Below are 56,602 nucleotides of genomic sequence, written 5' to 3' on the forward strand. Positions count from 1 at the left end.
TGTGGACTCGGTGGGGTCCACGATCTTCGGCCAGCCCGCCCGGCCGCGCTTGATGCGCGGTCTCGGGTCGAGTATTTACCCGGGCAACGTCGACTACGCCGGTTTCGACGAGGTGCATTGGGTGGCGCCGGCTGAAGCGGTGTGGTCCTGCCGGCGGTTGGCAGCGGCTCGATACGCCTGCGGCGGCTGGAGTGTGGGCGCGGTGGCTCTCGTGGCCGGCTGGATCGCTCGGACACAGCCGCCAGAGCTGCGCGTGGCGGCCATCTTCCCGGACGGCCCGCTGCGATATTTCGACACCATCTACAGCGACGAATATTGCCGGCGGCACGGGCTGCTCGACGTGCCACCGGCCGCCGAACCGGACGAGATCCCAGAACCGTGGGCGCACGAGGTCACCTTGTGGACGCGCTGCCGGCGTGTGGTGGATCCGCTTACCCCGGCACAGCGCGGCACGGCGAGGCGGTGTTGAGCACAATCCGAGCTGCCCGGTCATTGCCCCGCACTGTGCAGTTGCTGCTGCTGAACCAGTTCGGCGTCAATCTCGGGTTCTACCTGTTGGTCCCGTACCTGGCCACGCATCTGCGCGAGAACCTGCACCTGGCCACCGGCGTCGTCGGCGCGATCATCGGCGCACGCTGCCTCAGCCAGCAGGGGCTCACCTTGTTCGGCGGGTCGGCGGCGGACCGCATCGGGTGCCGGCCACTGATCATCACTGGATGCGCGCTTCGCGCGGTGGGGTTCGGGGCGTTCGCGTTCCTCGACAACGTGCCGGGACTGTTGGCCGCGGCGCTCGTGACCGGTGTCGCGGGTGCGGTGTTCAGCCCGGCCACCCGGGCGTACCTGGCTGTGGAATCCGGAAGCCAGCGACTGCGGGCGTTCGCGTTGTTCAACGTCGCCGGCGAGGCGGGAACACTGCTCGGCCCGCTGCTGGGCGGCATATTGCTCGCTGTGGAATTCCGCGTCGTCGCAACCACGGCAGCGGCGGTTTTCGCGCTGTTGACCATCGCTCAGGCGCTCACGTTGCCCGCTCGTGCGCCTCGACCAGTGGCGCAGTCGGTGCTGGCGGACTGGCGGGAAATGGGCGCCAATCGGCATTTCCTGCTGTTCATCTGCGCCACATCCGGCCTGTTCGTGCTGTACAACCAGCTCTATCTGACGCTGCCGCTCGAGGTCAGCCGGGTGTCCGGAATGGACAGTGCGGTGGCGGTGTTGTTCATCGCCTCCACTCTCGTCACCCTCTGCCTGCAGGTTCGTATCACGGACTGGTGCCAACGGCATTGGGAGCCGGCAACGGCCATCGGCGTCGGACTGACTCTGTGCGGTCTGGCCTTCGCCCCCCTCGCGATCACCGGCTCCCTGCAACCGACCGCCGCGGGCACGCACGACGACGGGATCGTGGCTGTGCTGGGCTCCTTGCCGGCCATCTTCCCTGCGATACTGGCAACGATCGTATTGACGCTCGGCGTCGCCGTGGCGCAACCGTTCGTCCTGGATCGCACCCCCGCATTCGGACGTGGCGCACTGACCGGCACGTATCTCGGCGCCAATGCCATGGCCGGCGGGTTGGCCGCCGCGATCGGCAACACCGTTGTCGGCTGTGCCACCGATCTCGGTATCCGACTGGACATGCCGTGGCTGCCGTGGACGTTGCTTGTCGGGTATGGGCTTTCCTGCGCCGTGCTGATCGGCGTATTGCGTGTCAGGGCAGCGTTTCCTGATCAGGACCGCTCGTGACTAGGCCGTGTCTCAAAGCCCCGTCCGCAATAGCCGGGCCGGATGCGGCCCCTGACGCGCTGAATCCCGACTCCGGCCTCTGGCCGGGGCAGGCTCTCATCGAACGGGGACTTCGAGACACGACCTAGGGAAGTAGGCCCATGCGTTACGACTCCATCCTTGACGCCATCGGTAATACGCCGTTGGTGCGCCTCAATCGGCTCACCGAGCCGACCGACGCGACGGTGTGGGTCAAGCTCGAATGCCTCAACCCAGGGGGGAGCGTCAAGGCACGGCCGGCGCTTGCCATGGTCCGGGAGGCACTGCGCTCGGGTGTGCTCACCGAGGACGGCACCATTGTCGAAGCCACGTCCGGCAATCTGGGCATCGCACTGGCGATGATCGGCGCCGCACTCGACGTCCCCGTGAAGATCATGGTGGATCCCCGCACGCCGGCACTGAGCGTACGGACCATCGCCGCTTACGCCGCCGAAGCAACCCTTGTCGAGAAACCCGACGAGCACGGCAAGTACCAGATCCCCCGGATCCAGGCAGCCGAAGCAGTCGCCCACACCGTCGAGGGCGCGTACATGCCCAACCAGTGGGACAACCCGGACAACCCCGCCGCGCACAGCGCGACCACCGCCTCGGAAATCCTCGGCGACCTCGACGGGGACGTCGCCGCCATCGTGTGCACCACCAGCAGTTGCGGGCAGATCACCGGGATAGGTCGTCGGATCAAACAGACCCGGCCCGACTGCCGGATGGTGGCGGTGGACGGCCGAGGATCGACCGCGATCGGCGGCCCGTTGGGCCAGCACCTCCTGGTCGGCCTCGGCTCCGGGTTCACCCCGGGCAACTTCGACCCGGCGGTCATCGACGAAGCCTACTGGTGCGGTGACACCGAAGCGTTCAGTGCGTGCCGCATGCTCGCCAGCAAGGAAGGCCTGCTGCTCGGTGGCTCATCAGGGGCCGCGGTGTTCATCGCACTGGCAGTCGCCCAACGACTTGGCCCGCACCACAATGTCGTCGCGGTAGCACCCGACGGAGGCGACCGCTATCTGGACACCATCTACGACGACACGTGGATTCGCGACCACGGCCTCACCCTCATACCCACCGTGGCCGAGCTACGTGACCGACTGACGGACTACACCCCGGTCTGCGGCCACCAACTCGAACCATGGCGCCGCTATCCCACCGGCCCAACCGTCCTCTGAAGAATTCGCCATTCACGAATCCATACAGCCGTACCGCACCTGCCTTGGCCGTGTGCTCACATGGCGGCGAACCAATCGGCCACGAACATTCCCCGGGTTGCCGGCCCTGCGCCTCCTTGGGGTTGTTCTTCCTGCTCACGGCCTGTATCCCGGAGTGCCATCAGCCAGGGATACAGGAAACCCCTCCCCATCGTCACCCGGTCAGCGAAAACTCCGTGCCACGCCAAAGCGACGTTTCCGGAGTTCGTGGTCTTACCCCATGTGGGCGAGAACGAAATAAAGACTGGCCGACGCCGCACATCGCAATCGCCAACTTGTGTTCAGGGAGCTCACGTGGCGGGAGAAACTATCGAAGTCCCGACGGCCGATCCAGCTGAATCTTCTACCGCGGACGGCGTCGAGTGGATGTTCGCCGGCGTGCTGGCCGAGGTCCTGCGGATCGAGCGGGTGCCGGTGGACAGTCACTTCTTCGACGATCTGGGGGCCGACTCGATGGTGATGGCCCAGTTCTGCGCCCGGGTGAGGAAACAACCAAGCCCGCCATCCGTGTCCATAAAGGACACATATCAGCACCCCACGATCAGGAGTCTGGCGGCTGCACTCGTCCCTGCCGGCTCGCCGCTGCCGGCGACAACCGAGGTGACGACGCCGATCGGCACTCGGCAGTATGTCCTCTGTGGAGCACTGCAGTGCCTGCTCCTCCTTGGATATTCCTTTCTCGTCGCACTTGTGCTCGAACTGGGTTTCGAGTGGATCTCCGCAGGCTCAGGTGAAGTCGACATCTACCTGCGGTCGGTGCTGTTCGGCGGCGCGTTCTTCCTCGGCGTGTCCACCTTGCCGATCCTGGTGAAGTGGCTGCTCATCGGCCGGTGGAAGCCCCAGCGAATCCGGATTTGGGGCCTGGCCTATGTCCGCTTCTGGGTCGTCAAGACGCTGGTCACATTGAACCCGTTGGTCTTGTTCGCCGGTTCGCCGCTCTACGTGCTGTATCTGAGGGCTCTGGGTGCGAGAGTCGGACGCGGTGCGGTGGTCTTCTCCCGGCATGTGCCGGTGTGCGCCGATCTGCTGACTGTCGGCCAGGGCACGGTCGTCCGCAAGGACACGTTCTTCACCTGCTATCGAGCCTCCGGGGGCTGGATTCAGACGGGTGCGGTGACTCTCGGGCGGGATGCGTTCGTCGGTGAGGCGACCGTGTTCGACATCGAGACGTCGCTGGGTGACGGGGCCCAGCTCGGCCATGCCTCGTCGCTGCACGCTGGGCAGGCCGTGCCCGAGGGCGAGCGCTGGCACGGTTCGCCGGCGCAGCCGACCGAGGCGGACTACCGGGGCGTCGAACCGGCTGACTGCGGCACCGGGAGAAGGGCGGCATACGCTGTCCTGCAACTGGTGAAGGTCCTGGCCTTGCAGCTGCCGCTGGTATACGGCGGCGTGGCCATTCTCTTCGTCGAGGTCCCGCGCCTGGCCGCACTTCTTGGCAACGAGCCCCTGGCCCTCACGAGCTGGACGTTCTACAGCGACGCCCTGGCCGTCTCGCTCGTGCTCTTCTCCGGCTCCGCGCTTGTCGGTTTGCTCGTCGTGGTCACGGTCCCGCGCGTACTCAACCTCGCCATCAAGCCGGGCAAGGCCTATCGCCTGTACGGCTTCCACTACGCCGCCCACCGGGTGATCGCGCGCCTGACCAACATCCAGTTCTTCACCACTCTCTTCGGTGACAGCTCTTGTATCGCCCACTATCTGGGAGGTCTGGGGTATCGCCTGGCTCCCGTGGTGCAGACCGGGTCGAATTTCGGCAACCTGGTGAAGCACGAGAGCCCCTATCAGAGTGCTGTCGGCAGCGGAACGGTGGTTGCCAGCGGGCTGTCGATCGCCAATGCCGACTTCTCGAGCACGTCGTTCCGGGTGTCGCGAGCCTCGATCGGGGCGCGCAACTTCCTCGGGAACTGGATCGTCTATCCCTCTGGGGGCAGGACGGGTGAGAACTGCCTGCTGGCGACGAAGGTCTTGGTCCCGATCGACGGACACGTTCGTGAGGGCGTCGGGCTGCTGGGTTCGCCCAGCTTCGAGATTCCCCGAACAGTCGAACGCGACGCCAAGTTCCACCACCTGGCGAGCGGGGACGAGCTGCCCCGGCGTCTCGCGGCCAAGAACAAGCACAATGCCGCGAGCATGGGGTGGTTCCTGCTGTCGCGGTGGTTCTATACCTTCCTGGTCGTCTCGATCGCCTTGGGCGCCGCGGACCTCTACCACTCGCTGGGCGCGTCGGCGATCGCGCTGGCCACCGTCCTCATCTTCCTGTTCGGGATCCTCTACTTCGTACTGGTCGAACGTGCTGCTACGGGATTCCGAGGCGTGCGACCGACGTACTGCTCGATCTACCAGATCGATTTCTGGCGGACGGAACGCCTCTACAAGTTGTTCGCGCCGATAGGCGCACTCGCCGTTTTCGATGGCACCCCCTTCAAAGCCGTGATCTGGCGACTGCTGGGTGTCCGGGTCGGCCGGCGGCTCTTCGACGACGGCACCGATTTGGACGAGAAGAACCTCGTGACGATCGGCGACGACGTCACCCTCAACGCCGGCTCGCACATCCAGTGCCACTCCCAGGAGGACTACGCCTTCAAGTCCGACCGGATCACGATCGGTTCCGGCTGCACCATCGGGATCGGCGCGCTGGTCCACTACGGCGTGACGATGGGCGACAACGCGGTGCTGGCGCCCGACTCCTTCCTGATGAAGGGCGAGGAAATGCCGCCGCACGCGCGATGGGGCGGAAACCCGGCCAAGGAAATGCGGGACAGCGAGGCCGGTTCGCGGGTTCGCGGGGACGACAACCACAGGGACAACGCCGGCACCGCTGTGGTCAGCCGGAACTAGTGGCGCGTCTCGAAACGTTCGCCGGGCTTCTCGACGGCCCAGCAACGTCCCGAGACACACCACTAGGGCAACAGCACCCGTGGCAATCCTGGAGCGGAGGAAGGATCCGAATGCGAACGCCAGCGGAAGCAGACCGGGAATTCTGGAGGAACGCGCTCGTCACGGGCGGGTTTACCGCGATCCCGCGGTGGACTCTCGATCCGGTCGCGGGTGTCGCCGAGCACGAGACACCCATCCCGGACGACCTCGTCGCGACGATGTGCCGGCTGGCGGAGGAACTGGCGGTGCCGCTCAGCTCGGTACTGCTGGCCGCGCACGCCAAGGTGCTCGCCGAGCTGTCCGGTGAGCACCAGGTGGCGACCGGCTACGTCGCCCAGCATGGCAGCCCGCCGTTGCCCTGCCGACTGACAACCGAACCCGGCTCGTGGCGGGCGTTACTGCTCCAAACCTATCGCATCGAGTTGGAACTGTTGTCGCACAAGGACTTCCCGGTCGATGATCTCCGGCGTGAGTTGGGTCTGTCCGAACCGTCATTCGAGACAGTGCTCGATCCGACCGGCGCCAAGGCGGTAACCGACGAGCTTGTCGAGCACACTGTGCTGTGGGTGGGAATCTCCTGGCCCGACAGGCATCCGGTATTGCGGCTGCGGTATCGGACCGACCTGCTCGACGCGGGGAGCGCTGCTCGGATCGCGGGTTATCACCTCGCCGTGCTCGCGCTGATCGCCGCCGATCCGGATGCCGAGCACGGGCGACAGAGCCTGTTGTCCGCGGAGGAGCTCGACTTCCAGCTGAATGGGCTCGGTGGGCCTTGCCGGGAGTTGCCGGATCACCGGGTGCACGAGTTGTTCGAGCAGCGGGTGGCGGCACACCCGGATGCGGTCGCGGCCGTGCATGGGGATCGGCAGTGGACTTACCGGGAGCTCAACGCGCGTGCCAACCGGTTGGGGCGGGCTTTGTTGGCGCGTGGCTTGCGCCGTGAAGGTGTTGTGGCGGTTGTGATGGAGCGCAACCTGGACTGGATGGCGGCTGTGTTGGCGATTTTCAAGGCTGGTGGCGTGTACCTGCCTGTGGAGCCGGACTTTCCGGCCGACCGTATCGCGACCGCGCTGTCGCGGGCCGGGTGCGGGCTGGTGCTGAGCGAGCGCGGCAGCACCACCAGGCTTGAGGCGGCCATCGACATCCTGTCCCGGGTTCAGACGCCGGGAGTCCGGCTGCTGCATGTCGAGGCTGCCTACGCGGAGGACCACGCGGAGGGGAATCTGGGTGTGGATGTCGGGCCGGATCAGCTGGCGTACATCCTGTTCACGTCCGGTTCGACGGGGGAGCCCAAGGGTGCGATGTGCGAGCACGCGGGCATGCTGAACCACATCTTCGCCAAGATCGCCGATCTGGGGGTGCGTGAGGGTGAGGTGATTCCGCAGACCGGGCCGCAGTGTTTCGACATCTCGGTGTGGCAGGTGGTTGCCGCGCTGCTGGTGGGCGGGCGGACGCTGCTGGTGGATCGGGAGGTGATCCTGGACGTCGAGCGGTTGGTCGACACCATCGTCGACGCCCGGGCGGGCGTGTTGCAGGTCGTGCCGTCCTATCTGGACGTGATCGTGTCCTATCTGGAGCACCATCCCCGCGAGCTGCCGGACCTGCACACCGTGTCGCCCACGGGCGATTTCCTGAAAAAGGAGCTCGTGCAGCGCTGGTTCGCCGCCCAGCCCGGGATCCCGCTGGTCAACACCTACGGGCTGACCGAGACCTCGGACGACGCCGTGCACGAGGTGATGGACCGGGTGCCGGACTGCGACCGGGTCCCGCTCGGCCGACCCATTCACAACGTGCACGTCTATGTCGTCGACGAGAACCTGTGGCCCGTGCCGTTGGGTGCGCCTGGTGTGATCGTGTTCTCCGGGGTGTGTGTTGGTCGGGGATATGTCAACGACCCCGCGCGCACCCGTCTGCTCTTCATGGCCGATCCGCATCGTCCGGGTCAGCGGTTGTGCCGGACCGGGGACTATGGCCGCTGGCGGCCGGACGGCAAGCTGGAGTTCCTCGGCCGCCGGGACAACCAGGTCAAGATCCGGGGTTTCCGGGTCGAGCTCGGCGAGATAGAGAACGCCCTGCTGCGGGTGCCCGGTGTCCGCGACGCGGCTGCGGTGGTCACCGACGGGACCCAGCGTCTGGTGGCCTTCTATTCGGGCCCGCAGCCGCTGGACACCGGCGTCGTGGCCGACCAGTTGGGTAAGTTGCTGCCCGGCTACATGGTCCCGTCGGCGTTGATCTGGCAGGACAGTCTGCCGCTGACCGCCAACGGCAAGATCGCCCGCACGATCCTGACCACACTCGCCGGACAACTCGACACCGACACGGCGTGCCGTCAGGAACCGAGCACGCCCGCCGAGCGGCGCCTGGCGGCCGCGTGGGCCACGGTGCTCGGCGTCCCACTGGATCAGATCGGCCGGCGGGACCACTTCTTCGAGCGGGGTGGCACCTCGCTGTCCGCGGTACAGCTGGTGACCACGTTGGACCGCGAGATGTCGCTGACCGACGTCACCCGTCACCCAGTCCTCGCCGACCTGGCCGCACTCCTCGACCGCGGGCCGGAGTCACGTCCCGCGCAACCGGTGGCTTCCTCGTCCGGCGGCAGCGACTGAAAGGGACATCCACATGTCATCCTTCTCCCAGGCAGCACTGCCTGGCGTGGAACTGCGTCCCGGCAAACCTCCGATACTCCGGGCTGATGCCGCTGGCGACGCGCCAGGTTGGGCGGCCAAGCACCGGTACGCCCTACGCGCTGTGGTCACCGAGCATCGCTCGGTTCTCGTGCGCGGACTGGGGCTGCGTGACCCGGCTGGGACGGCCGCGGTGTTCCAGCAGCTGGGCAGCGGGCTGATGACCGACGAAGAGGCATTCGCCGTCCGGCGCAGCTACTCCGCTGGTGTGTACTCGTCGTCGGCGTGGCCTGCGAACCAGCCCATGTGCATGCACCACGAACACAGCTACCGGCTTGAGTTCCCCGGCCTGATGCTGTTCGCGTGCCTCCGCGCCCCCACACAAGGCGGCGCGACCGGGGTAGCCGACTCACAGGCAGTACTCGACGCGCTGCCCGGCGAACTGGTCGAGCGGTTCGAGCGGGACGGCTGGCTACTCACCCGCACCTACAACGACGAGATCGGCGCGTCGCTCACCGAGGCGTTCGGCACCGCCGACCGCGCCGCCATCGAGAACTACTGCCGGGCCAACGCGATCGAGTACGACTGGCAGCCCGGCGGCGAACTACGCACCAGACAACGCCGCAGCGCCGTGGTCCGCCACCCAGTCACCCGCCAACGCTGCTGGTTCAACCAGATCGCATTCCTCAACCAGTGGACACTCGACCCCGAGGTACGCGAATACCTGGTCGAGGTCTACGGCCCGGACGCACTGCCGTTCAACACCCACTTCGGCAACGGCGACCCGATCAGCCAGGACATCGTGCACCTGCTCAACACCATCTACGAGACCAACACCGCCCGCGAACCATGGCACGCCGGTGACCTGTTGCTCGTCGACAACATCCGCACCGCACACAGCAGAGAACCCTACGAAGGACCACGCGAAGTGCTCGTCGCCATGACCGACCCCGTGCGCCTGACCGACTGCTCGCCAACCGTGAAAGTGATCACAGGATGACCGCTACCAGTTCCACCACGTCAGCACCCGCAACCCAGGTCGAACCGTTCACCGCACCACCGTTCGCGGTGATCTCCGGTGCCCAGGTCCAGCACGCGTTACGGGGGACGCGACAACTTCTTCCATGAACTGCGCCGACACGGATAAGCCGCCTGGCACATACACAAGGGGTGGGTAAGGATGCCAGTTATCTCCGTTCCACAGGACTTCAACTCCGAGGAGCTCTACGTCGACCTCCGGTCGATCTTCGAGCACTCGCTCTTCCTGAAGTGTGAAGGCTTCAACTTCGCCGGCTCGATCAAGCTGAAGGCCGCGGCGGAGATGGTCGCGGCCGCCGAACGCGACGGAATCCTGCGACCACAGTCGGTTCTGGTCGAATCCTCCTCCGGAAACCTCGGCGTGGCACTGAGCATGATCGCGGCCAGCAAGGGCTACCAGTTCCTGTGCGTGACCGACTCCCGCTGCAACCTCTCCACCAGACGACTGATGGAAGCGTTCGGTAGCCAGGTCCACATCATCACCGAACCGGACGCCAACGGCGGCTTCCTCGGCGCACGCATCGCACACGTCCGCGCGCTCTGCGCCTCCGACAACCGATACGTATGGCTCAACCAATACGCCAACCCCGGCAACTGGAAGGCGCACTACCACCGGACCGCACCCGCGATCGCGGCCGCGTTCCCGCTACTGGACGTCCTGTTCGTCGGAGCGGGCACCACAGGAACCCTGATGGGCTGCGCACGCTACTTCCGGGAACGGCACCGGCCGGTACGGATCGTCGCGGTCGACAGCGTCGGCTCGGTCACCTTCGGCGGCACGCCAGGCCCCCGGATGATTCCCGGCCTGGGCACCAGCGTCCGCCCACCACTACTCGACGAGTCCTATGTGGATGATGTGATGCACGTCGACGAGGTTGACACCATCCGCGCCTGCCACCGCCTGGCCCGAAAAGGATTCCTCTTCGGCGGATCAACCGGCACAGTCGTCAGCGGCGCCATGGACTGGCTCGCCCAGCACAACGCACATGAACTCACCGCGGTCGCCATCGCCCCGGACCTCGGCGAGCGCTACCTCGACACCGTTTACCAAACCAACTGGACGCAAGACCTCTACGGCGAAGACATACTCGACGACACCGATCGACTGACCGTCGGCTCCCGGTCGATCTGACCTGCTCCTGTCGGACTGCAGGGCGATGCCGTTGGATGCCCACCCGGCAGTCGGCGACGAACGCGCCAGTACGGTGGCCCCATGGGGTCGGTCAAAAAGTTCCAAGTCACCTTCGACTGCAAGGAGCCAGAGCGCGTCGCTCGATTCTGGTGTGAGGTGCTGGGCTACGTCCTGCCGCCACCGCCGGAAGGGTTCGCCACCTGGGAGGACTTCAACCGCACGCAGCCGCGGGAGGACCAGGGCGCGTTCTTCGCTTGCACGGATCCTGACGGGGTGGAACCGCGCCTGTTCTTCCAGCGCGTTCCCGAGGACAAGGTCGTCAAAAACCGCGTACACCTGTGCGTGCGGGCGGGCACCGGGCTCGTCGGTGAAGAACGCCTGGCCACCCTCGAGGCGGAATGCGCCCGGCTGATCGCCCTCGGCGCGTCGCGCGTGCGGCTGCTGGAAGCCGACGGCGTGAACGAGTCGTGCATCGTCATGCAGGACATCGAGGGCAACGAGTTCTGCCTGGACTGATCGATCCACGCGATCGCGCGCCTGCCCCACCGTGCATGGCGCGATCGCGTGGATCGGGTGAAAATCCGACAGGTGAACCACAGCGTGCGGGCCCGCGCTCACGAGCGGATCGTCCGCCTCGCCGACGCACGGCCCGAGCTGCCGGTGTTGTTCGGCGAGGCGGCCAAGGTGCTCGCCACGGCGTTGCCTTTCGACGCCAGCTGCTGGCACACGATGGATCCGGCGACTCTGATCGAGACCGGCCTGTACTTCCAGAACATGCCACCGGCCGGTCCGGATGTCGCCGCGTACGCCTACCTCGACGACGACTTCAACTCCTTCACCGCGCTCGCCCACGCCCCGCGGCACAGCGGTGTGCTCAGCGACGCGACAGCAGGCCAGCTCGGCCGCAGTCCACGCTATCGGGAGTTGTTGCGTCCCAACAACATTCGCGGTGAGTTACGCACCGCGTTCGTGGTCGACGGGTCGTGCTGGGGGTGTTTCGCGTTCTTCCGTGAAGCGCCCGGCGACTTCACCGAGGATGAGCGGGATTTCGCCCACGACGTGGCGGCTGTGCTGGGCCGCGGGTTTCGGTCAGCCGGGTTGCAGGCCCGCGGCACGATGCCGGGGACGCGGTGGCCGGGGTTGCTCGTCGTCGACGCCGTCCGTGGCATCGAGTCGATGACTCATCCGGCCCGGCCCTGGCTGGCTGATCTCGGGGCCCCTGACGAACGCGACCCGTTGCCGTTCGTGCTGCTCGCGGTGGCCGAGCGCGTCCGCCGCTGCGCAGGCGAGGCCACCGCGCAGGTCCGTGGCGAGTCCGGCCAGTGGATCCAAGTGCACGCATCACCGATGTCCGGCGGTCCACCAGGCCGCGTGGCCATCATCCTGCAGGCCGTGGCCGCACCGGAGGTCGCACGGCTGATCTCCGCGGCCTACGGTTTCACCGCACGCCAACGCGAACTGATCGATCTCGTCCTGCGGGGCTACGGCACCAGCGAGATCGCCGCGCGGCTGTTCATCTCGCCGCACACCGTGCAAGGACACCTGAAGTCGATCTTCGCGAAGGCCGGCGTCCGCAGCAGGCGCGAGCTGGTCGGACGCGTGTACCAGGGCTGACGCGGGAAACACCACATTTGTGGCATGGGCACCGGTGCCGCCGGACCGTAGCGTCACCGGCGTCGCCAAGCGTTGTGTCCCGGGGGAGTTCTGATGGATGTTGATTACGAGGTCGCGCACCTGAACGTGCTCGATCCGCAGTTCCGGCCGGACTCCGCCGAGGTGCGTGCGGCTCGATCGGCCCACTGGTACGCACGAACCCCGCTCGGGTTCGCCATACTGCGCCACCGGGAGGCGGCGGCTCTGCTGCGTGACCACCGGGTCCGGTGGGGCGGGGTGGAGTCGCTGGCCGCGCAAGGAATCACGAACGGCCCGGTGGTCGACTGGATCGGGTCCATCCTGCCGAGCGTCGAAGGGCCCGACCACACCAGGCTTCGGCGATTGGTCGGCAAAGCCTTCACCCACGCCGCCGTTGACCGGCTGCGCCCGGTGATGAGCGCGGTCACCGACGAACTGCTGGATCCGATCGTCAACGCGGGCGAATGCGAGTTCATGGCCGAGTTCGCCGACCGCTACCCGGCCCGGATCCTGTGCGAGTTGCTGGGTGTGCCCCGCGAGCAGCACGAGAACTTCCGTCGCTGGCCGAGCGAGATCGGCTTGGTTTTCGGTACCTCGGTCGCCCAGCACCATGATCAGATCGCGTCGGCGCTCGCTCAACTGCACGATGCCGTCGATGACCTGATCGACCAACGACGGGCTGCTCCGGCCGACGACCTGCTGTCGGATCTGATCGCCGCCGAGGAATCCGGCGACCGGTTGTCGACCCATGAACTGCGTGTGATGGTCAGCGCGCTGCTGTTCGCTGGCCAAGACACCACACGCCAGCAACTCGGCCGTGCCATCGAGATCTTCATGGCCCACCCGGACCAGTGGCAGGCCCTTGCCGCGAATCCGTCGCTTGCGCCACAAGCGGTCGAGGAAGTCATGCGAGTCGCGCCCGCGGTCAACACGATCTGGCGGATGGTCGACGACCCGATCAACGTCCAGGACCTGCGTATCCCGGCCGGAACGTTCATCAACATCCTGCTCGACGCCGCCCACACCGACCCGCAGACCTTCGGCGAGGCCACGTTCGACATCACCGCCATCCGGCCAGCCGCGCAGCTGACCTTCGGCGGCGGCATCCATTACTGCCTTGGCGCTGTGCTCGCCCGCGCGGAAATGGCTGTGGCGCTGCCGATCCTGGCCCGCCGACTGGGTGTGCCACAGCTCGCGGGAACCCCCAAACCTGGCCTGCACCTGGGACTCACCGGCCCCGACACGCTACCGCTGCGTCTTCCCTGAAACCAGCGTCACCGCGACGAAATTAGCTAGGGTGATGGGTGTGTTGATCAAATCGGTTTGCCTGCCGGGTTTTGTGTTCGACGCGATGGTGTCGTAGGGGTTATGTAGGCTGCTGAGGTTGCCTGCATTCGGTACGGCGAGGGGCGTTTGTCGGCACACCAGGGGGAGGGGTGTCCAGCGATGGACGACAGAGTTCTCGAAGCTCAACAGTGGGTGAACGCGACCTACGGCACGGTGCCCGGTTACCAGCGGTGCCCGGAGAACGGGCGTACAGGCTGGTCCACGATGTACTCGCTGACCATGGGGCTGCAGCACGAGCTGGGCATTTCCCCGGTGGTCGCCAACTTCGGCCCCGGCACGATGGCCAAGGTCAAGGAACTCGGCGACATCGGTTTCGGCTGGAACCGCAACAGCAACATCGTGCGGATCATCCAGCATGGCCTGTTCTGCAAGGGTTACAACGGAGCCAACGGGTACGGCGAATACGGCGCGGTGACCACTGAGGCCGTCAAGAAGATGCGGGTCAACATGGGCCTGCCCGATGGCGGCCCGGGCACCACGGGCGGGCAGGTCACGCCACAGATCTTCCGGTGCGTGCTGAACATGGACGCCTACGTGACCATCGGCAACGGCACGGACAAGGTCCGCGGCGTGCAGCGGTGGCTCAACGGGCGGTACTGGCAGCGCGACGCGTACACCATCGGCCCCACCGACGGGAACTACTCCCGGGATGTGCAGAAGTCACTGATGATCGGGCTGCAGTACGAACTCGGCATCGGCACGCCCAACGGCAACTTCGGCGACGCCACCAAGGCCGGACTCCGGGCCCACCCGGTCGGTCCCGGCAGTTCCGGCATCTTCGTGGAACTGTTCTCCGCGGCGTGCGTGTTCAACGAACCAGTGCCGGTCGGCGACGTGCGCACCACCCAGAAATCGACGTTCGACGACGCGCTTGGCGAATACGTCCGCGCGTTCCAGCGCTTCTCCCAGCTCACGGTGAACGGGCAGGGCGACTATCAGACCTGGGCCCAGCTGCTGGTCTCGATGGGTGACGCCGACCGGCCCGCGCAGGGCTGCGACACACGGTTCGAGATCACCGCGTCGCGGGCCGCGTGGCTGAAGTCCAACGGTTACCGGGTGGTCGGGCGCTACCTGTACGACCCGCCGGGCTCCACTTTGGACAAAGAGATCAAGCCGGGTGAGCTGAGGACGATCTTCGGCGCCGGGATGCGGGTGTTCCCGATTTATCAGGACAACGCCCGTCGGCTCGAAGACTTCACCTACACCTACGGCTACCAGCACGCGCTCAACGCGCACCAACTGGCCGCCGGTTACGGCTTCAACCGCGGCACAGTGATCTACTTCGCGGTGGACTACGACGCCACCCAGGACGAGATCGACTCGGCCATCGTGCCCTACTTCCACGGCGTGCAGGCCGGACTGGCCTACAACGGCAAGAAGTACGTGCACGGGGTGTACGGCTCGCGCAACGTGTGCATCAACGTCACGAACAAGACCTACGCCCGGCACTCGTTCGTCTCCGGAATGTCCTGGGGCTTCTCCGGAAACCTCGGTTACTCGCTGCCCGCGAACTGGTCGTACAACCAGATCAAGGAATTCACCGTCACCAACGGCGCGGACAAGTTCGACTTGGACCGCGATGTGGCCCGCGACAACGGCGGCGACCCGGGCCAGGGCAGTGTGAACGACCCGACCGGTCCCGCGGACGCGTTCCTCGACTACGTGCAGCGGCTCTACGACGCCGCGCGGTCGTACGGCAAGGGCAACCCGAGCCAGCTCGTCATGGAGTACGTCCGGCATCGGTCGTACAACGACTGGAAGTGGAAGGGCCTGATCGGCGGCGTCGACGAGGAGTTCGTCAACTACGCCAACTCCCGGGGTTTCTCGGTGATGACCGAGTTCGTGGATCCGGTCACCGGGTACCCCCTCGGTGCCGAGCACATGATGGCCACCGCCAACGGTCACCTCGCCTACCCGCAACCCAGCAACCCCAAGCGGGTGAACGCGGGTGACATCGCGGGCTGGGGCGGTGACCTGCTCACCTTCTACGCCGACTGGCGCGACGCGGTCGACAAGTACCCCAACGGGCACGTCTTCTGCGACGAGAAGCTGGCCAAACCCGGCGTCAGCACCAGTTTCGGGTTCTCCGACCTGATCGAGGACGCCGATGGGTACCTGATCGCCCGCCGGGTGGCCGGTGGCACCGACATCGTCACCGCGGTGCGTGACCAGTACAACGGTGGCGGCGGGCTGCGCCGGTTCACCAACTACTACCAGCAGCGGTTCACCAACGCCGAGGACTGCAACTTCCTGGCGCACAACATTCTCACCGCGTTCGACGATCCCAAGATCGTGGCGGCGCAGACAGGGCTCATCGGTATGCACCGCCCACCGAGCACGCTGGCCTACGAGGACCTCCAGCGTTTCGAACAAGGCTTCGCCGACACCCTGCTGGCCCGCACCGGCATGGAGTCACGGATGGCCCAGCAGTACAAAGCCAACCTCGAGGCCTATCTGCGCGCGGCTCAGCAGCGAGCGACCCGCTGATGACCCGGCTGCGTCCTCGGGCTTGGCTCGGCTTGGCCCTGCTCGCCGTGCTGGCGTTCGGGTTCACCGCCTTCATCGGGGCGTGGGCAGGCGGCAAGGACATCGACGAGACCTGCGCAGCCGCGGGCCAGCCCCTTGACCAGAGCTACCGCGCCACGCACTGGCAGGAACCCGGCCAGTTCTTCCCGATGCACAACAGGTGCAACGCCGACTACGACCTGGTGCCTGGCTGGGTCAATCCAGCGCTCGTGATCTTCGCTGTGGTCGCGGTGGCGTGCCTTGCCGGAGCCGCTGTGGCCATCACCCGCCTGATAAGGAATTCACGATGACCAGTGCCCAACCCGCTCGGCCCGCCAGCCGCCGGTTGTTCCTCGGCTCGACCGTCGGCGCCATCGCTCTGGCCGGATTCACCGCCACCGATGCCGCGGCGGCCCCCGGTTCGACCTCCGCGAACGGCTGGCCGATCCTGACCACGGCAACGGAATTCCGCATCGAGGGCAGCAATCAGGCAGTCCGCCTGGCCGACACGGACGCGGCGACGATCCTGGTGCACGTCGCCCGCCGTTTCCACTACGAGATCGACACCCTGCGCGACGGGGACGTCGTCGGATTCGCGCCCGGCCGACCGGTCACCCAGCCCTTCGAGTCGAACTACCTGTCCGGAACAGCGATGACGATTCGTTCCGTGTGCTACCCCCTCGGCGCGCATGGCGGCTTCTATCCCTGGGAGCAGACCGTCATCCGAGACATTCTCGCGGAACTCGGCGGGGCTGTGTCCTGGGGCGGCGACGAGCGGACGCCGAAGGAATCGCATTTCCAGATCGCCAAGCCGCCTGGCGATCCCGCGATCCGGGCCGCGGCTCAGCGGATCCGAGGCTGGAACGACGCCCCCGGCGGGCACGGCGCGGGCGCGGTGGACGCCTTTGATGCCAACCGGGTCCAGGCCGCCCGCCAGTTCCAGCTGTACACCCGGTGATGGCGAGCATGATCACCGACAGCGTGCGGATCGGCGTTCTCGTTCCGCTGACACAGCCTGGCTGGGCCGAGGCGGGCGAGCACTTGCTCGCAGGACTCGAACTGGCCATTCGTGACGTCAACAACGACGGCGGAAGACCTCTCGAACTGGTGGTCCGAGACACCGCGGCCGATCCACAACGAGCCGAGGCGGCCGTCGACGAATTGGCTGATCTTGGTGTGGCCGCGTTGGCGGGCGAGTATCACAGCGTCGTCGCTCGTGCCGCTGCCGCGCGGGCCGACTCACGTGGGCTTCCTTTCCTGTGCTCGTCGGCGGTTCTCGACGCGCTCACCGATGACCCAACTGACTGGGTCGCGCGCCTGGCCCCGCCGCAGTCCCGCGGTTGGCAGATCTACGCGGACTTTCTGCTCAGCGCGGGCCACACCCGGATCGCTGTGGCAGCCCAGGCGAGTGTCTACTGGGCATCGGGGACCCGGATCCTGCGCGACTATCTCGCCAGTCGCGGCGGCACGCTCATCGAGGTCGACCCCGAGGCCGTGTGCGACGAACTCGTCGACAACCGGGCGACCGCCTTGCTTCTGCTGGTCGGCCACCCGGACCCGGCGCTGTCGATCGTGCAGGCTGTCCGCGGTGACCACCGCCTCGGCGAGGTCCTGATCGGAGCTCCCGCCGGGCAACCGGAGTTCGCCGAGTGGGCGACGCCGGATACCGCTGGGATCCCGTTCTTGCGCTACCTGCCCGAGCGCCTCACCCCACTCGGTGACCGAGTCGAGACGACCCTGCGCGAGCAGTTGGGCCGCGCGCCCTCCTTTGTCGCTTTCGAGGGGTACGACACGATCGCTGTCCTTGCCGACATGCTGCGTTCGCCCGGCAAAGACTGGTCGCACGTGGCTGTCGAGGGCACCCGCGGGAAGATCCACTTCTCTCGCATGCCCGGTATCAGTGTGTGGCAATGGGCGCGACCGCCGATCCAGGTTGTTGATCGAGATCCAGCAGAACCGGACAGGTTCCGGGTGTTGGGCACCGGGTGACGACCTTGGCTGAGGCTTGCCATCGATTGCCGGGCGCATCCGCTGAAAACGGTGTTCACTAGCGGTGTGCAACCGATCGTGCAGACGACACTAGGCGCCGTACAAGGCAAAACAGACAACGGCGTCAGCGCCTTCTTGGGGATCCCGTACGCCGCGCCTCTTGACGGAGTGCGGCGTTTCCAAGCGCCGCAACCGCCACAGCCATGGGACGGCGTCCGCGACGCCACCGCCTTCAGCGCCGCGCCACCGCAGGTCCAAATGCATCCCCTGCCAGCGCTGTGGCACCCGGGCGACGACACCGACTCGCTCACCGTCAACGTCTGGACGCCCGACCCGGAGGCAAGCGGCCTGCCCGTGATGGTGTGGTTGTACGGCGGAGCGTTCGTGTTCGGCGCCGCAAGCCAGCCCGAATACGACGGCACGAACCTGGCCAGCACCGGAGTCGTACTGGTGACCTTGAACTACCGCATCGGTTTCGAGGGCTTGGGCTGGTTGCCCGACGCGCCGCACAACCGTGCGCTGCTCGACCAGCTCGCGGCCCTGCGGTGGGTGCAGGACAACATCGCCAGCTTCGGCGGCGACCCGGGCAACGTGACGATTTTCGGCCAGTCGGCTGGTGCGAGCTCGGTGGCGGCGTTGACCGCAGCTGACGAGGGCCGCGGACTGTTCGGCCGGGCCATCGGCCAAAGCGTCACCGCCGCGTTCTTTCCGGAGCAGCGGGCGCGTGACACGGCTGAGCGGATCGCCTCGGCGCTGGGCGTACCGCTCAACGCCGAGGCTTTCGCGAACGTGCCACCCGAGGCGATCCACGCTGTGCAGTCGGTTCCGGGCGAGGTCACCCCGTACGGACTGGTGATGGACGAGCCGTGGCACGCGCTGCGCGCCGAGGTCGACCTGATCACCGGGTTCACCCGCGACGAGTACCGGTTCTTCGCCATGGCACTCAACGAAGACCTGTCCACTGTGGACAACGCCGGTATCGCGGCTGCCTTCGGTGTGTCGCTCGATGCGTACCGGAGCGCGTACCCCGACGCGTCCGACACCGATCTGTACTTCCTCATTCAGTCCGACTGGGCGTTCCGCATCCCCTCGACCTTGTGCGCCCAAGAACACCCCGGTCGCAGCTGGAACTACGAACTGACGTGGCCGACCCCGGTATTCGGTGGTGCGCTGGGCGCCTGCCATCTGCTGGACGTGCCGCTGACCTTCGGCAACTTCCACGGCCCGATGGCGGCCATGCTGTTCGGCGACTCGATCCCGCCGGAGGCCATGGAGCTGGCCGAGGAGGTCCGCAAGTCGTTGACGAGCTTCGCTGCCACGGGCGATCCCGGCTGGCCGGAGTACCGGCGCGGCGAGGCGCTCACCCGCATTTGGGACGTGCCCGTCTCGGTGCAGGCCGACCCCATCGCGGCATCCAGGGAAATCTGGGCGCACAAGGTGTCAGCTGGCAGTGCCGAACCAGCGGGGTAGGTAGTCGAGCAGGTCCTGCTGGTCGTCACCAGCCCACGCCACGTGCCCGTCCGGCCGCAGCAGCACGGCGGGCACGTCCAGCTCTTCACTCACGTCCACGACATGGTCGACCCGATCAGCCCAGCCGGCGACCGACAGCTGCCCGGTCTGGTCCAACAGCAGCCCACGGCCGCCGTGCAGCAGCTCGTAGAGCCGGCCTTGCTTCAGCCCGACATCCCGCATCCGGCGGCCAAGCAAGGAATGTCCCTCGCCGAAGTCGTAGCGCACGCCCAGGCCGGTGATTTTCTCGACGAGGTAGCGGTTGACCTCGTCGAAATCCATCAGTTCGGTCAGCAGCCTGCGCACCGCCTGCGGGCCTGGCTCGGTCGACATCAGCTCGACCTGGGCGCGGGTGTTGTTCAGGACGTCGGTGGCCACCGGGTGGCGTTCGGCGTGGTAGCTGTCCAGCAGCCCGTCCGGTGCCCAGCCGTTGACTTCGGCGGCCAGTTTCCAGCCGAGGTTGACCGCGTCCTGGATGCCCAGGTTGAGGCCTTGCCCGCCGGTCGGCGGGTGGACGTGCGCCGCGTCGCCCGCCAGCAGCACTCGGGCGACCCGGTACTGCTCGGCTTGCCGGGTGGCGTCGCCGAAACGGGAGAGCCAGCGAGGTGAGTGCACGCCGAAGTCGGTCCCGGCGACCGCACGCAGCCGCTCTTTGACTTCCTCAAGGGTCGGTGGGACCGGGCGGCCCTCGCTGACTTTCGCCGCGCGGACGACGACGCGGTATGAGCCGTTGCCGATCGGCCCGACGCCGAACCATTTCTCGGTCTTGCGGATTTCGGCCACCACAGACGTCACCGTCTCCAATGGAACGCCGACCTCCATCTCGCCAAGCAGGGCCTCGGTCGTGGCGTTCTCCCCAGGGAAGGCGACGCCGAGCAGCTTGCGCACGGTGCTACGGCCGCCGTCGCAGCCCACGAGGTAACGCGAGCGCAGCTGCGTACCGTCGGCCAGCTCGATGGTGACGCCGTCGCCGTCTTGATCGAGGCCGACGACTTCGGTGCCGCGCCTGATGTCCGCGCCGAGTTCCGTGGCGCGCTCGGACAGCAGGCGGTCGGTGATGGGCTGCGGAACGCCCAGGACGTAGGGGTGTGTGGTGTCCAGCCGGTCCGGCATGGGCTTAGGGATGGCGGCGAAAAAGCCCGCGGCCGGATGTGTCGTGCCCAGTTCAAGGAATCGGTCGAGCAGGCCGCGCTGGTCCATTATTTCGATACTGCGGATGTGCATGCCGAGTGAGCGGACCACCTTGGTCGGCTCCGGCTCTTTCTCAAGAACGACTACGTGCACGCCGTGCAGCCGCAGCTCGCTGGCGAGCATCATGCCGGTCGGTCCGCCGCCTGCAACGATCACGTCAATCATGAAACCCATTTCCCCATGTAGTGGCTTCGGCCGGGGAATTGTGCGGGATGACCCGGGTCTTGCGGCAAGACCCCCAGTGCGCTATACGTTAGAAATGGCAGGAGGTACTTCCTGCCATTTCGCATTCCCGGACAGTCGCAAGCACGGCGGCGGCGCCTTCCAACAGGGCCCTCGATCGTGTCATGATGCTGGCGTGTCTCGCGGCCAGTGCGGCGGTGATCTCCTCAAGGCGGCGGCCGTGCCGCAGATCCGGCATGAGCGCTCGTAGCGGTTCGATGCGATACCCGGCTGCGCGTAGTTGATGCACGATCCTCGCGTCGCGCACGTGCGATGGGGTGTAGCGGCGCGTTCCCCGCGCGGGATCCCGGTCGGGCGTGAGCAGCTCTTCGGCTTCCCAGTGTCTGAGCGTCGAGGCGCGCACGCCTAGTGCGGCGGCCAGTTCGGAGACGCTCATCGCGTCGGTGGCTCGGACATCCTCGATCGGCTCGCTGGAGATCGCCTGCCCGGCCTGCTCGGCCAGGCGCAGTTCGCGGCGTTCGGCGTCGAGGCGGGCGTGGGCCGCGTCGAGCATCGCCAGCGCTTGTTCCAGCGGGCGCTGGTGCACGGCCTGGAGGATTTTCTTGGCTTCCACTGGGCCGACGCCTGCTGCCAGGGCACGGTAGGCGTTGGCGGAATGGACGTGGATGTCCACGTAGTGGCGGTATCCGGTGTCGGTGCGGGTCGCTGGCGGCAGGACTCCGGCTTGTTCGAGGTTGCGGATCTGCTGCACGGAGTACCCGGCGCGTCGTGCGACCTCGGCCGTTTTGAGACTTTTCACGCTGAATCCCCTTGATACCGGCCGTGAAGTCTCCATATGGACTTTAAGGTGATGCTAGAGCACATGACCAGGCAAGAGATCATCGACTTCGTGGCAGGCCTTGAGGGTGTGCTGACGCTGGCGCCGCGTCCCGGCGACGACGCGCCCGAGGTGAGCTGGGGTGACACGTTCTTCTACTACGCGCCCGACGGTGTCACCCCGACCAACACCCAGCCGTTCGCGACCGTGGTGACCAAGAACTATCCCGGCGACGAGACATCACGCCTCGACCGCCCGGATGCTTTCCGGGTGAACATGTTCGCGGGCAAGGATGTGTTCGTCGAATGGACCGGGCACGCGCCTCGCGACTTGGTCGGTGTCGAGGCCGGTCCTAGCGATGACGACACGGTGATCGCTCATCCGGTGTACGGCACGGTTGGGTGGTTGGCTGTGGTCAACCCGGGGCCGCGGGCGGATGGTGCGACGCGTCAGCTTTTGTCGGCGGCGTACGGCTTGGCTCGTTCGCGGTATGAGCGGCGGGCAGACTGACTGGATGCTTGAGCATCCGCTGCCGGGAGGGTTCGTCAACCGTGTCGTTCGGGTCGGCGACACGGTCCGGCGCAACCCGGGGTCCCGGTTCGTTCATGACGTGCTGCGTCACCTCGACGCGTGGCCCGGTGCGCCGAAATTGCTGGGTGTTGACGAGGATGGTCGCGAGATCCTGACCTATGTGGACGGTTATGTGGCGTGGGAGTCGCCGACGGATCGAGTCAGTTCACCCGAAAGCCTGCGGCAGGTGGCTCGGCTTGTCCGCCAGTTCCATGACCTGACAGCCGGAACTTCCTTGGCTGGTGCCGAGGAAGTGGTGTGCCACAACGACTTGTCGCCCAAGAACACCGTGTATCGCGGTGACCCGTTGCTGCCGGTGGCCTTTGTGGACTGGGATATCGCCGCGCCGGGTGGCCGCATCCAGGACGTGGCGCACATGTGCTGGCAGTACCTGGATCTCGGTCCGCGGGTCGCGGATGTCGCGCAGACCGCGCGGTTGCTGCGCATGATGTGCGACGCCTACGGCTTGGCTGACCGCAGCCAGGTCATCGACACGATCCTGTGGTGGCAGGACCGCTGCTGGCGTGGCATCTCGGCTTCCACGGACCCGGCGATGGCGCGGCTGCGTGAGGCTGGCGTCGACCGCTGCGTGCGGGCCGCTTATGACTGGGTCGCCACACACAAGGCCGAGTTGGCACCGACGTAGTGCCCGATCGGCCGCCTTTGTTGCCCAGCGAACACGGGCGGTCTCGCGTTACGGTGCCTCATGATCACCGTGCTCGTGGTCGGTGCCGGCCCGACCGGTCTCACGCTGGCTTGCGATCTGGCCCGTCGTGGCCTGTCGGTACGCATCATCGACCGGGCGCCTCGGTTCCCGGACAGCTCCCGCGGCAAAGGCCTGCAGCCACGCAGCCTCGAAGTGTTCGACGATCTCGGCGTTGCCGAGGAGATCCTGCGCTCCGGCACGCAGAAGGTCGTGTTCCGGCACTACGAGCACGATCAGGTGCTGCGCGACGTCGCACTCTACGGCCACCTGCAGCCCAGTCCGGACGTGCCGTATCTGACCACGCTGCTGATCCCGCAGTGGCGCATCGAGCAGATCCTGCGCGCCAAACTGGCCGAGTTCGGTGTGCGGGTGGAGTTGCGTAGCGAGCTGACCTCGTTCGCCCATACCGACACGGGCGTGAACGCCACAATCGTGGCCGACGGCCGCACGGAACATGTCGACGTGGACTACCTGGTGGGCTGCGATGGCGGCAAGAGCGGCATCCGCAAGAGCCTCGGCATCAGTTTCGAGGGCGACACCAACGCGACGCAGGTGATGCTGTGCGGCGACGTGGAGGTCGAGGGGTTGCCGCGCGACGCGTGGCACCAATGGCTCGGTGACGGCGAGATCCTGCTGATCTGCCCACTGCCGGGCACGAGCGCATGGCAGTTCCAGGCCTCACCGATCGACGACTCCGAGCCGTCGCTGGAGACGTTCCAGCGGATTGTGGACCAGCGCACCGGGATGCCGATTCGGCTGTCCAACCCGACCTGGCTGTCGACGTATCGGGTCAATGTCCGGGTGGCTGACCGGTTGCGTGTCGGACGGGTGTTTCTGGCCGGGGATGCCGCGCACGTGCATCCCATCGCGGGCGGGCTGGGCATGAACACCGGGATCCAGGACGCCTACAACCTTGGCTGGAAACTGGCGTCCGCCTCGGAGCGTCTGCTGGACACCTACCAGGAGGAACGGCTGCCCATCGCGGAGTGGACGCTGCGCACGAGTTCCCGCTCCAGCGCGGCTGTGGCCGCCGCGGGGAAGGACCGGAGCGCCGGGGTCGATGCGGGAATGACCGATGACGTGCGGCAGTTGGGCCTGAATTACCGGTGGAGTTCGCTGTCGCGGGACGTGATCGACCGGGGTGAGCGGCTGCAGGCGGGGGACCGTGCGCCCGATGGGGTGTTGACCACGCCCGACGGCCAGGTGCGGCTGTTCGATGTCTTTCGTGGCCCGGGGTTCACGCTGCTCGGGTTCGGCGCGGGATGCGCGGACGCCCTCGCGCAGTTGAGCGACCGAATGTGCACCTATCTGGTGACCGAGGACGTTGCGGCCTATGGCATCGACGGCGACACGTTGGTTCTGGTGCGGCCGGACGGATATGTCGGGTTGACCGCCGCCGGTGATGACCCCGATGCCGTGCTGGACTACGTGAAGACGATCATGTAGCCAGTCGTCTGTCGGGAGGGTTGGTTGATGCGTCGCGTCCGCTATACGAGCAACGGTGGTCCCGAGGTGTTGTTCGTCGAGGACGCTCCTGTGCCACAGCCCGGTGCCGGTGAGGTGCTGGTGCGCACAGAGGCGATCGGAGTGACGCTTCCGGCCGTACGCAAGGTGCGTGCAGGTGGCGAGCCCGGTCCGCTGGGTGGCGAGGTGGCCGGAACAGTCGCCGCCTTAGGCGACGGCGTGACTGATCTGGCCGTCGGTGACCGCGTCACGGCCTTGTGCTTTCCCCACGCCTACGCCGAATACGCCGTTGTCGGCCACGCGATGGTCTCTCGCGTGCCCGACGGGGCGTCCGCGGTGGACGCCGTGGCGCTGGTGCGCAGTGGACTGGTCGCGCGCGGCGCGTTCGAGGCGAGCCGTCCGCGCCCGGACGACACGTTTCTCATCACGGCCGCCGCGAGCGCGGTCGGTACATTGGCGGTGCAGTACGCCAAGGCGCACGACGCTGCGCGGGTCGTCGCAGCCGTCAGCAGTGCGGAGAAAGCGGACTTCGTGCGTGCTGTGGGCGCAGACGATGTCGTGCTCTATGACAACTCGTGGGGCGCCCCGGTCGATGTCGTGCTCGACGGTGTCGGCGGGGATCTGCTCGGGTCTGCGGTGTGCGCGCTTGCCTCAGGCGGGCGTCTGGTCGCGTTCAGTTCGGGTGGCGGCACGATCGAGGCCTATGAGTTGCTGACGCGCAGCGCGTCGGTGATCGGTTTCCAAATGGCCGCCATCGCGCGGGGCAACCCGCAGTTGTACGCGCGTTGGCGTGACGAGCTGTGGCAACTGCACCACGATGGGGATCTGCGCGCCCACGTACATGCCCAGTTTCCGCTCGCCGAAGCCGCGGCAGCGCACGAGATCATCGAATCGCGGCGCAACCTCGGCAAGGTTGTTCTGACCTGCTAGGGCAGTTCACGCAGGAACGTGATCATCGCGTCCAATGTCGGCTGGGGATCTTCGAAGAAGGACGCGTGCCCGCCGGGGACTTCGACCAGGCGTGCCTCCGTGATGCCGTTCGCGATCTCGGCAGCATGCTCAGGAGCCACGAACCGGTCGACCGGAGGCACCACGACCAAGGCGGGCGCGCGCACGGCAGCCAGATCTGGCCGGACGTCGACGGCGAGCGCGAAGTCGACTTGCTCGGTCGTGCCGGGTGCGGCTAGGCCAGCGAGTTGCTTGACGAGTTGGTTGACCGCGTCCGGTGGCAGCGCGGCGAGGTACGGCTCGGCGAACAGCAGGCTGGTCAAGAACCTGCTGCGGGTCACGCCGTCCTGGCTGTCCAGCATTGCCCGCCAGATCTCCAGGTTGAGCCGCAAGGTCGCGCGAGGGTAGGCGTAGCCACAGATGCTGATCACGCCATGTACCCGCGCGGGCCACCGTGCGGCGACGGCGATTGCGATCGCGGCGCCCGTGGACACTCCGCCGATCACGAACTCGCTCAGACCGGCCGCGTGCGCGGTGGCCACGATCTGATCAGCGAGGGTAGCCACCTCCAACGGCTCGCCGGCGCGTGTACTGTCACCAGAACCGGGCAGATCCGGCAGTACAACGGTGCTGTACGCGGCAAGTTGCTCGACCATCGAGCCCCACGTGGTGGATGCGAAGCCGCCGGGGCCGTGGATGAGAACCAGGCCTGGACCGCTGCCATGCACGTCGTAGGAAAGCGCCTCGGTCATAACTGTCTACGTTATCCAGCCAGCGCTCGTTGCCCGTGGCGGCGCGGCCGATCGCGGCAGAAGGTCGCCGAAGCACGTACTTGTGCCCGAGAATCGGGTAATGGCTGAGCAGAACGCGGACATCAACGGCGTGCGGATCTGTTACGAGACGATCGGCGACCCGATCGGGCAGCCGCTGTTGATGGTCATGGGCCTGAGTGGGCCGATGATCTGGTGGGACGACGAGCTGTGTGGTCTGCTGGCTGATCGTGGCTTCTACGTGATCCGTTTCGACAACCGCGACTGCGGCCGTTCGCAGGCGATGACTGGCCGCGCGTCGCTGATCGGGTCGTTGCTGCGGCAGCCGCCGCCGTACTCGCTCAACGACATGGCCGATGACGCGGCTGGACTGCTTGATCATCTGGGGGTCGAGTCCGCGCATGTCACCGGTGTGTCGTTGGGCGGGATGATCGCGCAGACGCTCGCGATCCGGCATCCGGCGAAGGTCCGTTCACTGGTGTCGGTGATGTCGACGACCGGCAACAAATTCGTCGGCTGGCCCAACCCGCGCGTGCTGCCATACCTGTTGGGAAAGGCACCGGCGGGACGCGACGGGTACATCGAGGCGTCGCTGGCGACGTTCCGGGTGATCGGCTCGCCCGGATTCACCCTCGACGAGGACCGGATGCGCGTTCGCGCCGCGCGCACGTTCGATCGGGGCATCAACCGCGCGGGCACATTGCGGCAGTTGGAGGCGATCAACGCGGCCGCCGACCGCACGAGCCGGTTGCGGCGCCTGCGGATTCCGGCGCTGGTGATCCACGGCAAGTCGGATCCGTTGGTGCACGTGTCGGGTGGGAAGGCGACCGCGCGGGCGATCCCCGATGCCGAGCTGATCCTGGTGCCCGGTATGGGACATGACCTGCCGCGCGGGGTGTGGCCGACACTCGTCGACGGCATCGACCGCACCGCGCAGCGCGTCAGCAGTCGCACGTGATGGCGTGCAGTGGAGCCGTGAGTGGGTCCGCGGGTTGCCGGGTCGTGCCGTCGTCGGTCTGGATGGGAAAGCCTTCGCGGATCCAGTACTCGACGCCGCCGAGCATTTCCTTGACCTGATAGCCGAGTTTGGCGAACTCGCGCGCGGCCCGGGTAGCGCCGTTGCAGCCAGGGCCCCAGCAGTAGGTGACCACCGGTGTGGCGAGGTCGATGCTGGTCGGCGCACGTTCGGCGATGTCGTCTGTGGGCAGGTGCAGTGCGCCCGGGATGTGGCCTTGGTGCCAGCCCGCGTGGCCGCGCGAGTCGATGAGCACGAACTCGCCTTGCGCGGCGTAGACGTCGGAGACATCGGTCTGGAACTGCAGGCGGGCGGTGAAGAAGGCGAGGGCGTCCATGCCCGGAAACGCTATTGTGCCGAGACTGTCCGGTGAAGTGACGATCCACGGCGTTTCCTTCCAGTGGCCGGGGATTTTATGGTGGTTATGCTGTGTGGCCGTGGAAACCTTGGACGCCACGGATTGGCGGATCCTGGAGGAACTCCAGCGTGACGGCCGGGCCAGCTATGCGGAACTGGCCAGGGCGGTGTCGATGTCGGCATCAGCGGTGACCGAGCGGGTCCGCAGGCTGGAGCAGGCCGGGATCATCGGCGGCTATACGGCGGTGGTCGACGCGGACCGGTTGGGTTTCGGGATCCTGGCGTTGGTGCGGCTGCGTTATCCGACCGGGAACTACAAGCCGTTCCACGAGTTGCTGGCCAGTACGCCGGAGATCATCGAGGCGCATCACGTGACCGGCGACGACTGCTTCGTGCTCAAGGTGATCGCGCGATCGATGCGGCACTTGGAGCAGACGACCGGCCGGATCAGCGGCTTGGGCTCGGTGACCACGAGCGTCGTGTACTCCAGCCCCCTGGCTCGCCGGGATCTGACGAGCGGCCTGTCAGCCGAGGCCTGATCGGGCGATGACGCTGGTGATGCTGATGCGCACCGCGGTGAAACCTTCCCGCACGAACGATTCCGCGAAGTCCTGCGCGGGGTGGGCGGGGTAGTAGCGCTCGGCGATGCCCCCGGCGACGTGTTTGATCTGGTCCGGCTCTGCCGAAATTCGTGCGTGCCCGTCGATGGACACGAAACTGTAGGGCTGCCGCTCGTCGCTGACGCACACCGCGATGCGCCCGTCACGCGCCAGGCTCTTGCCTTTGACACTCCCCGGCGACAGGGCGAAGGCGAGTTCATCGCCGTCGAGGATGAAGCAGACCGGGGTGACGTGCGGTCGCCCGTCCGCGCGGGTGAGGGCCACGTGGGCAAGCCGGGTTCCCTCGGAGATGAAGGAACGCCACTCGGTGTCGGTCATGGTGGTCATTGGTGTGTTTCCTTTCGGATGGATTCTCAGTGCTGTTGCCGCTTACAGAGCACGAACATCGGCTGTACGAACGCGCCAGCTCGGGCAACGAGGTGGCATGCCCCCGAGAGACCAGGCCAGAGCTGGTCACCCGAAGGGTGTCGCGGTGATGGTCATGGCATTGACGCTAGAAACCACAGCCTATTAAGAAAAGCGAACATTGACGATCGAATCCATCGCGACGCGTTATACATAGAGCATGTCCGACGTTGACCTGCGGCACCTGACGACGATGATCGCGATCGCCGAGGAGGGCACGTTCTCCCGCGCGGCCGCCAGGCTGGGCTACACCCAGTCGAGCGTGAGCCAGCACATCGCGGCGCTGGAGAAGACGGTCGGCGGCGTACTGTTCGACCGGCCCGGTGGCCCGAAGCCGGTCCGGTTGACTCCGCTCGGCGCCGTGGTGCTCGAACAAGGCAGGCAGCTGCTGTCCAAAGCCGAAGCGCTGGGCCACGCGGTTGATCGGTTCAAGGCAGGCGATGGCCGCATCGACGTCGGCACCTTGCAGAGCGTCTCGAGTGTCATCCTGCCGACCGTGCTGCGTCGCCTTCGGGACGAGCATCCCACCTGCGATATCAGGCTTTCGGAAGCCGAACCGGACGACGCGCAGATCGGCGATCTCGACCTGTTGTTCTACGACGGACCGATCAGCGACGACACCGAACACGTCCTGCTGATGCACGACCCCTACCGGGTGGTGGCGCATCCAGGAGACCTGCCCGCCGGACCGGTGCCCGCGCGCGAGCTGGACGGGAAGCCGATGGTGGCCTGGCCGGTGACCTCTGATCAGCCCAGGCTGGAGCAGGCGCTCGCCGACGCGGGCGCGCAGCCGCGCATCGTGTTCCGCTCAGCAGGCAACGACACGATCTTGTCGATGGTGCGTGCCGGGATGGGGCTCGCCGTTTTGCCCTGGCTCGCGATCCACCACGTCGTATGCCGTGACTGCGGCTCGATTCACGGCCCGGAAGGCTGGCCGGATCTGCGGGTTCACGAACTCGACCCCACGCCCACCCGTGCGATCTACCTGCACTGGCCGCCGGGACGCAGCGGTCAGTCGCCGCTCGCGGCCCGCGCGATCGAGATCGCCGTGGAGGTCGCGCGTGAGCTGGCTCCGGCAGCTCGGTGATCATTTTTCGGATGACCGTTGCCCGTGAAGTCGCCAGAATCGACGAATGCTCAGCCCATCGCAGATCCGTGACCGACTGAGGGACAGCGCTGCCGCGGCTCTGGACGGTGACGAGACGGTCTTGGACCAGACCGCGTCCTGGCTTGCCTCGCTGACTGCGCGTGAGTTGGTGCGGGTCGACCATTACGCACGTCAGGACTGCTACGAAGGAACGTCGCGGATGTGGGCACAAGCGGTTGTGGCCAGCCCGTTTCCCGTCGTCGCGGTGTTGGCCAGCATGCACCGGGACGGGTACGTGCGTGAGCTTGCCGTGGGGTCGTTGGCCACCTCGCTGGACGTGGTGAGCGATCGAGCACTGGCGGTTCGCGTCACCGATCACGTCGGAGTGATCCGCGAGAAGGCAATGCGCGAGGTGCTGCGACGCTTGACGTTGGACCACGCTGAGCACGTGATGCCTGTGCTGCTTCGGATCGAGCAGCGCAGCCGGGCGGCTATAGCCCTGGCGCTATATCTAGACGCCCTGGTCAGCGAGTACGGCGAGGCACAGGTGTGGGGCCGCTTGCGTCGCTCCGCGGACCGCGATCTTCAGCGAGTTGCCTTCCAACGCAGTATCGACTCCGGACTGCTTGAGCTGACTGACGCGATCGAGTTGTTGCCCAGGGAGAAGGATCAGGTCGTGCGTCGGCAGTTGATCCGTGTCATCGCCGACTCGGCGTCTGCGGATGTCATCGCGAAAGTGCTGCTTGGCGGCCGGTCCGCCGAGAGTCGCGCCCTCGGCCTGGTCAAGCTGACAGCCGCGGAGCTGGATGTCGCCGACGTGCAGCGGCTGCTGATCGATCGGTCAGTGCTGGTGCGACTGTGGGCCCGGCGTCGCTGGCAGGAGATGGGGCACGACGCAGCCAGCGCCTATGCCGCGGTTGCGCGTTCCGCTGCCATGCCGATCGTGCGTGCTCGCGCCTACATCGGGCTCGCAGAGACCGAGACCGCGATCGAACGCGAGGAGATCCTCGGCCTCGTCCAGAGCACGGAGCTCCCGTTGCGGAAAGTCGGCCTGTCCTTGCTTCGGGGCCGCGCCACCGCGCAGGACGTCCCGTTGTTGCTCGGGTTGGTCGCGGATGATCAATCGCGCGTGGCGCGGCTCGCGAGCGAGGTCCTCGTTGGCGGCCCGCGGTTGTGGTCGGTGGCGGACCTCGCCCCGCTCAAGGCGGCACACGACCCTGAGCGTCGTCGGCGGGCATGGTGGCTCCACCGGCACCGCGGTGGGTGGGACGCAGTCATCGCCGATCTTGAGCTGCTGCACGACAGCGACCCGGAGCTGGCCGCCTTGGGTCGTCACCGCGAGCTGCCGATGTACTTCCAGCCGACCGGCACCCAGCGGCAACGCATCATGGACCTGCTCGCCACCGTCCCGCTCGACCAGCATCAACGTCGGCGCATCGGCTGGGTCGCGGGAATCCCGGATCCCTCGTGACGGGGGATGTCACGGTGCTGGGCGGGTGGGGTGGCGCGGCGTGGGCGGGTCAGGCGCCAGCGATCCGTCGGGCGCGATGTGCTCGAAGATCTGCTCGACCAACGTGAGTACGTGCGGGTCTTCCACGGCGTAGATCTGCCTGCGCCCGTCGCGGCGCGCGGCGACCAAGCCTGCCAGTCGAAGCTTGGCCAAGTGCTGACTGACCGCGGCGACCGTTGTGCCGATGCGTTCGGCCAGTGTGCCGACGTCGTACTCGTGGCGGGCGAGCAGCCACACCACGTGCAGCCGGGTAGGCGCGGAGAGCAGGGCAAACGTCGCCGCCGCCGATTGCAGCTGCGGGCGGGTCGGCGAGTCGTTCGGTGTCGGTTCGCTCATGGCTGTTCGGATTCTTCCCGAATGCGGCCCGCGCCACAGTCTGACGCTTGCGCAATTGATTGACAATTAGCTTCGCTTACGGCAGGGTTGTCACCGAACGAAGGGGAGTAGCCCCCAACGCCGTGGTCGACACACTGGCTCGCAAGGGCCCGGCCCGGCGGCCTTCTCGTGCAAAGAAGGCGGGCGAGACCTTCGACCCACCGGACGCATTTCTGATGCGCGCCGTGGGTCGAGGTCGCCGGTGCGCTCCCGACGAGTTCGTCCCGCGACGCGGGAGGACTCTCGTGATTCATTTCGCCTTGCTGATCGGCTGCGCGGTCGCGATCTACTTGTCGTGCGAGTGGTTCGTCAACGCCGTCGAGTGGCTCGGCCGTCGCCTGAAAGTCGGCACGGTCGCGGTCGGCACAGTGCTCGCGGCGATCGGTACCGCGTTGCCCGAAAGCGTCGTGACGTTCGTGGCGGTGGCGTTCGGTGACACGCCTGAGCAGCGCGATTTGGGTGTCGGTGCGGCGATGGGCGGGCCGTTGGCGTTGGCGACCGTCGCGTACGGCGTGATCGGGTGGAGTCTTCTGGCCAGCAGGCGCCGTGGCGCGCCGCAGGACTGGGGCGATGTCGACAAGCTCGCCAAGGATCAGACGTGGTTCATCGCGGTGTTCGCGGTCAAGGTCGGGCTCGGTGTGGTCGCGTTCGCGATCAAACCGTGGCTGGGGTTCCTGTTCTTCGCGGTGTACGCGGCCTATTGCGTGCGGGAGATGCGCCGCCAGGACAGCGATAGCGGTGAGGACGAGCTGGCGCCGTTGAAACTGCAGCGCCGCCGCGCCACCCCGGCGACCTGGGCGGTCGTGGCGCAGACGCTCGGGGCGCTGGCGGTGATCTTCGCGGCGTCGCGGTTGTTCGTGCTGCAACTGGACGCGGTCGGGCCGATGCTGGGATTGCCCGCGACGTTGACCGCGCTGTTGCTGGCACCGATCGCGACCGAGTTGCCGGAGATCATGAACGCGGTCATCTGGGTACGGCAGGGCAAGACCAAGCTGGCGCTGGCGAACGTGTCCGGGTCGATGATGATCCAGGCGACCGTGCCGAGCGGGTTCGGTCTGCTGTTCACGCCGTGGCGGCTGGATTCACCGCTGTTGATCGCGGGCGGGGTGACCATGCTGGCGGTGGTGTATCTGCTGATCACGTTGCGCTCCGGCCGGTTGAGCGTGCGCAGGCTCTCGATCGTGGGCGCGTTCTACGGTCTGTTCGCGGTCGCGTTGGTGCCGGTGTTCAGCTGAGCTAGCAGGTCCTCGTTGGCCGCCAGCAGGTCCCGACGGGTGAGCACCTCCTCGGCACGGTCGTCGATCAGGATGTTCGCGGTATTGAGGGTTCCGCCCGCGCCGCGCACGTCGATCGCCGTGAGGGGCGGCAGCAGGGCCAGCAGGCGGTCGATCTCGGTGTGCAGCGCGATCGGGTCGGGCACGTGGAAGGTGTAGATGCGCAGGTGACCAGCGCGGCCAACGACACGCGCGCGCAGCACACCGGGCATGTGGGTGGGGATGTCCCCGGTGGTCAGCGCGACGGGTTTGGCCAGTCGGGTGGCGGTGTGGCCGCCTTCCGCGGCGACCACGTCCGGGCGAAACAGCAGCTTGCGGGCGCGTAGCCGCGCGTCGGCGTCGTGGTCGATGTCCTGGCGCGCGGTGGCGGGCGCGGGGATTTCGCCGACACGCCACGGCACGCGCAGCGAACGTACGGCGCCGTCCGGGCTTAGGCAGGTCATGGCGACGGTGTCGTCGCCGGGCGGCAGCCAGGTCAGCAACGGCCGCAGAGTCAGGCAGTCCAGGCCACGGGCGAGGCTGGCGGCGGCGTCCGGACACGCGGCTTGGGCGCCGATGAGGGCGACCGCCCACGCGATGGGCGTGCCGTTCCAGTGCGTGACCTGTGTTCCTGGCTGCAGGGCGGTGTATCCGGACACAACCCGGGTGACGAGGTATTCGCTGGTGGCGGTGCGTTCCAGGCGGAAGGGTAGGTAGGCGAAGCGGCTCGCGTACGGTTCGGGCAGCAGGTAGGTCTGGCCCATTGAGCGGTGCACGCCAGCCATTTCGCGGTGGAAGGCGCGTTCGTCGGTCATGTGCCGCACGAAGGACCGTAGCGACCGCAACCGGTGCACGGCGTCGGTGTGTCCGAATTGGAGTAGGGCACGGTCCACGATCGCGACGCGCTGTGCCGCGGTCAGTGGGGTGAGGGCCGCGGTGAACTCGGCAAGGCTCATCGCTTCGGGCATGTCGCGCTCCCTTCCGCTTCAGAACCACAGAGCTGCCGGAACGCGTCGTGATACGACAGGTCAGGCCGGGTGGCCGGAAATTCGGCCACCCGGCCTGACCGGGTTAATGCAGGTGGAATGACGGAGTGAGCAGGACCAGCCGGTCCTCCGGGCCCGTTTTGGTGAACGGGACTTCGGCGGGTTCGTCGGACACGTTTTCCTTGCGGAACCAGCCAAGGCGCCGTTCGGACAGGAACGTCCGCACGAGCGTCTGGCGGGCGTAGGCGTTCAACGCCTGATGCCGGGTGACACGCCGCCATGCCAGGTACAACTTGGTGAAGGTCACCTGGACAAGGTCTTCGGCCCGGTGCCAGTCGCCGCACAGCAGATATGCCGTCCGACGCATGGCATCCGACCGCGCCGCGAAATAGTCCGCGAACGCGGTGTCCCGATCGGTCATCAATCCCCCCGGGGTCGTGCTTCTCGGTGCTGGGTTACTGCGGTAGTCACGCGCGCTGAAGCTCGCCGGGTTGCACGAGCCGGGCCAGAAGTTCCCCGAATTCCTCCCACCACGGCAGGTGTTCGGATCTGGGCAGGTACTGGCGTCGCTGGGCGCGCAAGGCGTCGACTTTCGCCTGCATCGCCGCGGCGGTGTCCACATCCAGGGCAAGTGCTTCGCGTAGCGCGGTGAGCAGGGTGGTTTCGGCGTCGTCGGTGACTGAGTCGGCGCCTGCGAGCCATGCGGCGCACCCGTAGGTCAGGGCGCGTTCGCCGACGGTGAGTTCCGCTGGGTCGGGCAGGCCGTCGGGAACCGTGTCCAGGTGTAGCGCTTCGGCTACGACGTCCAGGGCGTGCTGTTCGGCGTGGTTGATCTGGTTGTCCGCACGGGCCACCGCGCTGGTGGCTTCGAAGATTGCGGCGCGCGCGGCGGGTGACAGGCCGCGCACCAGCGCCGCGGTGCGGGCTTGCTGGTCGGCGACCATGTCGTCGAGCAGGGTGGCGCTACGGGCGGCGTCGGTGAGCACGACCGGGTCCAGCAGCCTTTCGGCGGTGGCTGGGGGTGCGATGCCGAGTTGGATGACGGCGTCTTTGATGGTGGTGTTGTGGTCGCGGGCGTGGTGGGCGGCTCGTGCTCCCGCGTCGTAGCCGTAGACGCCTCCAACCACTGTGGACAGTCCGAGGGAACGCTCGGCTGTGCGGCGATTGTGTTCTGTGTCTATGTCGATGTCGCGCAGGCATTTGTCGGCGAACAGCGGCATCGTGTTGGTCAGCAGCCGGATGGATTCGAAGAGGTTTTTCACGATCACCGCCGTCCAGGCGTTGAAGTCCAGCTCCGCGCCTTCCACCGCCATCGTGACCACCGTGTCGTTGCCGCAGACCTGCAGGCCGACCTGCACCACCAACTCGGCCATCACGGGGTTGACCTTGCCGGGCATGAAGGACGACCCGGCCTGCACGGCCGGTAGCCGGATCTCGCCGAGGCCCGCGCGGTTTCCGCTGGCCAGCAGCCGCAGGTCTTTCGCTATTTTGATCAGCCCGCAGGCCAGGGCTTTGAAGATCGTGGAGATGTACTGGAAGACGTCGCCGTTCTGGAAGGCGTCGAAGAAATCCGGGTGCCGGCGCAACGGCAGCGACGTGACCTCGCGCAGACGCGGGTAGATGGCGTCGATGTATCCGGCGCCGACGCCCAGGCCGGTGCCCACGACTGTGCCGCCCATGGGCACGTCCAGGCAGGCTTCAGCCGCGGCGGTCAGCCGGAGCACTCCTCGGCGGGCCACGGCGAGGTAGGCGCCGAAGGCTTGGCCGAAGGTGACCGGGACCGCGTCCTGCAAACACGTCCGCGACAGTTTCACGGTGTCCTGGTGCTGGATGACTTTCTCCTCGAGCACGACGGCGAGGTGCTCGGCGGCGTCACGCAGCCGCAGGATGTCGCGGTGCAGGGCGATGTTCACCGCGGTGGCCATGGCGTCTGATGTGGACTGTCCGGCGTTGACGTGGTTGTTGGGGTGAACGAATTCGTAGCCGCGCTGCCCGGACAGCAGTTCGTTGGCGCGGTTGGCGATGACTTCGTTGACGTTCATGTTCGGCGAGACGCCGCCGCCCGCGGACAGCACGTCGACCGGGAACTGCTCAGGGCCGAGGGTGCCGTCGATGATCTCCTCGGCGGCCTGGGCGATGGCGTGCGCGACGGGTGGGCGCAGCACGCCGATGTCCATATTGGCCAGTGCGGCGGCTTTCTTGACCTGGGCGATGGCGTGCAGCAGCGTGGTTTGGCCGCCCAGGGTCTGGCCGGAGACGTCGAAGTTGCCGCGGGCGCGTTCGGTCTGCACGCCGTAGTAGGCGTGCGCGGGCAGGGTGACCGGGCCGAGGGAGTCGTGTTCGACCCGGGTGGTCATGACTGCTCGCCCCGGTAGCGGGCGGCGACGAACGCGCTGGCGGCGTTGAGTTTCTCGCTGAGTTCGTAGGCGCCGAGGACTTCGAATCCGTGGTTGTCCAGGTAGTGCTCGAGCTCTTTGGGGTAGATCAGGCGGAAGTTCACGTGGTCGTGCACGAGTCCTTGGGCGCGGCGCCAGGTGCGGCGGCGTTCCAGCAGTTGCTGGGCGTAGTGGTGGCGGTATTCGGCGATCGCTTCGGCGCGCAGGTCGGGGATGTCGATGGTGAAGCTGCGCGGGAGTTTGTCGGTGCGTTGCGGGTCGATCATCTCCAGGATGAGCACGGTGCCGGGCTGGCTGTGGGCGGCGAAGGTGGCGATGGCTTTGTCGATGTCGCGGTTGGCGTGGATGTTGGCCAGCGCGTAGCCGAAGCAGGTGATCGCCTCGAAGGCGCGCTCCAGCCGCAGGGTGCGCATGTCGCCGGTCTGGAAGTTGATCTCGGGACGCCGGGTGCGGGCGTAGTCGATCATGGCCTGCTGGTGGTCGACGCCGACCACGTCGGGGATGTGGGTGGCGAGGTATTCCAGGTCACGCCCGGTGCCGCAGCCGATGTCCAGCAGGCTCTCGGCGCGGCGGCCGAGTTGGTCGTGCAGGATGGTCTCGGCGAGTTTGGCTACGGCGTGGCCCGCGCCGTCGTAGACGACTTCGTAGAGCTCGGGGTGGCGGTAGAGCAGGTTGCTGACATCGCTGACGTCACGGTCGGTCTGCCTGTCCATGCCCTTCGATGGTCCTCACCCGCTCGATCCACATCCAGCACGCAGGGTGAAGTTCACTCGGTCGTGAAAAGATAGATAACCTCACAGCTGTGCCCGATTTCGGGCACGGAAGTTGAGTTGGGGGTGGGTTTGGTGCCAGGCTCGGACGCCATGACGCAGACGGAGCTGGTGCGGCACGTGGTCGCCTCGACCGGGCTGGCTCCGGAGACGGCGGCGCGGCTGGTCGCGGATGTGGTCGCTTACTTCGGCGAGACAGCCGAGCAGTTCGTGCGCCGCAGGCACGCGGAGTTGCGGCGCCGGCACTACGGCAACGCCGACATCTGGCCGGTGATCGCGGCTGAGCTGGGTGAGCGGCGGGTCGCGGCGCCAGAGCTCTCGGAGCGTCAGTTGCGGCGAATCGTGTACGGCTGAAAGGGACTCGCTATTCATGTGCGGCATCGTCGGCTATGTGGGGCATCGGGACGCGGTTCCGGTGTTGCTGGAGGGTTTGCAGCGGCTGGAGTACCGGGGGTATGACTCGGCGGGTCTGGCGTTGGTGCACCGTGGCCGGCTCAAGACGCACAAGGCCGCGGTGCGGGTGCGTGAGCTCAAGGAGCAGGTGGGCAAGGCGCCGGGCGTGGTCGGCATCGCGCACACGCGGTGGGCGACGCACGGTGAGGTCACGGACGTCAACGCCCACCCGCACACCGACACCGCGAGCCGGTTCGCCGTGGTGCACAACGGGATCGTGGAGAACTCCGACGAGCTGCGCGCGAAGCTGACCGCGCAGGGCGTGCCGCTGGTGTCGGAGACCGACACCGAGGCGCTGGCGCACCTGATCGCCGCGGCGGCGGAGCAGCACGAGTCGCTCGAGGAGGCGGTGCGGGCGGCGTTGCGCGGCGTGGAGGGCACCTACGGCCTGGTCGTGCTGGACTCACGGCGCCCGAACGAGCTGGTCGTGGCCCGTAACGGCAGCCCGATCGTGCTCGGTGTGGGCGAGGGCGAGATGTTCATCGCCTCGGACGTGGCCGCGCTGGTGCGCCACACCCAGCGGGTGGTGTACCTGGAGGACGGCGAGATCGCGACCGTGCGCGCCGGGGACTTCGAGACCAGCGGCCGCGCGGAGACGGTGGATCTGGCTGACGAGGACTACCAGCTGGGCGAGTTCCCGGATTTCATGCGTAAGGAGATGGCCGAGCAGCCCGAGGCGGTGCGCCGGGCGCTGCGTGGCCGGTTGGACACGCGGTTCGCCACGGCGCGGCTGGGTGGTTTGCGGCTGGACCCGCGGGATCTGCGTGCGGTGCGTCGGGTGAAGTTCTTGGGTTGTGGCACGGCGTATTACGCCGGTCAGGTCGGCGCGAACCTGGTGGAGGAGCTGGCGCGTATCCCCGCGGACGCCGAACCGGCCTCCGAGTTCCGGTACCGCAACCCGGTGGTGGACCCGGACACGTTGTACGTGGCGATCTCGCAGTCCGGCGAGACCCTGGACACCCTCGCGGCGGTGCAGGAGCTCAAGCGCAAGGGCGGCAACGTGATCGGCGCGGTGAACGTGGTCGGCTCGGCGGTGGCGCGCGAGTGCGGCAGTGGCGTGTTCCTGCATGCCGGGCCGGAGGTGTCGGTCGCGTCGACCAAGGCGTACACGAACATGGCGGTGTCGTTCGCGATGCTGGCGTTGTGGCTGGGCCGGGTGCGTGACCTCTCGGCGCACCATGGCACGCGGTTGGTGACGGCGATGCAGCAGTTGCCGGAGCAGATCGCCTCGATTCTGGAGACGGACTACGAGGTGGCGGCGATCGCGCGTAAGTACGCGCACGCCAAGCACATGTTCTTCATCGGCCGGGTGCGTGGTTGGCCGGTGGCGCGCGAAGGCGCGCAGAAGCTCAAGGAAATCTCGTACGTGCACGCGGAGGCCTACCAGGCCGCGGAGCTCAAGCACGGCCCGTTGGCGTTGATCGACGCGGAGATGCCGAGCGTGGTCGTGGTGCCGCAGGATGAGTTGCTGGCCAAGAACATCGGCACGATCGAGCAGATCAAGGCGCGTGGTGGTCCGGTGATCGTGGTGACCAACGCGGACCTGCCGGACGGTCTGGCGGACGCGGTGTTGCGGGTGCCGCGCAACGAGCCGGAGCTCGACCCGATTCTGCTGACGATTCCGTTGCAGATGCTGGCGTATCACGTGGCGTCGGCGTTGGGCCGGGATATCGACAAGCCGCGCAACCTGGCCAAGAGCGTCACGGTCGAATAGGTCCGTTTCGTTCAAGACTGGTTTTCAGGGTTGGTTTTAGGGTTCGGCCCATGACTGTTCGACTGAATGCGATCTCGATCGTGGTCGCGGACATGGGCCGTTCCCTGGCGTTCTACCGGCTGCTGGGGTTGGCGATTCCCGCTGAGGCGGATTCCCAGCCGCATGTGGAGGTGGATGTGCCGGGCGGGATGCGGTTGTTGTGGGACACCGAGGCGACGATCCGCTCGTTCGCCCCTGGGTGGCAGCGTCGCGGCAGTGGCGGGATGTCGCTGGCGTTCGCGGCTGAGGACGCGGCCGGGGTGGACAAGATGTACGCGCAGCTGGCGGATGCGGGGTATCACGGTGAGTTGGCGCCGTGGGATGCGTTCTGGGGTCAGCGGTACGCGGTTGTGCATGATCCGGACGGCAACGGCGTGGACTTGTTCGCGGCGCTGTGACAGATGCCCGCTGGCATGGCCGTGTTCAGCGATGCCAGCGGGACGAGTCGGCTGGTCGGCGTTGCCGCTGCCGACGTGCCGGATGGGTGATCAGGTGGCGGGCTTACCGAACCATCGTGCGAGATGGTCGTTGAGGTCCCGCTGGTCGTCACCGATCCAGGCGACGTATCCGTCTGGGCGGAGCAGGATCGCCGGAACATCCAGTGCCGCGGTGGGATCTCCGAGGTAGTCGACTCGGTCCGACCAGCCCTCGGTACTCAGCCGTTCGGTGCGGTCGAGCACCAGGCCGCGGCCCCGGTGCAGCTGGTCGTAGAGCTGGCCTTGTTTCAGGTCGATGTCGGGCATGCGGCTGCCGAGCAGGTCGGGGCCTTCGCCGAGGTCGTAGCGGATGCCGATCGCGGTGATTTTCTCCAGCAGGTAGCGGTTGACCTCGTCGAAGCCCATCAGGTCGGTCAGCAGCCTGCGTACGGCCTGTGCGCCTGGTTCGCTGGACATGACCGCGACCTGGGCGCGGGTGTTGTCCAGGACCTCCGCGGCGACCGGGTGACGTTCGCTCTGGTAGGTGTCCAGCAGTGTCTGCGGCGCCCAGCCGCGGATCTGTCCCGCGAGTTTCCAGCCGAGGTTGACCGCGTCCTGCACGCCCAGGTTGAGGCCTTGACCTCCGGCGGGCGGGTGGATGTGGGCCGCGTCGCCTGCCAGCAGCACCCGCCCGACCCGGTAGCGCTCGGCTTGCCGGGTGGCGTCGCCGAAGCGGGACAGCCAGCGCGGGGAATGCACGCCGAAGTCGGTTCCGGCGATGGCGCGTAACTGCTGCTTGAAGTCTTCGAGGGTGGGTGGTTCCGCGCGATCGTCGCTGATTCCCGCGGCGGGGACGACGACGCGATAGGCCCCGTTGCCGAAGGGGCCCATGTGGAAGACCGGGTTGGTTGTGCGGATGTCGGCCACTGTGGCGGCGATGTCCTCCTGCGGCACGCCGACTTTCATCTCGCCCATGAGGGTTTCGGTGCGTGCGGGTTCGCCGGGGAAGCCGACGCCGAGCAGTTTGCGTACTGTGCTGCGCGCGCCGTCGCAGCCGACGAGGTAGCGCGATCGCAGCCGCTGCCCGTCGGCCAGTTCGACGGTCACGCCCTGGTCGTCCTGCTGGAAACCGGTCACCGCGCATCCGCGCTGGACCTGGGCGCCGAGTTCGATGGCATGCTCTGCCAGCAGGCGGTCGATCACCGGTTGCTGGATGCCCAGCAAATAGGCGTACGGGGAATCCAGGTCTTTGGGCGCGGGTGTGGTGATTCCGGCGAAGAAGCTGCTGGCTGGACGCTGCCGTCCGCGTTCGGCGATGCGCTGCAGCAGTCCGCGCATGGCCATCAACTCGAGGCTGCGGATGTGCAGGCCGACGATGCGGGCGAATGAGACGGGCTCGGTTTCCTTGTCCAGGACCAGGACCCGCACGTCGTGTAGCCGTAGTTCGGCGGCCAGTGTCGCGCCGGTCGGCCCGCATCCGGCGATGATCACGTCGAAGCGATCGGTGAACTGCATTGTGGTGTTGCCTTTCGGAGTGCCTGGTTGGGGCGCTCCTGGCGACACCTACGTCTGTCGCCCGACCGTGACGGGAAGGGGGAGCACCCACGTCGATCCTGCGTTCATGGGTCTCACCTCCTCGGGCGGTGTCATGGCCGACGGCAAGCTACAAGCCCGAGGATCTTGCCGTCCACTTCTTTTCCGGGACGTGTTGATCTCAAGCGTCCTTGAAGTCTTACCGTCGCGACATGGGATTCGTGCAGGTGCGGTTCGCGCGGCCGACGGACAGGCTGGCCGAGGTGGTGGCGTTCTATGCGGAGGGTCTCGGGTTGCCCGGTGCGGGCTGTCACCTGGAGTTCACGTCCCATGTGGACGGTAGTCCGGGACCGGCGCCGACCGAGGAGAACCTGCTGGTGCTGTATTTCGGCGATGCGGCGGGGATGGCCGAAGTGGTCGAGCGGCTCGGTGCGGCGGGGCATGCGCCGGTGGGGTTGGAGAACCCGTATTGGTCCGCCAACGGCGCGCTGGGGTTCGCCGATCCGGACGGGTGGCGGGTCGTGCTGGTGCCGCAACCGGTGTTCGCGGCTACCGGGTGACGTGGATGGCGTCGATGAGTGCTGGACCGTCGAGCAGGACGCGGTCGTTGTGGTCGGCGCCGGGGATCTCCACGAGGGTGGCGTTGGCCGCGCGGGCGACCTCGCGGCTCTGCTCGGGCGGGATGACGGTGTCGTGGGTTCCGAGGACGACCGTGACCGGCGCGGTCACGCGCGTGATGGTCTCGGCGACGGGGAATCGGTCACGCAGCAGCAGCCGTACGGGCAGAAACGGGTAATGCTCGCCGCCCGCGGCGGCCAGCTCGGTGAACGGTGAGCGCAGCACGAGCGCGGCGGGCGGGTGCTCGGCGGCCAGGTCGGTGACCACGGCCGAGCCGAGGCTTTCGCCGTAATAGATCAACTGCCCGGGCGGGACCTGCAGGTCCTGGGTGAGGAATCGGTGTGCGGCGCGGATGTCCTGGCGTAGACCGTCTTCGCTAGGGCTGCCGGGGTTGCCGCCGTAGCCGCGGTAATCGAGCAACAACACGGCCATGCCGCGCGCGGACAATGCCGCCGCCAGGGGCGCGCGGTCCGCGCGGTTACCGGCGTTGCCTGGGGCGACGAGCACGACGGCGTGCGGGCCGGGTTGTGCGGGCGGGACGAGCCAGGCGCCGAGGGTGAGGCCGTCACTGGTGCGCATGGCGACGTCGGTCGCGCCGGGAAGGACGTCGCCTGCTCGCGGGACCGGGCTGCTGTCGGGCAGGTAGATCAGTTTGCGCTGAAACAGCCAGATCAGGCCCAACAGCAGCACGACCACGCCAAGGACCGCGAGCGTCACGCGCAGCAGGGTCATCAGGCGCGGATGACTTGGACGCCAGCGTCGGCGAAGGCGGCGACCGCGGCTGGTTCGGCGCCGGAGTCGGTGATCAGCACGTTGACCTGGCGGATCTCGCAGATGCGGGCGAAGGCGTGGCGGCCGAGTTTGGAGGAGTCGGCGACCACGATGACTTGCCGGGCGCGGGCGACCATCAGCTGGTTGATGCTGGCTTCGCCTTCGTTGTACGCGGTCGCGCCCTCGGTGGCGCTGATCGCGTCGACGCCGAGGAACAGGTGGTCGAGGGTGAGCTGTTCGAGCACCAGCGTGCCCAGCGGGCCGGTGAGTTCGTAGGACTGGGGGCGCACGACGCCGCCGGTGACCACGATCTTGACGTGCTGGCGCACGGTGAGTTCGTTGGCGATGTTCAAGGCGTTGGTCACGACCGTGAGTGCCGCGTCGCCGCCTGCCGCGAGCAGGTCCGCGCGGGTGGCCAGGGCGCGGGCGACTTCGGTGGTGGTGGTGCCGCCGTTGAGCCCGACGACGCCGCCGGGGCGGATCAGCGCGGAGGCGGCGCGCGCGATGCGGTCTTTCTCGGTGGCGTGGCGTGCGGTTTTGTAGCGCAGCGGCAGGTCGTAGGAGACGTTGTTGGCCGTCGCGCCGCCGCGGGTGCGGGTGACCATTTGCTGCTGGGCCAGGCGGTCGAGGTCGCGGCGGATGGTCGCGGTGGACACGTCCAGCTCGTGGGCGGCGGTCTCGACTTCCAGGCGCCCGTCGCGCGCGATGATTTCCAGTAAGGCGTTCCATCGCTCGTGCGACGCCATCGGTGTCTCCCCTTCCACGCGGTGAATCGGTGCAGATCGTCACAGTAAATCGACTGAAACGCCAACAACCACGCCCAGTCTTGCGTGAACATGCATGCTCTGACCTACTATGAAACACAATTGCTCACGTTCACGCACAGGTTGAGGTCTTATGAGTCACGCGTCGGAGGAGATCGCCAGCCAGCCCGCGTGCTGGCGCACGGCCATCGAGGTGGCGGCCGCGAAACCGGCTGGCCTGCCCGAGCCGGGTGAGCGGGTGGCGGTGATCGGGTGCGGCACGTCGTGGTTCGTCGCGCAGGCCTACGCGGTGCTGCGGGAACGGGCGGGCCAGGGCGAAACGGACGCGTTCACCGCCTCGGAGTTCCCGTTGACGCGCCGCTACGACCGGGTGGTGGCGATCTCGCGCTCGGGCACGACCACCGAGATCCTGCGCGCGTTGTCGCAGATCGGCGGCGTGTCCAAGACGTCCGCGATCACCGCAGTGGGCACGACCCCGGTGCGCGATGTGGCCGACGAGGTGCTCACGCTGGCGTTCGCGGATGAGCAGTCGGTTGTGCAAACCCGATTCCCCACGACCGTGCTCACGCTGCTTCGCGCACACCTGGGCGAGGACGTGTCACGCCTGCCCGAGCACGCCGAGCGCGCGTTGAGCATGCCGCTGCCGGATGACTACGACGGGTTCCGACAGTTCACGTTCCTGGGGTCGGGGTGGACGGTCGGGCTGGCCAACGAGGCGGCGTTGAAGATCCGCGAGGCGGCGCAGGCATGGGCGGAGTCCTACTGCGGGATGGAGTACCGGCACGGGCCGATCGCGATCGCCGACATCGCCTCGCTGGTGTGGGTGTTCGGTGACGCGCCACACGGCCTGCTCGACCAGGTCCGGGCGACCGGCGCGCACGTGGAGGTGTCGTTGCTGGATCCGCAGGCCGAGCTGGTGCGCGCGCAGCGGATGGCCGTGGCCTTGGGGGATCGACGCGGCCTGGTCGTGGACACGCCCCGCAATCTGACCCGCTCGGTCATCCTGACGTGAGCAGCGTCGTCGCGCTGGATGTCGGCGGGACGCTGATGAAGGGCGCGGTCGTTGATCGCGACGGTACCGCCAGAGCCGTCGAGCAACGGCCGACCCTCGCGCAACCGGACACGGTGGAGGGGATCCTCGCGTTCGCCGCCGAGCTGGCGTCGATGGCGGGTTCTCCTGCGGCGGTGGGGCTCGCGGTTCCCGGGATCGTGGACGAGGTCCGGGGTGTGGCGCGCTATTCGACCAACCTCGGCTGGCGTGACCTGCCGTTACGCGCCATCGCCACCGACCGCCTGGGGGTGCCGGTGGCGTTGACGCATGACGTGCGCGCGGGCGCGGTGGCGGAGTACGAGTTGGGTGCGGCGCGTGGCGTGGACGATTTCCTGTTCCTGCCGATCGGCACGGGCATCGCGGGCACGGTGTTCCTCGGTGGTCGGGCGTATCGCGGCGCGGACGGGATGGCCGGGGAAATCGGCCACGCCCCCGTGCCCGTGGGTGATGAGCAGTGTGCGTGCGGGCAGCGCGGCTGTCTGGAGACCTACGCCTCGGCCGCGGCGCTCGTACGCCGCTATGGCGATCCGTCGTTGAGTGCCGCGGATGTGGTGGCGCGCGCTGCCGATAACCCGCGCGCGGCGGCAGTGTTGGGTGACGCGGTGCGCGCGTTGGGGTTCGCGCTCACGACGTACACGATGCTGCTGGACCCCGCGCTGATCGTGATCGGTGGCGGGTTGGCCGAAGCGGGCGAGACGCTGCTGGGTCCCGTGCGCGCCGAGTTGTGCGCGCGGGTGACCTGGCGGGTGCCGCCACGCGTGGTGCGCGCGCACCTGGGCGCCTCGGCGGGACGGTTGGGCGCGGCGCTGTGCGCGTGGGAGCTGGTGTCGTCGTGATCGTGACCGTCACGCTCAACGCCGCGCTGGATGTCACCTACCGTGTGGACGCTTTGGCGCCGGGGGCGACGCACCGCGTGACCGACGTGCGGACACGGCCCGGCGGCAAGGGCGTGAACGTCGCCGCGGTGCTCACGCAGCTGGGTGAGCCGGTGACCTCGACCGGGTTCGCGGGCCCGGAACTGGGCGCGCGGTTGCCCGGGTTCGTGCCGATCGCCGCGGAAAGCCGCCGCACGGTCACGGTGGTCGCGCACGAGGCGACCGTGTTCACCGAGCCCGGGCCGCTGATCGGTGACGGGGAGTGGCGCGCGTTGCTGACGCGGTTCGACCGGCTCGCCGCGCAGGCGCGGGTGGTGGTCTTGTCGGGCAGCCTGCCGCCGGGACTGCCGGATGAGGCGTACGCGCGGTTGATCGAACGCTGCCCGGTGCCGGTCGTGCTGGATACGGACGGCACGGCGTTGCGGCACGGCATCACCGCGGGTCCCGCGCTGGTGAAACCCAATGTCGACGAGCTGACCCGGCTGCTTGGCCGGAAACCTGACCTCCCGGCCGACTGTGTGTCCTTGGGTGTGCCGGTCGCGGCGACGCTCGGCGCGCAGGGCGCGGTGCTGGCCACACCGGACGGTGTGTGGCGGGCGCGTCCACCGGCCGCGGTGGTGGGTAACCCGACGGGGGCGGGTGATGCGTTCACCGCCGCGCTCGCGCGGGGCGTGGCACAGCAGCGTCCGTGGCCCGAGGTGCTCGCGGACGCGGTGGCGTTGTCGGCCGCCGCGGTGCTCAGCCCGGTCGCGGGCGTGTATGACGCGGCGGCATACCAGGAGTTCGCCGGTCAGGTACGAGTGGAGGAAGGCTGATGCTGGTACCGACGTCGGCGATCATCGAGCAGGCCGTGGCCGGTGGCACCGGTGTGGGCGCGTTCAACGTGATCACACTGGAGCACGCGGAAGGCATCGTCACCGGCGCGGAGACCGTGGGCCAGCCGGTGGTGCTGCAGGTGAGCCAGAACTGCGTGAAGTTCCACGGCGGGCATCTGCTGCCGATCGCCCGGGCCGCGGCGGCGGTGGCGGCGGAGTCCTCGGTACCAGTCGCGCTGCATTTGGATCACGTCGAGGACGAGGTGCTGCTGCGCCAGGCCGCGGACGCCGGGTTCGCCTCGGTCATGGTCGACGCCTCGAAAATGCCGTACGCGCAGAACGTGGCAGCCACGCGGGAGGCGGCGCGTTGGGCGCACCGCGTCGGTCTGTGGGTCGAAGCGGAACTGGGCGAGGTCGGTGGCAAGAACGGCGCCCACGCCCCGGGTGTGCGGACCTCGCCGCGCGACGCGGCGCGGTTCGTGTCCGAGACTGGCGTGGACGCGTTGGCGGTCGCGGTCGGCAGCTCGCATGCGATGACCACGCAGACCGCGTCCCTGGACATGGGGTTGATCTCCCGGATCCGCAGCAACGTCCCGGTTCCGCTGGTCCTGCACGGATCCTCGGGCGTGCCGGATGATCAGCTGTGTGACGCGGTGCGGCACGGCATGGTGAAGATCAACATCGGGACGGCGTTGAACGTGGCGTTCACCGAGACCATCCAGAACTCTGATCTACGTATCGCCGACCCGCGCACGTATTTGGCGCCCGCGCGGGAGGCGATCGCGCACACGGTGGCTCATTTGCTCGGTGTGCTCTCCAGCGCCTGAACCGGGATCTTGCGCAGTACGAGCACAGCGCCGATGCCGATCACGCAGAACCCCGTGAGCAGCAGGAATCCCGCGTCGAACGCGCCGGTGGCGTCTTTGAGCGCGCCCAACGCCCAGACTGCGGTGAATCCGCCGAGGTTGGCCCAGAAGTTGCCGAACCCGCTGATCGCCCCCGCGACCGAGCGGCCGAGATACTGGATCGGGATGGAAAACAACGGCCCGAAGTAGAGCTGGATCACGATCGAGTTGACCGCGACCATCGCGATGATCATCGGCAGCGAATCGGCCAGCACGAGTCCAACCAGGGATGCGGCGATGATCGTGAGCGACACCCAGACCACCGCGAGAGGTTTGCCGGTTTTGTCGGCGACGTAGCCGCCCATGATGTTGGACGGCGCGGTCAGCGCGGCGCCGAGCGCGACCAGGAACCCGGCGGTCTGGATCGAGTAGCCCTTTTCCACCACGACGAAGCTCGGTAGCCAGGTGATCACGCCGTGGGTGGCGGCCAGTCGGACGAACTGGATCACCGAGGTCACCGCGACCACGGGGTGTTTCAGCAGTTTCGGCAGTTCCCGCAGGGGCGGTTGTTTGCGTGGCCGCGGGTCGGCGCCGTCGTTGCCGATCAGCCAATAGGCCAGCAGGGTGAGCACGCCGAGGCCCGCGCAGACCAGGAACACGCCTTGCCAGCCCAAGGGCCCGACCAGCAGCGGCCCGAGCAGGTTGAGCACGATGCTGGAGGAAAACCCGCCCGCGACGTACAGGCCCATCGCCATGGCCTGTTTGCTCGAGTCGAACTGGCGGCTGATCAGGATCAGGCCGGGCGCGAACGCCATCGAGCGGAAGATCCCGGAGACCGCCTGGTTGGCCAGCAGCCATCCGTACGAGTCGAGCAACGCGAACCCGCAGGCGAGGATGTTCACCCCGAGCAGGCCGATCAGCAGCATCTTCTTGGGATCGATCCGGTCGGCCAGGATCCCGACCGGCACCTGCATCAGCGCGTAGGTGAACGTGGACGCGGCCGCGAGGCTGCCTCCCTGCGCGAAGGAAAGCGCCAGATCATCCCGGATCAACGGGAGAAACAGGGCAATTCCGCCGGTGACCAGCGCCTGCGAGCTCTGGCACAGCACGATGAGGGCGATCGTGATTCCCCGACGCTTGATCACCCGGCCAGCTTGCCCCACCCGGCGGGCGCGGCGACAGTAGTGTTGATCTCATGCGCAGTGTTCTCGCGGTCGGGTACGACCCTGACGCGATCCCCGGCGTCGACGGCAACGCCATCCGCGCCTGCTCGCCGGGGACCAGACACGCGGGATCGCCGCCCGGCTGAACGGCACCATGGTCGGGATCGCGCACTACGTGTTCCACCCAGGCATCTGGGGCGACGGACGCTGCTACCTGGCAGACCTGTTCGTGGACCCCAACGTCCGGCGACAGGGGATCGCCACGGCGATGATCAGGTGGGTCGCCGCGGACGCCGAGGAGCACGGCTTCCCACGCCTCTACTGGAACACGCTGGAAGACGCACCGGCTCGCACGCTCTACGACCAGGTGGCCGACCTGAGCGCAGGGCACATCCTCTACACCTACCGCCGCGCCAAAAAGCCGCTCTAGTCCTCGGTCCTCTCAGCCTTGGCCTCGCCGCCGAACAGCGCCGGGATCAGCAGCAGTACCGCGCCGCAGAACAACGCGATGTCCGCGACATTGCCCACGAACCAGCCGTTGTAGTCGATGAAGTCGACCACGTGCCCCCGCGCGAACCCCGGCTCACGGAACAACCGGTCCAACAGGTGCGTCACGGCCCCACCCAACAACAACGACAACGCCGTGGCCTGCACCAACGAGGACGGCTTGACCGCGAACCAGATCAACACCACCACCGCAACCGCGGTGATGATCGTGAAGATCCACGTCGCCCCCGCGCCGATGGAGAATGCCGCGCCTGGGTTGTACAACAGCCGCAGTTGCAGGAACGAGCCGAGGACTGGGATTGGGGCGCGGCCGGTCAGCTGTGACTCCGCGAAGTACTTCGTGATCTGGTCCAGCGCGACAACGAACACAGCCACGGCGAACACCATCGGCACGCGGGCGGCAACCGGGCGGGAAGCTGAGGTCTCCATCGCCGCCTACCCTATGTGCCTGGCTCATGGCGGATGTCAGAGACCTGCCACCCCGCACCGGCCGATCTGCCCACGACATGCGGGAACTCACCACCCCAACCGAACCGGATCAGACCTGATCACCGAACTGTTTACCGCGACACGCCGACCTGCGGCGATTGTTCGTCGTAGGCTCTGGCACCGAGCACGGGAACGGGGGCGAGGGCGTTGGGGCGCGGTCACCGATCACACGGTCACCGGTTGCAGGGCAGGCAGGCCGAACTTGCTGCCGTGCGCACGGCTGCCCAGACACAGACCGGGCGTCTGATGGTCATCAGGGGAGCGCACGGCACCGGACGCACCGCCCTGTTGAACGCCGCCGAACACACCCTGCGCGAACACGGCCACCCGGTCACGCACATCGACGCCGACGAGCTGACCCGCATGCGCCCACGCGACATCGCGCTGCTCATCGACGACGCCGACACCGTGCCCATCCAGGACCTGCTGGCCAGCCGCCGCAACGGCTGCCTGGTCATCGCCACCTGCCAGGACACGTCCACCAGCGAGTTGTCCAGCGCCGCGGACCAGACCCTGGACCTCGGGCCGCTGCCCGAGACCGACGTGCTGGCGCTGCTCAAGGACGTCGGCCCGCTCGACCAGCCGGTCATCGACGCCCTGCGCACCGCACTGGGCCCGTTGTTCGGCAACCCCGGCACGGTGCTTGCCACCGTCGAGCACCTGCGCGATCGCCTGATCACCGTCGCGGGCCTGCTGTGCCTGCGTGACCTGCACATCGCCCTGCCAGCCAACCATTGGCTGTGCACGCACGCCGATCCGCTGCTGAGGGCCATCGCCATCCTGGGCGAGCTACGCATCGACGACCTGCCCCTGCTCGCCGGGGCACTCGGCGAACCCGTCGCCACCTGCGGCCGCAGAATCGACGCGCTCGTCGACGCCGACGTGCTCAGCGTCGAGGCCACCGGCAAACTCCGCTGCGTCTGCCCAGCCCTGGCCACCGCACTGGCCGACGAAGCAGGCCCACACCACGCCCAACGCCTGCACCACGCGCTGGCCACGCAGCTCATGCGCCGCAACGGCGACCCCACGACCATCGCCGATCACCTGACCGCCTCGGGCCTGAGCACCCCGACCGCGCGGCTGCTGCGCCTGGCCGACCGCGCCCGCACGCAGCAACCACACCGCGCCGCACGCTGGTACGCCGCCGCGTTGCGCGATCTGCCACGTGACCGGCACGAGCACGCCAATGTGCTGCGTTCGCTGCTGAAACTGCTGGTCCAGAACGGACAATACGACCTGCTCTGCACCGTGCTGGCCGATCAAGCCACCATGCCGACCAGCAACCCCGCTGTGCGCGACGACCTGGAGGCCGCAGCCATGCTCACGGCCTTCCACACCGGCCACCCGGTGAAAGTCGCCCACGACCCGCGCCCCGGCAGCCCGCTCGAGCTCTACGCCTGGTGGATCGGCGAGCACCGCAACTTCGTCCCGGACTCCACACCCACCCCCGAGGACGCGCTGCTCACCGCCCCCGAGCTGCGCCTGATCCACTGCGCGCTGGCGGTCGACCACGCCGGATGCGCGCGCGAAGTCGGCGCTATCCGCAACCCCGCTGCGTTGCAGCGCCTGGAAGACCTCATGGAAGCGGGCGCCGCGGGCGACCCGACCGCCGTATTCGAGATCGTGCTCGGCGCAGGCTACCGCGCCCCCAGCACCGGCCCGCTCGCCCTGAGCCGCACAGTCGTGCGCGGGTACGCCGCCGCGAAATGGTCCGAGGCGCTGACCGCGGCCCGACGCCTGGAACTCACCGGCACCCCCGACAGCCCCATCCACCAGATGTGCCGCATCTACGCCGCGGGCATCCACCTCAACCGCGGCGAATACGACACCGCGTCCAACTGGCTGGCCACCGTCTCGCACGACCCACGCTTCGCCGCCGCACGCGCCGCAGTGGAGTGCTCGCTGCTGCACCGCGCGGGTGACTCCCTTGGTGCCGTGCATCTGGCGTGGCGCACCTACCGTCGCGTGCGGCGCGCCGGAACGCTCACCGGCGTCGAACGACTCCTGCTGACCGCGTTGCAGATCGCGGTACGTGGCCAAGACCAGGAGATGGCTGCCGCGCTGCACGAGGAAATCGAACAACTGCACATCCGCGCGCCGTGGCGCTGCGCACGCCAGGTCATGCTGCTGAGTCGAGGTCTGGTGCATCGGGACGCGGCCGCGGCGGCGGAAGGCGCCAACATCTCCCGGTTGCGCGCGCATCGCCCCGACCTGCTGTGGGCGTGCCGCATCCTGGCTCAGTTCTGCGACCAGCCCGGACCGCTGATCGACGAGCTCAACACCCTCGCGACCGACCCCACCGGCAGCTTCCTGCTGCCCACCCAACTGACCACGATGATGCGCCGCTACGGCGTGCCCGAACCGCCGCCGGAAGGGTTCACCAGCACCGAACTGCGCATCATCGAGCTGATCCGCACCGGCCACACCAACCGCCAGATCGCCGCACTGCTACAGCTCGGCGTGAAAACCGTCGAACAGCACCTGACCAGGCTGTATGACCGGACCGGTTATCGCTCACGCGTCGAGCTGACCGCGGCGAGCATCGACGGCAGGCTCACCGGAGGTGTGGCATGACCGAGCTGGCCACCTCCGCCAACGCCACGCCCCGTCTCGCGGGCCGTGACGAGACACTGGAACAGGTCTGCCGCGCCGCCACCACCCCGGGCCGCAGCCTGGTCGTGGTCACCGGCCCCACCGGGATCGGCCGCAGCAGCGTGCTCGACCGCGCCCGCGAGCGTCTCACGACCAACGGCGTACGCACGCTGACCGTGCCGGTGCTGCCCAGCGAACGCGACCGTCCCCACGCGCTGATCACACGCATCTGCGACGAACTGGACGCCACCGGCGAGCACGACCCGCACGAGCGGCTGGAAAGCGTGCTGCAGCGGCAGACCGACCCGCTCGTGATCTTCCTCGACGACCTGCAATGGGCCGACTCGGATTCCCTGCGTGCGCTGGCTCGCCAGCCCGCGTCGGCTGTGACGTTCGTGTGCGCGCACCACACCACGACCACCCAAACCCTGCCGCCCTTGCCGTCGGTCGAACTGGTGCGCCTGCATCCGCTGCAGCCGCACGAGACGAGCCTGATGATCGCCGGGTTGCTGCAGGCCAAGCCCACCCCGACGATGACCGAGGCGCTGCACCAGGGCAGCGCGGGCATCCCGGCCGTCATCCGGCTGGCCATCGACGGCTACCGCCGCGTGGGCAGTCTGCGCATCGTGGATCGCACCGCCTACCTCGTGCCCATCACCCAGCCTCCGGCGCCTTCGCCGCGGCATCCCGGTTTCGACTCGTTACGCCGCCTGGGCACCACCGCGTGGCCCGTGCTCAAAGCCCTTGCCGTGCTGCATCCGCTGGGCGAGAGCGCTCCCGCGTTGATCGCCACCGCCACCGGCATCAGCGAGATCGACGTCGAGCACATCCTCACCGGCCTGGACGCCGACGAACTGCTCTACGCGCGACCCTGGCGCTTCCGTACACCCCTGCTGGCCACCTGCCTGACCGCATGCCTGGGCCCATATGAGCGCCACGAACTCGCGCGCATCGCCGTCACCGCGCTCTGGGACGGCACCGCCACCTGCGAGGATCCGAGGTTCCTGCCCGAGCAGCTGGTCAACGCGGGCACCCTGGTCGACCCCGACCGCGCGGGCACCACCTTGCTGCAACACGGCACCGCCGCGATCGTCGACGACGAATACTTCGCCACCCGCTGGCTGGAAGCCGCCGCCGAACGCGTCACCGACCCCCAGCAACGCGCCAACGCGCTGTTCCTGCACGCCGTGGCATGCGGCTACCACGCCGATTTCGCCGCCGCGAACGACAGCATCAACACCGTCATCACCAGCTACACCGACCACCTCGCGCCCGAAGCGGTCCAGGAAACCCAGATCGTCCGCCTCATCGGCCTCGGCGCTACGGGTGATCGCCGCGCGCTGCACGAAATCGCCGACTACCGCTACCACGCCCTGCTCGGCGACGACGCCGACCAGATCATCGGCCGCGCGTTCGCGCTGTGCTTCATCGACCGCTGGGCCGAGGCGGAAACCCTGTTGGACACCACCCGTCAGATCTGGTCCACCGGCAACGACTCCGCCATCACCTACGGCAACTCGATCGCCTTCGGCGCCTCCATGGTCCGTGGCAACCCGCGCGCCTACTTCGACCTCGTCGCCGACGTCGAAGGCCACTGCCCACTGTTCGCCGAACAACGCCACCAACCCGGCCTGCTCAACGCGATGGCCCGCACACTGCTGCTGATGGGCGAAGCCACCCGCGCCGACGAGCTGATGGCCACCCACAACCTGGCGCCCGAACACCAAATGACCGCCACCCGCGCACTGCAAGCCAGCGCTGCGGGCCGCTGGGACGACGCGCTCACCCTCGCGCGCCTGAGCCTGGCCACCGGCTCGACCCTCGGGCATTTGCTGTGCCACACGGTCGTGTGCCGCGACATGGCCACGATCCTCACCGCGCGCGGCGCCATCAATGCGGCCCGAGACATGATCGACTCCGCGCGTATCGCCGAAACCTGCCTGCCGCACCTGCTCGCCCTGGCCGAAGCAGACCTGGAACACGCGCTGGGTAACCATTCCCGCGCGCGCCTGCTGTTGGACGACGGCCTGTCCACCGCTGAAGAGCAAGGTGTCGTGATCGGCACGGACGACCTGTGGCTGCGGATCGCCATGCACAACCTGGCCACTGGCGCCCATGCTGACGCCAGTGACGCGGTCACCGAACTCAAGCAACTCGCCGAACGCCTCGGCACCGGCCGCGCCCACCGCAACCATTTGCTCGCCGCCGCGATCGTGCAAGACGATTACACCGCCGCGGGCGAGGCGATCAGCATCGCGCGCGACCGTGGCCAGAAACCCGAAATCGCCGACACCCTGATGTACCTGCTGCAGCACACCATGGGCACGCCGACGCTGATGCGCGAGGCCTACGACCTCTATGGCGAGATGGACGCTTTGCTGCAACGCGCGCACTTGAGGCGCCTGATGCGCGAGCAGGGCGTCGCCGTGCCTGGCCGCAGTGTCACCAACAGCGAGAACGAGCGCTTGCTCGCGTCCTTGGTGGCCGACGGCCTGACCAACCGGGAACTGGCTACCGTGCTGGGCACGACGGAAAAGAACGTCGAAGCCCGCCTGTCGCGATTGTTCCAACGCACCGGATACCGCACCCGAGTGGAACTCGCCTCCGCGATCCTCACCGGCGAATACCGCCCCGCGTGAAAACCCTTCGACAGTTCTCGGGTCGCGCGATATAAAAGGCGACGTGTTACGCAAGTACCCCCGAACCCATCACCTGGAATCGTCCCGGCTGCAACCAGGCGACGAAGACATGAACTCGGTCGCCTTCACCCAGATCCGGAACCGATACCTGGTCGTTGAGGAAAAACTCGACGGGGCGAACGCGGCCATCAGCTTCACCCTGGACGGCGAACTGCGGCTGCAAAGCCGCGGCCACTACCTCACCGGCGGGCCGCGAGAACGCCAATTCGGCCCCTTCAAAGCATGGGCATCAACAATCCAAAACGCTTTGTACAACCGAATAGGCGCCCGCTATATCGTGTATGGCGAATGGATGTACGCGAAACACACGGTATTCTACGCCGCATTGCCGCACTATTTCTGCGAATTCGACATCCTGGACACCGTGGAATCGGTGTTCCTGTCCACCGCGCGCCGCGCCGAACTGCTTGCCGGTCTGCCGATCAGCTCGGTCCCGGTCCTGCACACCGGCCCTGTCGCGTCGCTGCCCGCGTTGCTGTCGTTCGTCGGGCCGTCGCAGTGCCGTACTACCTCCTGGCGCGCCGTGTTGGCAGCGCAGGGGAGTGCGGTCCGCGCGGAGACTGACATGAGCGAGGACATGGAAGGCCTGTATGTGAAGGTCGAGGAGAACGGCGTGGTGGCCGAGCGCTACAAGTGGGTGCGGCCCACGTTTCTGACCGCGGTGCTGGATTCCGGCTCGCATTGGATGGACCGGCCGATCGTACCGAACCAGTTGGCGGACCCGGCGGTGATGTATGGAGGTGTTTGAGCAACTCTGCCCGACCGGTTCCTCGGTCGACTGGCCATCGATCCGTGACGCGTTCTGGTGGATCCGCCGCATGACCGGCGTCCCGCAGGACGCGGTGCATCACGCCGAGGGCGACGTCGAAACCCACACCCGCATGGCATGCGAGGCTCTTGTGTCCTTGCCGGAGTGGCAGGCTTTGCCGCGTCCGTCACAGGTTCGAATGTTCGCCACCGTGTTGCTGCACGACGTCGCCAAACCCGACTGCACGCAGCATGTCGAGGGCCGCATCACCGCACACGGCCACTCCCGTCGCGGCGACTTGCTTGTGCGCCGCATCCTGTGGGAACTCGGAGCTTCTGCTTCGTGGCGCGAACATGTCGCTGCTTTGGTCCGACACCACCAAGTTCCGTTCTGGGCATTGGAACGACCCGACATCGAACAGATCGCGTTCCGTGTCAGCCTGCTCGCGTCCAATGCGGACCTCGCGATGCTCGCGACCGCCGACATCCTCGGCCGCATCTGCACGGACGTGGACCAGGTTGTGGAGAACATCGCGCTATATCGGGAATACTGCGCAGAGTTGTCCTGTTTGGACGGTCCACGCGTGTTCCCGTCAGACCACGCCCGGTTCATGTACTTCCGCACGCCCGGCCGTGACCCGAACTACGCGGCCTACGACGACACCCGCATGACCGTGACGGTCATGTCGGGCCTGCCCGGGGTCGGCAAAGACACGTGGATCAGTTCGCATCGCCCGGATCTGCCGGTGATCAGCCTGGACACGTTGCGCGCCGAACTGCGCGTCAAACCCACCGACAATCAGCGGCCGGTGATCAGCGCAGCACAAGAACAGGCACGCAGGTATCTACGCGCCGGAGAATCCTTTGTGTGGAACGGAACGAACGTGTCCAGGCAGATCAGGCAACAGTCCATCGGACTGGCCGCGGCCTACAAAGCACGGGTGGAAGTGGTCGCACTAGAGGCACCACTGGCGGTGATCACATCACGCAACGCCGCGCGCCCAGAACCCGTACCCGCCGCAGTCATCGACCGCTTGGCGAACAAATGGGAAGCCCCCGACCCAACCGAAGGGCACAGTGTGCAGTGGCTGAGCACGGAGTAGGGGAGAGAGTCAGTCGGATTTCGCGGTCAGGAGAGCCAAAACCTGGTCCATCTTGGTGTTGAGCCCGACCACCTCGGAGTTCAGCCCCTCGAACTTCGCCTCGAACTTGGCATCCATCCCTTCGACCTTGCCGTCAAGGCCATCGAACTTGGTGTTGAGCATGTCGAGCTTGACCGAATGATCACGCTGAACGCCCTCCACCCCAGTCAACCGGCTGTCCATGCCATCGAGTCTGGTCTCGACTCGGCCGAACCGATCGTCAAGCCCGCCAAGTCGGACATCCACGTCCACGAGCCGCGCATCGACATTGTCCAACCGGCTTTCGACACCGCCGATCCGGCTGATAGCCATGTTCAGAGTGCG

General features: G+C 67.4%; 53 protein-coding genes (2 of these 53 only partly in view). 37 read left to right on the forward strand and 16 right to left on the reverse strand.

What is annotated here, in order from left to right:
* The 15 genes from LWC34_RS14495 to LWC34_RS14565 form a co-directional block, all read left to right on the forward strand.
* A protein-coding gene (locus LWC34_RS14495) for a PLP-dependent cysteine synthase family protein (RefSeq protein WP_233726444.1) crosses the window boundary here: on the forward strand, positions 1 to 469 show its end. Its footprint begins 614 nt before the window's first position; 469 of the gene's 1,083 nt are visible here — the last part of the coding sequence; the start codon falls outside the window, past its left edge; the stop codon is at positions 467 to 469.
* Positions 466 to 1,734, forward strand: a complete 1,269-nt coding sequence (locus tag LWC34_RS14500; protein WP_233725574.1) for an MFS transporter — start codon at positions 466 to 468, stop codon at positions 1,732 to 1,734. The genes LWC34_RS14495 and LWC34_RS14500 overlap by 4 nt, the downstream gene beginning before the upstream one ends.
* Before the next feature lie 140 nt (positions 1,735 to 1,874).
* Entirely contained in the window at positions 1,875 to 2,933 is a 1,059-nt protein-coding gene (locus tag LWC34_RS14505) for a PLP-dependent cysteine synthase family protein (RefSeq protein ID WP_233725575.1), read from the forward strand.
* 333 nt (positions 2,934 to 3,266) lie between these two features.
* Positions 3,267 to 5,807 (forward strand): Pls/PosA family non-ribosomal peptide synthetase, encoded by a 2,541-nt coding sequence (locus LWC34_RS14510; RefSeq protein WP_233725576.1) that lies wholly within the window; start codon positions 3,267 to 3,269, stop codon positions 5,805 to 5,807.
* A gap of 110 nt (positions 5,808 to 5,917) precedes the next feature.
* The gene (locus LWC34_RS14515; protein ID WP_233725577.1) at positions 5,918 to 8,452 is read left to right on the forward strand and encodes a non-ribosomal peptide synthetase; all 2,535 of its coding nucleotides are present in this window, start codon (positions 5,918 to 5,920) and stop codon (positions 8,450 to 8,452) included.
* A 13-nt stretch (positions 8,453 to 8,465) separates the two neighbouring features.
* On the forward strand, positions 8,466 to 9,470 hold the full coding sequence (locus LWC34_RS14520) for a TauD/TfdA family dioxygenase (RefSeq protein ID WP_233725578.1): 1,005 nt from the start codon (positions 8,466 to 8,468) through the stop codon (positions 9,468 to 9,470).
* A 180-nt stretch (positions 9,471 to 9,650) separates the two neighbouring features.
* Positions 9,651 to 10,640 carry a 2,3-diaminopropionate biosynthesis protein SbnA gene (gene sbnA / locus LWC34_RS14525; RefSeq protein WP_233725579.1) on the forward strand — a complete coding sequence of 330 codons (990 nt, stop codon included), beginning with the start codon at positions 9,651 to 9,653 and terminating at the stop codon, positions 10,638 to 10,640.
* A gap of 81 nt (positions 10,641 to 10,721) precedes the next feature.
* Positions 10,722 to 11,156, forward strand: coding sequence for a VOC family protein (locus LWC34_RS14530; RefSeq protein ID WP_233725580.1), 435 nt, complete (start codon positions 10,722 to 10,724; stop codon positions 11,154 to 11,156).
* 84 nt (positions 11,157 to 11,240) lie between these two features.
* Positions 11,241 to 12,254 (forward strand): helix-turn-helix transcriptional regulator, encoded by a 1,014-nt coding sequence (locus LWC34_RS58035; RefSeq protein ID WP_233725581.1) that lies wholly within the window; start codon positions 11,241 to 11,243, stop codon positions 12,252 to 12,254.
* A 93-nt stretch (positions 12,255 to 12,347) separates the two neighbouring features.
* Positions 12,348 to 13,538: a cytochrome P450 gene (locus LWC34_RS14540; RefSeq protein ID WP_233725582.1), complete on the forward strand. Its 1,191-nt coding sequence runs from the start codon at positions 12,348 to 12,350 to the stop codon at positions 13,536 to 13,538.
* A 180-nt stretch (positions 13,539 to 13,718) separates the two neighbouring features.
* Positions 13,719 to 16,106 (forward strand): glycoside hydrolase domain-containing protein, encoded by a 2,388-nt coding sequence (locus tag LWC34_RS14545; protein WP_233725583.1) that lies wholly within the window; start codon positions 13,719 to 13,721, stop codon positions 16,104 to 16,106.
* The gene (locus tag LWC34_RS14550) at positions 16,106 to 16,435 is read left to right on the forward strand and encodes a hypothetical protein (RefSeq protein WP_233725584.1); all 330 of its coding nucleotides are present in this window, start codon (positions 16,106 to 16,108) and stop codon (positions 16,433 to 16,435) included. The genes LWC34_RS14545 and LWC34_RS14550 overlap by 1 nt, the downstream gene beginning before the upstream one ends.
* Complete coding sequence (locus LWC34_RS14555; RefSeq protein WP_233725585.1) at positions 16,432 to 17,082, forward strand: hypothetical protein; 651 nt, start codon at positions 16,432 to 16,434, stop codon at positions 17,080 to 17,082. Before LWC34_RS14550 ends, LWC34_RS14555 begins: the two co-directional genes overlap by 4 nt.
* An 8-nt stretch (positions 17,083 to 17,090) precedes the next feature.
* Positions 17,091 to 18,113, forward strand: a complete 1,023-nt coding sequence (locus LWC34_RS14560) for an ABC transporter substrate-binding protein (RefSeq protein ID WP_233725586.1) — start codon at positions 17,091 to 17,093, stop codon at positions 18,111 to 18,113.
* Between the two features lie 78 nt (positions 18,114 to 18,191).
* Positions 18,192 to 19,583, forward strand: a complete 1,392-nt coding sequence (locus tag LWC34_RS14565) for a carboxylesterase/lipase family protein (RefSeq protein ID WP_233725587.1) — start codon at positions 18,192 to 18,194, stop codon at positions 19,581 to 19,583.
* Here the strand turns inward: LWC34_RS14565 and rox (LWC34_RS14570) are convergent.
* Positions 19,554 to 20,978, reverse strand: a complete 1,425-nt coding sequence (gene rox / locus LWC34_RS14570) for a rifampin monooxygenase (RefSeq protein WP_233725588.1) — start codon at positions 20,976 to 20,978, stop codon at positions 19,554 to 19,556. The two genes, LWC34_RS14565 and rox (LWC34_RS14570), sit on opposite strands and share 30 nt — an antisense overlap.
* Positions 20,979 to 21,066: 88 nt before the next feature.
* Positions 21,067 to 21,795 (reverse strand): MerR family transcriptional regulator, encoded by a 729-nt coding sequence (locus tag LWC34_RS14575; protein WP_233725589.1) that lies wholly within the window; start codon positions 21,793 to 21,795, stop codon positions 21,067 to 21,069.
* Positions 21,796 to 21,858: 63 nt separating this feature from the next.
* Between LWC34_RS14575 and LWC34_RS14580 the strand changes: the two genes are divergently transcribed.
* The 4 genes from LWC34_RS14580 to LWC34_RS14595 are packed head-to-tail and all read left to right on the forward strand — an operon-like array spanning position 21,859 to position 25,483.
* Complete coding sequence (locus LWC34_RS14580; protein WP_233725590.1) at positions 21,859 to 22,323, forward strand: DUF6194 family protein; 465 nt, start codon at positions 21,859 to 21,861, stop codon at positions 22,321 to 22,323.
* 4 nt (positions 22,324 to 22,327) lie between these two features.
* Positions 22,328 to 23,029, forward strand: a complete 702-nt coding sequence (locus LWC34_RS14585) for a phosphotransferase (RefSeq protein WP_233725591.1) — start codon at positions 22,328 to 22,330, stop codon at positions 23,027 to 23,029.
* Positions 23,030 to 23,089: 60 nt separating this feature from the next.
* A complete protein-coding gene (locus LWC34_RS14590; protein ID WP_233725592.1) occupies positions 23,090 to 24,535 on the forward strand; it encodes an FAD-dependent oxidoreductase in 1,446 nt (481 codons plus the stop codon).
* A 27-nt stretch (positions 24,536 to 24,562) separates the two neighbouring features.
* Positions 24,563 to 25,483: a quinone oxidoreductase family protein gene (locus LWC34_RS14595; protein ID WP_233725593.1), complete on the forward strand. Its 921-nt coding sequence runs from the start codon at positions 24,563 to 24,565 to the stop codon at positions 25,481 to 25,483.
* Here LWC34_RS14595 and LWC34_RS14600 read toward each other — a convergent pair.
* Positions 25,480 to 26,253, reverse strand: a complete 774-nt coding sequence (locus tag LWC34_RS14600) for an alpha/beta fold hydrolase (protein ID WP_233725594.1) — start codon at positions 26,251 to 26,253, stop codon at positions 25,480 to 25,482. The two genes, LWC34_RS14595 and LWC34_RS14600, sit on opposite strands and share 4 nt — an antisense overlap.
* Positions 26,254 to 26,353: 100 nt before the next feature.
* On the opposite strand from LWC34_RS14600, the gene LWC34_RS14605 reads away from it, so the two are divergent.
* On the forward strand, positions 26,354 to 27,229 hold the full coding sequence (locus LWC34_RS14605; RefSeq protein ID WP_233725595.1) for an alpha/beta fold hydrolase: 876 nt from the start codon (positions 26,354 to 26,356) through the stop codon (positions 27,227 to 27,229).
* Here LWC34_RS14605 and LWC34_RS14610 read toward each other — a convergent pair.
* On the reverse strand, positions 27,213 to 27,623 hold the full coding sequence (locus LWC34_RS14610; protein WP_233725596.1) for a rhodanese-like domain-containing protein: 411 nt from the start codon (positions 27,621 to 27,623) through the stop codon (positions 27,213 to 27,215). The two genes, LWC34_RS14605 and LWC34_RS14610, sit on opposite strands and share 17 nt — an antisense overlap.
* 100 nt (positions 27,624 to 27,723) lie before the next feature.
* Here LWC34_RS14610 and LWC34_RS14615 point away from each other — a divergent pair, with 100 nt between their 5' ends.
* On the forward strand, positions 27,724 to 28,182 hold the full coding sequence (locus LWC34_RS14615; RefSeq protein ID WP_233725597.1) for an Lrp/AsnC family transcriptional regulator: 459 nt from the start codon (positions 27,724 to 27,726) through the stop codon (positions 28,180 to 28,182).
* Here LWC34_RS14615 and LWC34_RS14620 read toward each other — a convergent pair.
* Positions 28,168 to 28,590, reverse strand: a complete 423-nt coding sequence (locus LWC34_RS14620; protein ID WP_233725598.1) for a PPOX class F420-dependent oxidoreductase — start codon at positions 28,588 to 28,590, stop codon at positions 28,168 to 28,170. The genes LWC34_RS14615 and LWC34_RS14620 overlap by 15 nt on opposite strands.
* 238 nt (positions 28,591 to 28,828) lie before the next feature.
* Here LWC34_RS14620 and LWC34_RS14625 point away from each other — a divergent pair, with 238 nt between their 5' ends.
* Positions 28,829 to 29,755, forward strand: coding sequence for a LysR family transcriptional regulator (locus tag LWC34_RS14625; protein WP_233725599.1), 927 nt, complete (start codon positions 28,829 to 28,831; stop codon positions 29,753 to 29,755).
* A gap of 46 nt (positions 29,756 to 29,801) precedes the next feature.
* On the forward strand, positions 29,802 to 31,226 hold the full coding sequence (locus tag LWC34_RS14630) for a hypothetical protein (protein WP_233725600.1): 1,425 nt from the start codon (positions 29,802 to 29,804) through the stop codon (positions 31,224 to 31,226).
* A gap of 9 nt (positions 31,227 to 31,235) precedes the next feature.
* Here the strand turns inward: LWC34_RS14630 and LWC34_RS14635 are convergent, their stop codons facing one another.
* Positions 31,236 to 31,601, reverse strand: a complete 366-nt coding sequence (locus tag LWC34_RS14635) for an ArsR/SmtB family transcription factor (protein WP_233725601.1) — start codon at positions 31,599 to 31,601, stop codon at positions 31,236 to 31,238.
* A 284-nt stretch (positions 31,602 to 31,885) separates the two neighbouring features.
* On the opposite strand from LWC34_RS14635, the gene LWC34_RS14640 reads away from it, so the two are divergent.
* The gene (locus tag LWC34_RS14640) at positions 31,886 to 32,875 is read left to right on the forward strand and encodes a sodium:calcium antiporter (RefSeq protein WP_233725602.1); all 990 of its coding nucleotides are present in this window, start codon (positions 31,886 to 31,888) and stop codon (positions 32,873 to 32,875) included.
* Here the strand turns inward: LWC34_RS14640 and LWC34_RS14645 are convergent.
* The 4 genes from LWC34_RS14645 to LWC34_RS14660 all read right to left on the reverse strand — a co-directional run bounded on the left by LWC34_RS14645 (position 32,833) and on the right by LWC34_RS14660 (position 36,988).
* On the reverse strand, positions 32,833 to 33,861 hold the full coding sequence (locus LWC34_RS14645) for a hypothetical protein (RefSeq protein WP_233725603.1): 1,029 nt from the start codon (positions 33,859 to 33,861) through the stop codon (positions 32,833 to 32,835). The two genes, LWC34_RS14640 and LWC34_RS14645, sit on opposite strands and share 43 nt — an antisense overlap.
* A 103-nt stretch (positions 33,862 to 33,964) precedes the next feature.
* On the reverse strand, positions 33,965 to 34,300 hold the full coding sequence (locus LWC34_RS14650) for a sigma factor (protein WP_233725604.1): 336 nt from the start codon (positions 34,298 to 34,300) through the stop codon (positions 33,965 to 33,967).
* 46 nt (positions 34,301 to 34,346) lie between these two features.
* Positions 34,347 to 36,236, reverse strand: a complete 1,890-nt coding sequence (locus LWC34_RS14655; protein ID WP_233725605.1) for a lyase family protein — start codon at positions 36,234 to 36,236, stop codon at positions 34,347 to 34,349.
* Complete coding sequence (locus tag LWC34_RS14660) at positions 36,233 to 36,988, reverse strand: class I SAM-dependent methyltransferase (RefSeq protein WP_233725606.1); 756 nt, start codon at positions 36,986 to 36,988, stop codon at positions 36,233 to 36,235. The genes LWC34_RS14655 and LWC34_RS14660 overlap by 4 nt, the downstream gene beginning before the upstream one ends.
* Positions 36,989 to 37,138: 150 nt before the next feature.
* Here LWC34_RS14660 and LWC34_RS14665 point away from each other — a divergent pair, with 150 nt between their 5' ends.
* From LWC34_RS14665 to LWC34_RS14675, 3 genes are read left to right on the forward strand one after another with little or no spacing between them, the layout of a single operon-like run.
* Positions 37,139 to 37,399 (forward strand): hypothetical protein, encoded by a 261-nt coding sequence (locus tag LWC34_RS14665; protein WP_233725607.1) that lies wholly within the window; start codon positions 37,139 to 37,141, stop codon positions 37,397 to 37,399.
* Between the two features lie 16 nt (positions 37,400 to 37,415).
* Complete coding sequence (glmS, locus tag LWC34_RS14670; RefSeq protein WP_233725608.1) at positions 37,416 to 39,212, forward strand: glutamine--fructose-6-phosphate transaminase (isomerizing); 1,797 nt, start codon at positions 37,416 to 37,418, stop codon at positions 39,210 to 39,212.
* A 50-nt stretch (positions 39,213 to 39,262) separates the two neighbouring features.
* Positions 39,263 to 39,649 carry a VOC family protein gene (locus LWC34_RS14675; protein ID WP_233725609.1) on the forward strand — a complete coding sequence of 129 codons (387 nt, stop codon included), beginning with the start codon at positions 39,263 to 39,265 and terminating at the stop codon, positions 39,647 to 39,649.
* Between the two features lie 90 nt (positions 39,650 to 39,739).
* Here LWC34_RS14675 and rox (LWC34_RS14680) read toward each other — a convergent pair whose 3' ends face one another.
* Positions 39,740 to 41,182, reverse strand: a complete 1,443-nt coding sequence (rox, locus tag LWC34_RS14680) for a rifampin monooxygenase (protein WP_233725610.1) — start codon at positions 41,180 to 41,182, stop codon at positions 39,740 to 39,742.
* 230 nt (positions 41,183 to 41,412) lie between these two features.
* Here rox (LWC34_RS14680) and LWC34_RS14685 point away from each other — a divergent pair, with 230 nt between their 5' ends.
* Complete coding sequence (locus LWC34_RS14685; protein ID WP_233725611.1) at positions 41,413 to 41,760, forward strand: VOC family protein; 348 nt, start codon at positions 41,413 to 41,415, stop codon at positions 41,758 to 41,760.
* On the opposite strand, the gene LWC34_RS14690 is transcribed toward LWC34_RS14685, so the two are convergent.
* Both LWC34_RS14690 and LWC34_RS14695 read right to left on the reverse strand, forming a co-directional pair.
* Positions 41,750 to 42,550, reverse strand: coding sequence for an alpha/beta hydrolase (locus LWC34_RS14690; protein WP_233725612.1), 801 nt, complete (start codon positions 42,548 to 42,550; stop codon positions 41,750 to 41,752). The genes LWC34_RS14685 and LWC34_RS14690 overlap by 11 nt on opposite strands.
* Positions 42,550 to 43,335, reverse strand: a complete 786-nt coding sequence (locus tag LWC34_RS14695) for a DeoR/GlpR family DNA-binding transcription regulator (RefSeq protein WP_233725613.1) — start codon at positions 43,333 to 43,335, stop codon at positions 42,550 to 42,552. The genes LWC34_RS14690 and LWC34_RS14695 overlap by 1 nt, the downstream gene beginning before the upstream one ends.
* Before the next feature lie 151 nt (positions 43,336 to 43,486).
* Between LWC34_RS14695 and LWC34_RS14700 the strand changes: the two genes are divergently transcribed.
* From LWC34_RS14700 to LWC34_RS14715, 4 genes are read left to right on the forward strand one after another with little or no spacing between them, the layout of a single operon-like run.
* Positions 43,487 to 44,365: an SIS domain-containing protein gene (locus LWC34_RS14700; RefSeq protein ID WP_233725614.1), complete on the forward strand. Its 879-nt coding sequence runs from the start codon at positions 43,487 to 43,489 to the stop codon at positions 44,363 to 44,365.
* Entirely contained in the window at positions 44,362 to 45,240 is an 879-nt protein-coding gene (locus LWC34_RS14705; RefSeq protein ID WP_233725615.1) for an ROK family protein, read from the forward strand. Before LWC34_RS14700 ends, LWC34_RS14705 begins: the two co-directional genes overlap by 4 nt.
* Positions 45,237 to 46,094 (forward strand): 1-phosphofructokinase family hexose kinase, encoded by an 858-nt coding sequence (locus LWC34_RS14710; protein WP_233725616.1) that lies wholly within the window; start codon positions 45,237 to 45,239, stop codon positions 46,092 to 46,094. Before LWC34_RS14705 ends, LWC34_RS14710 begins: the two co-directional genes overlap by 4 nt.
* Positions 46,091 to 46,921, forward strand: coding sequence for a class II fructose-bisphosphate aldolase (locus LWC34_RS14715; protein ID WP_372496540.1), 831 nt, complete (start codon positions 46,091 to 46,093; stop codon positions 46,919 to 46,921). Before LWC34_RS14710 ends, LWC34_RS14715 begins: the two co-directional genes overlap by 4 nt.
* Here LWC34_RS14715 and LWC34_RS14720 read toward each other — a convergent pair.
* On the reverse strand, positions 46,891 to 48,084 hold the full coding sequence (locus tag LWC34_RS14720) for an MFS transporter (RefSeq protein WP_233725618.1): 1,194 nt from the start codon (positions 48,082 to 48,084) through the stop codon (positions 46,891 to 46,893). The genes LWC34_RS14715 and LWC34_RS14720 overlap by 31 nt on opposite strands.
* 172 nt (positions 48,085 to 48,256) lie before the next feature.
* Between LWC34_RS14720 and LWC34_RS14725 the strand changes: the two genes are divergently transcribed.
* Positions 48,257 to 48,532: a GNAT family N-acetyltransferase gene (locus tag LWC34_RS14725; protein WP_233725619.1), complete on the forward strand. Its 276-nt coding sequence runs from the start codon at positions 48,257 to 48,259 to the stop codon at positions 48,530 to 48,532.
* On the opposite strand, the gene lspA is transcribed toward LWC34_RS14725, so the two are convergent.
* Positions 48,529 to 49,038 (reverse strand): signal peptidase II, encoded by a 510-nt coding sequence (lspA, locus tag LWC34_RS14730; RefSeq protein WP_233725620.1) that lies wholly within the window; start codon positions 49,036 to 49,038, stop codon positions 48,529 to 48,531. The two genes, LWC34_RS14725 and lspA, sit on opposite strands and share 4 nt — an antisense overlap.
* 240 nt (positions 49,039 to 49,278) lie before the next feature.
* Between lspA and LWC34_RS14735 the strand changes: the two genes are divergently transcribed.
* Genes LWC34_RS14735 through LWC34_RS58040 form a run of 4 tightly spaced genes read left to right on the forward strand, consistent with a single transcriptional unit; the run spans position 49,279 to position 56,239 of the window.
* Complete coding sequence (locus LWC34_RS14735) at positions 49,279 to 51,672, forward strand: helix-turn-helix transcriptional regulator (RefSeq protein WP_233725621.1); 2,394 nt, start codon at positions 49,279 to 49,281, stop codon at positions 51,670 to 51,672.
* Positions 51,669 to 54,329 (forward strand): AAA family ATPase, encoded by a 2,661-nt coding sequence (locus LWC34_RS14740; protein WP_233725622.1) that lies wholly within the window; start codon positions 51,669 to 51,671, stop codon positions 54,327 to 54,329. Before LWC34_RS14735 ends, LWC34_RS14740 begins: the two co-directional genes overlap by 4 nt.
* 43 nt (positions 54,330 to 54,372) lie before the next feature.
* The gene (locus LWC34_RS14745) at positions 54,373 to 55,137 is read left to right on the forward strand and encodes an RNA ligase family protein (RefSeq protein WP_233725623.1); all 765 of its coding nucleotides are present in this window, start codon (positions 54,373 to 54,375) and stop codon (positions 55,135 to 55,137) included.
* Positions 55,130 to 56,239 (forward strand): AAA family ATPase, encoded by a 1,110-nt coding sequence (locus LWC34_RS58040; RefSeq protein ID WP_233725624.1) that lies wholly within the window; start codon positions 55,130 to 55,132, stop codon positions 56,237 to 56,239. Before LWC34_RS14745 ends, LWC34_RS58040 begins: the two co-directional genes overlap by 8 nt.
* Before the next feature lie 9 nt (positions 56,240 to 56,248).
* Here the strand turns inward: LWC34_RS58040 and LWC34_RS14755 are convergent, their stop codons facing one another.
* A protein-coding gene (locus LWC34_RS14755) for a hypothetical protein (RefSeq protein WP_233725625.1) crosses the window boundary here: on the reverse strand, positions 56,249 to 56,602 show its 3' portion. 147 nt of this gene lie beyond the right edge of the window; only the last 354 of its 501 coding nucleotides appear in the window; its start codon lies off the right edge, out of view; its stop codon occupies positions 56,249 to 56,251.

The sequence above is a fragment of the Kibdelosporangium philippinense genome, assembly GCF_021390435.2.
Classification (GTDB): domain Bacteria; phylum Actinomycetota; class Actinomycetes; order Mycobacteriales; family Pseudonocardiaceae; genus Kibdelosporangium; species Kibdelosporangium philippinense.

Bases quoted from the DNA above. Each gene is read 5' to 3' on its own strand.
- LWC34_RS14505 (WP_233725575.1), top strand. From the start codon at position 1,875: ATGCGTTACGACTCCATCCTTGACGCCATCGGTAATACGCCGTTGGTG.
- LWC34_RS14520 (WP_233725578.1), top strand. From the start codon at position 8,466: ATGTCATCCTTCTCCCAGGCAGCACTGCCTGGCGTGGAACTGCGTCCC.
- LWC34_RS14610 (WP_233725596.1), bottom strand. From the start codon at position 27,623: ATGGACGCCCTCGCCTTCTTCACCGCCCGCCTGCAGTTCCAGACCGAT.
- LWC34_RS14530 (WP_233725580.1), top strand. From the start codon at position 10,722: ATGGGGTCGGTCAAAAAGTTCCAAGTCACCTTCGACTGCAAGGAGCCA.
- LWC34_RS14545 (WP_233725583.1), top strand. From the start codon at position 13,719: ATGGACGACAGAGTTCTCGAAGCTCAACAGTGGGTGAACGCGACCTAC.
- LWC34_RS14645 (WP_233725603.1), bottom strand. From the start codon at position 33,861: ATGCCCGAAGCGATGAGCCTTGCCGAGTTCACCGCGGCCCTCACCCCA.
- LWC34_RS14700 (WP_233725614.1), top strand. From the start codon at position 43,487: ATGAGTCACGCGTCGGAGGAGATCGCCAGCCAGCCCGCGTGCTGGCGC.
- LWC34_RS14635 (WP_233725601.1), bottom strand. From the start codon at position 31,601: ATGAGCGAACCGACACCGAACGACTCGCCGACCCGCCCGCAGCTGCAA.
- LWC34_RS14630 (WP_233725600.1), top strand. From the start codon at position 29,802: ATGCTCAGCCCATCGCAGATCCGTGACCGACTGAGGGACAGCGCTGCC.
- LWC34_RS14585 (WP_233725591.1), top strand. From the start codon at position 22,328: ATGCTTGAGCATCCGCTGCCGGGAGGGTTCGTCAACCGTGTCGTTCGG.
- LWC34_RS14655 (WP_233725605.1), bottom strand. From the start codon at position 36,236: ATGACCACCCGGGTCGAACACGACTCCCTCGGCCCGGTCACCCTGCCC.
- LWC34_RS14555 (WP_233725585.1), top strand. From the start codon at position 16,432: ATGACCAGTGCCCAACCCGCTCGGCCCGCCAGCCGCCGGTTGTTCCTC.
- LWC34_RS14620 (WP_233725598.1), bottom strand. From the start codon at position 28,590: ATGACCACCATGACCGACACCGAGTGGCGTTCCTTCATCTCCGAGGGA.
- LWC34_RS14540 (WP_233725582.1), top strand. From the start codon at position 12,348: ATGGATGTTGATTACGAGGTCGCGCACCTGAACGTGCTCGATCCGCAG.
- LWC34_RS14580 (WP_233725590.1), top strand. From the start codon at position 21,859: ATGACCAGGCAAGAGATCATCGACTTCGTGGCAGGCCTTGAGGGTGTG.
- LWC34_RS14740 (WP_233725622.1), top strand. From the start codon at position 51,669: ATGACCGAGCTGGCCACCTCCGCCAACGCCACGCCCCGTCTCGCGGGC.
- LWC34_RS14665 (WP_233725607.1), top strand. From the start codon at position 37,139: ATGACGCAGACGGAGCTGGTGCGGCACGTGGTCGCCTCGACCGGGCTG.
- lspA (WP_233725620.1), bottom strand. From the start codon at position 49,038: ATGGAGACCTCAGCTTCCCGCCCGGTTGCCGCCCGCGTGCCGATGGTG.
- glmS (WP_233725608.1), top strand. From the start codon at position 37,416: ATGTGCGGCATCGTCGGCTATGTGGGGCATCGGGACGCGGTTCCGGTG.
- sbnA (WP_233725579.1), top strand. From the start codon at position 9,651: ATGCCAGTTATCTCCGTTCCACAGGACTTCAACTCCGAGGAGCTCTAC.
- LWC34_RS14560 (WP_233725586.1), top strand. From the start codon at position 17,091: ATGATCACCGACAGCGTGCGGATCGGCGTTCTCGTTCCGCTGACACAG.
- LWC34_RS14675 (WP_233725609.1), top strand. From the start codon at position 39,263: ATGACTGTTCGACTGAATGCGATCTCGATCGTGGTCGCGGACATGGGC.
- LWC34_RS14650 (WP_233725604.1), bottom strand. From the start codon at position 34,300: ATGACCGATCGGGACACCGCGTTCGCGGACTATTTCGCGGCGCGGTCG.
- LWC34_RS14725 (WP_233725619.1), top strand. From the start codon at position 48,257: ATGGTCGGGATCGCGCACTACGTGTTCCACCCAGGCATCTGGGGCGAC.
- rox (WP_233725610.1), bottom strand. From the start codon at position 41,182: ATGCAGTTCACCGATCGCTTCGACGTGATCATCGCCGGATGCGGGCCG.
- rox (WP_233725588.1), bottom strand. From the start codon at position 20,978: ATGATTGACGTGATCGTTGCAGGCGGCGGACCGACCGGCATGATGCTC.
- LWC34_RS14625 (WP_233725599.1), top strand. From the start codon at position 28,829: ATGTCCGACGTTGACCTGCGGCACCTGACGACGATGATCGCGATCGCC.
- LWC34_RS14660 (WP_233725606.1), bottom strand. From the start codon at position 36,988: ATGGACAGGCAGACCGACCGTGACGTCAGCGATGTCAGCAACCTGCTC.
- LWC34_RS14550 (WP_233725584.1), top strand. From the start codon at position 16,106: ATGACCCGGCTGCGTCCTCGGGCTTGGCTCGGCTTGGCCCTGCTCGCC.
- LWC34_RS14605 (WP_233725595.1), top strand. From the start codon at position 26,354: ATGGCTGAGCAGAACGCGGACATCAACGGCGTGCGGATCTGTTACGAG.
- LWC34_RS14685 (WP_233725611.1), top strand. From the start codon at position 41,413: ATGGGATTCGTGCAGGTGCGGTTCGCGCGGCCGACGGACAGGCTGGCC.
- LWC34_RS14595 (WP_233725593.1), top strand. From the start codon at position 24,563: ATGCGTCGCGTCCGCTATACGAGCAACGGTGGTCCCGAGGTGTTGTTC.
- LWC34_RS14690 (WP_233725612.1), bottom strand. From the start codon at position 42,550: ATGACCCTGCTGCGCGTGACGCTCGCGGTCCTTGGCGTGGTCGTGCTG.
- LWC34_RS14695 (WP_233725613.1), bottom strand. From the start codon at position 43,335: ATGGCGTCGCACGAGCGATGGAACGCCTTACTGGAAATCATCGCGCGC.
- LWC34_RS14590 (WP_233725592.1), top strand. From the start codon at position 23,090: ATGATCACCGTGCTCGTGGTCGGTGCCGGCCCGACCGGTCTCACGCTG.
- LWC34_RS14600 (WP_233725594.1), bottom strand. From the start codon at position 26,253: ATGACCGAGGCGCTTTCCTACGACGTGCATGGCAGCGGTCCAGGCCTG.
- LWC34_RS14515 (WP_233725577.1), top strand. From the start codon at position 5,918: ATGCGAACGCCAGCGGAAGCAGACCGGGAATTCTGGAGGAACGCGCTC.